General features: G+C 61.8%; 55 protein-coding genes and 1 pseudogene. 5 read left to right on the top strand and 51 right to left on the bottom strand.

Annotation, left to right across the window (positions count from 1 at the left end):
* Window positions 1–82 precede the first annotated feature (82 nt).
* The 5 genes from msrQ to GJ698_RS27375 form a co-directional block, all read right to left on the bottom strand.
* Entirely contained in the window at window positions 83–676 is a 594-nt protein-coding gene (msrQ, locus tag GJ698_RS27355) for a protein-methionine-sulfoxide reductase heme-binding subunit MsrQ (RefSeq protein ID WP_154361031.1), read from the bottom strand.
* Entirely contained in the window at window positions 676–1,653 is a 978-nt protein-coding gene (msrP, locus tag GJ698_RS27360) for a protein-methionine-sulfoxide reductase catalytic subunit MsrP (RefSeq protein ID WP_154361032.1), read from the bottom strand. The genes msrQ and msrP overlap by 1 nt, the downstream gene beginning before the upstream one ends.
* Window positions 1,654–1,722: 69 nt before the next feature.
* Window positions 1,723–2,877: a c-type cytochrome biogenesis protein CcsB gene (ccsB, locus tag GJ698_RS27365; protein WP_154361033.1), complete on the bottom strand. Its 1,155-nt coding sequence runs from the start codon at window positions 2,875–2,877 to the stop codon at window positions 1,723–1,725.
* A 12-nt stretch (window positions 2,878–2,889) separates the two neighbouring features.
* On the bottom strand, window positions 2,890–4,983 hold the full coding sequence (locus GJ698_RS27370) for a cytochrome c biogenesis protein ResB (protein WP_154361034.1): 2,094 nt from the start codon (window positions 4,981–4,983) through the stop codon (window positions 2,890–2,892).
* Between the two features lie 128 nt (window positions 4,984–5,111).
* The gene (locus GJ698_RS27375; RefSeq protein ID WP_371865457.1) at window positions 5,112–5,744 is read right to left on the bottom strand and encodes a c-type cytochrome; all 633 of its coding nucleotides are present in this window, start codon (window positions 5,742–5,744) and stop codon (window positions 5,112–5,114) included.
* A 165-nt stretch (window positions 5,745–5,909) separates the two neighbouring features.
* Here GJ698_RS27375 and yihA point away from each other — a divergent pair, with 165 nt between their 5' ends.
* Together yihA and hemB are read left to right on the top strand one after the other, a co-directional pair.
* Window positions 5,910–6,617: a ribosome biogenesis GTP-binding protein YihA/YsxC gene (gene yihA / locus GJ698_RS27380; protein ID WP_154361036.1), complete on the top strand. Its 708-nt coding sequence runs from the start codon at window positions 5,910–5,912 to the stop codon at window positions 6,615–6,617.
* On the top strand, window positions 6,610–7,617 hold the full coding sequence (gene hemB / locus GJ698_RS27385) for a porphobilinogen synthase (RefSeq protein ID WP_154361037.1): 1,008 nt from the start codon (window positions 6,610–6,612) through the stop codon (window positions 7,615–7,617). Before yihA ends, hemB begins: the two co-directional genes overlap by 8 nt.
* Window positions 7,618–7,712: 95 nt before the next feature.
* Here the strand turns inward: hemB and GJ698_RS27390 are convergent, their stop codons facing one another.
* The 5 genes from GJ698_RS27390 to GJ698_RS27410 form a co-directional block, all read right to left on the bottom strand.
* Window positions 7,713–8,624, bottom strand: a complete 912-nt coding sequence (locus tag GJ698_RS27390) for a hypothetical protein (RefSeq protein WP_154361038.1) — start codon at window positions 8,622–8,624, stop codon at window positions 7,713–7,715.
* A gap of 271 nt (window positions 8,625–8,895) precedes the next feature.
* Complete coding sequence (locus GJ698_RS27395; protein WP_154361039.1) at window positions 8,896–12,045, bottom strand: efflux RND transporter permease subunit; 3,150 nt, start codon at window positions 12,043–12,045, stop codon at window positions 8,896–8,898.
* A gap of 3 nt (window positions 12,046–12,048) precedes the next feature.
* The gene (locus tag GJ698_RS27400; RefSeq protein WP_154361040.1) at window positions 12,049–13,215 is read right to left on the bottom strand and encodes an efflux RND transporter periplasmic adaptor subunit; all 1,167 of its coding nucleotides are present in this window, start codon (window positions 13,213–13,215) and stop codon (window positions 12,049–12,051) included.
* A gap of 126 nt (window positions 13,216–13,341) precedes the next feature.
* The gene (locus GJ698_RS27405; protein ID WP_371865458.1) at window positions 13,342–14,697 is read right to left on the bottom strand and encodes an ATP-binding protein; all 1,356 of its coding nucleotides are present in this window, start codon (window positions 14,695–14,697) and stop codon (window positions 13,342–13,344) included.
* The gene (locus tag GJ698_RS27410; RefSeq protein WP_154361065.1) at window positions 14,694–15,422 is read right to left on the bottom strand and encodes a response regulator; all 729 of its coding nucleotides are present in this window, start codon (window positions 15,420–15,422) and stop codon (window positions 14,694–14,696) included. The genes GJ698_RS27405 and GJ698_RS27410 overlap by 4 nt, the downstream gene beginning before the upstream one ends.
* A 191-nt stretch (window positions 15,423–15,613) precedes the next feature.
* On the opposite strand from GJ698_RS27410, the gene GJ698_RS27415 reads away from it, so the two are divergent.
* A complete protein-coding gene (locus GJ698_RS27415; RefSeq protein WP_154361041.1) occupies window positions 15,614–16,156 on the top strand; it encodes a Spy/CpxP family protein refolding chaperone in 543 nt (180 codons plus the stop codon).
* Here GJ698_RS27415 and dsbD read toward each other — a convergent pair whose 3' ends face one another.
* Entirely contained in the window at window positions 16,157–18,091 is a 1,935-nt protein-coding gene (dsbD, locus tag GJ698_RS27420) for a protein-disulfide reductase DsbD (RefSeq protein ID WP_154361042.1), read from the bottom strand.
* A 134-nt stretch (window positions 18,092–18,225) separates the two neighbouring features.
* Here dsbD and GJ698_RS27425 point away from each other — a divergent pair, with 134 nt between their 5' ends.
* On the top strand, window positions 18,226–19,878 hold the full coding sequence (locus tag GJ698_RS27425) for a M20/M25/M40 family metallo-hydrolase (protein ID WP_154361043.1): 1,653 nt from the start codon (window positions 18,226–18,228) through the stop codon (window positions 19,876–19,878).
* Between the two features lie 50 nt (window positions 19,879–19,928).
* Here the strand turns inward: GJ698_RS27425 and GJ698_RS27430 are convergent, their stop codons facing one another.
* The 37 genes and pseudogenes from GJ698_RS27430 to GJ698_RS27605 all read right to left on the bottom strand — a co-directional run bounded on the left by GJ698_RS27430 (window position 19,929) and on the right by GJ698_RS27605 (window position 48,262).
* Window positions 19,929–21,167, bottom strand: coding sequence for a PepSY-associated TM helix domain-containing protein (locus GJ698_RS27430; RefSeq protein WP_154361044.1), 1,239 nt, complete (start codon window positions 21,165–21,167; stop codon window positions 19,929–19,931).
* A gap of 51 nt (window positions 21,168–21,218) precedes the next feature.
* Window positions 21,219–23,384 (bottom strand): TonB-dependent siderophore receptor, encoded by a 2,166-nt coding sequence (locus GJ698_RS27435; protein WP_154361045.1) that lies wholly within the window; start codon window positions 23,382–23,384, stop codon window positions 21,219–21,221.
* Window positions 23,385–23,522: 138 nt separating this feature from the next.
* Window positions 23,523–23,918: a 50S ribosomal protein L17 gene (gene rplQ / locus GJ698_RS27440; RefSeq protein ID WP_072786830.1), complete on the bottom strand. Its 396-nt coding sequence runs from the start codon at window positions 23,916–23,918 to the stop codon at window positions 23,523–23,525.
* A gap of 184 nt (window positions 23,919–24,102) precedes the next feature.
* Window positions 24,103–25,080, bottom strand: a complete 978-nt coding sequence (locus tag GJ698_RS27445) for a DNA-directed RNA polymerase subunit alpha (RefSeq protein WP_026637581.1) — start codon at window positions 25,078–25,080, stop codon at window positions 24,103–24,105.
* Between the two features lie 110 nt (window positions 25,081–25,190).
* Complete coding sequence (rpsD, locus tag GJ698_RS27450) at window positions 25,191–25,814, bottom strand: 30S ribosomal protein S4 (RefSeq protein ID WP_110846397.1); 624 nt, start codon at window positions 25,812–25,814, stop codon at window positions 25,191–25,193.
* Window positions 25,815–26,003: 189 nt separating this feature from the next.
* Entirely contained in the window at window positions 26,004–26,408 is a 405-nt protein-coding gene (gene rpsK / locus GJ698_RS27455; RefSeq protein ID WP_072786827.1) for a 30S ribosomal protein S11, read from the bottom strand.
* 14 nt (window positions 26,409–26,422) lie between these two features.
* Window positions 26,423–26,788, bottom strand: coding sequence for a 30S ribosomal protein S13 (gene rpsM / locus GJ698_RS27460; protein WP_154361046.1), 366 nt, complete (start codon window positions 26,786–26,788; stop codon window positions 26,423–26,425).
* Window positions 26,789–26,815: 27 nt separating this feature from the next.
* Window positions 26,816–26,929, bottom strand: a complete 114-nt coding sequence (gene rpmJ / locus GJ698_RS27465) for a 50S ribosomal protein L36 (RefSeq protein WP_005663407.1) — start codon at window positions 26,927–26,929, stop codon at window positions 26,816–26,818.
* Between the two features lie 33 nt (window positions 26,930–26,962).
* The gene (gene infA / locus GJ698_RS27470) at window positions 26,963–27,181 is read right to left on the bottom strand and encodes a translation initiation factor IF-1 (protein WP_005663428.1); all 219 of its coding nucleotides are present in this window, start codon (window positions 27,179–27,181) and stop codon (window positions 26,963–26,965) included.
* A 21-nt stretch (window positions 27,182–27,202) separates the two neighbouring features.
* Window positions 27,203–28,537: a preprotein translocase subunit SecY gene (secY, locus tag GJ698_RS27475; protein WP_110846396.1), complete on the bottom strand. Its 1,335-nt coding sequence runs from the start codon at window positions 28,535–28,537 to the stop codon at window positions 27,203–27,205.
* A gap of 30 nt (window positions 28,538–28,567) precedes the next feature.
* Window positions 28,568–28,999: a 50S ribosomal protein L15 gene (gene rplO / locus GJ698_RS27480; protein WP_090192436.1), complete on the bottom strand. Its 432-nt coding sequence runs from the start codon at window positions 28,997–28,999 to the stop codon at window positions 28,568–28,570.
* A 25-nt stretch (window positions 29,000–29,024) separates the two neighbouring features.
* Window positions 29,025–29,207 carry a 50S ribosomal protein L30 gene (gene rpmD / locus GJ698_RS27485; RefSeq protein WP_090192459.1) on the bottom strand — a complete coding sequence of 61 codons (183 nt, stop codon included), beginning with the start codon at window positions 29,205–29,207 and terminating at the stop codon, window positions 29,025–29,027.
* Window positions 29,208–29,217: 10 nt separating this feature from the next.
* Window positions 29,218–29,736, bottom strand: a complete 519-nt coding sequence (rpsE, locus tag GJ698_RS27490; RefSeq protein ID WP_072786822.1) for a 30S ribosomal protein S5 — start codon at window positions 29,734–29,736, stop codon at window positions 29,218–29,220.
* Window positions 29,737–29,745: 9 nt separating this feature from the next.
* Window positions 29,746–30,108, bottom strand: a complete 363-nt coding sequence (rplR, locus tag GJ698_RS27495; RefSeq protein ID WP_072786821.1) for a 50S ribosomal protein L18 — start codon at window positions 30,106–30,108, stop codon at window positions 29,746–29,748.
* 13 nt (window positions 30,109–30,121) lie between these two features.
* A complete protein-coding gene (gene rplF / locus GJ698_RS27500) occupies window positions 30,122–30,655 on the bottom strand; it encodes a 50S ribosomal protein L6 (RefSeq protein WP_154361047.1) in 534 nt (177 codons plus the stop codon).
* Window positions 30,656–30,665: 10 nt separating this feature from the next.
* Window positions 30,666–31,061, bottom strand: coding sequence for a 30S ribosomal protein S8 (rpsH, locus tag GJ698_RS27505; RefSeq protein WP_154361048.1), 396 nt, complete (start codon window positions 31,059–31,061; stop codon window positions 30,666–30,668).
* 14 nt (window positions 31,062–31,075) lie between these two features.
* The gene (rpsN, locus tag GJ698_RS27510) at window positions 31,076–31,381 is read right to left on the bottom strand and encodes a 30S ribosomal protein S14 (RefSeq protein WP_154361049.1); all 306 of its coding nucleotides are present in this window, start codon (window positions 31,379–31,381) and stop codon (window positions 31,076–31,078) included.
* A 6-nt stretch (window positions 31,382–31,387) separates the two neighbouring features.
* Window positions 31,388–31,927, bottom strand: coding sequence for a 50S ribosomal protein L5 (gene rplE, locus GJ698_RS27515; RefSeq protein WP_019923483.1), 540 nt, complete (start codon window positions 31,925–31,927; stop codon window positions 31,388–31,390).
* A gap of 6 nt (window positions 31,928–31,933) precedes the next feature.
* Window positions 31,934–32,248, bottom strand: a complete 315-nt coding sequence (rplX, locus tag GJ698_RS27520) for a 50S ribosomal protein L24 (RefSeq protein ID WP_056151015.1) — start codon at window positions 32,246–32,248, stop codon at window positions 31,934–31,936.
* A gap of 10 nt (window positions 32,249–32,258) precedes the next feature.
* Window positions 32,259–32,627 (bottom strand): 50S ribosomal protein L14, encoded by a 369-nt coding sequence (gene rplN / locus GJ698_RS27525; protein ID WP_008444317.1) that lies wholly within the window; start codon window positions 32,625–32,627, stop codon window positions 32,259–32,261.
* A 264-nt stretch (window positions 32,628–32,891) separates the two neighbouring features.
* Window positions 32,892–33,158 carry a 30S ribosomal protein S17 gene (gene rpsQ / locus GJ698_RS27530; protein ID WP_154361050.1) on the bottom strand — a complete coding sequence of 89 codons (267 nt, stop codon included), beginning with the start codon at window positions 33,156–33,158 and terminating at the stop codon, window positions 32,892–32,894.
* A complete protein-coding gene (gene rpmC, locus GJ698_RS27535; RefSeq protein ID WP_020704377.1) occupies window positions 33,155–33,346 on the bottom strand; it encodes a 50S ribosomal protein L29 in 192 nt (63 codons plus the stop codon). Before rpmC ends, rpsQ begins: the two co-directional genes overlap by 4 nt.
* Window positions 33,347–33,358: 12 nt before the next feature.
* Window positions 33,359–33,778, bottom strand: a complete 420-nt coding sequence (gene rplP / locus GJ698_RS27540; RefSeq protein ID WP_154361051.1) for a 50S ribosomal protein L16 — start codon at window positions 33,776–33,778, stop codon at window positions 33,359–33,361.
* A 2-nt stretch (window positions 33,779–33,780) separates the two neighbouring features.
* Window positions 33,781–34,575, bottom strand: a complete 795-nt coding sequence (gene rpsC / locus GJ698_RS27545; RefSeq protein WP_154361052.1) for a 30S ribosomal protein S3 — start codon at window positions 34,573–34,575, stop codon at window positions 33,781–33,783.
* 9 nt (window positions 34,576–34,584) lie between these two features.
* Window positions 34,585–34,917 carry a 50S ribosomal protein L22 gene (gene rplV / locus GJ698_RS27550; protein WP_174864456.1) on the bottom strand — a complete coding sequence of 111 codons (333 nt, stop codon included), beginning with the start codon at window positions 34,915–34,917 and terminating at the stop codon, window positions 34,585–34,587.
* The gene (gene rpsS, locus GJ698_RS27555) at window positions 34,914–35,189 is read right to left on the bottom strand and encodes a 30S ribosomal protein S19 (protein ID WP_050409767.1); all 276 of its coding nucleotides are present in this window, start codon (window positions 35,187–35,189) and stop codon (window positions 34,914–34,916) included. The genes rplV and rpsS overlap by 4 nt, the downstream gene beginning before the upstream one ends.
* 9 nt (window positions 35,190–35,198) lie before the next feature.
* Complete coding sequence (gene rplB, locus GJ698_RS27560) at window positions 35,199–36,029, bottom strand: 50S ribosomal protein L2 (RefSeq protein WP_154361053.1); 831 nt, start codon at window positions 36,027–36,029, stop codon at window positions 35,199–35,201.
* Window positions 36,029–36,343, bottom strand: a complete 315-nt coding sequence (gene rplW, locus GJ698_RS27565; RefSeq protein WP_154361054.1) for a 50S ribosomal protein L23 — start codon at window positions 36,341–36,343, stop codon at window positions 36,029–36,031. The genes rplB and rplW overlap by 1 nt, the downstream gene beginning before the upstream one ends.
* Complete coding sequence (rplD, locus tag GJ698_RS27570; protein WP_090192447.1) at window positions 36,340–36,960, bottom strand: 50S ribosomal protein L4; 621 nt, start codon at window positions 36,958–36,960, stop codon at window positions 36,340–36,342. The genes rplW and rplD overlap by 4 nt, the downstream gene beginning before the upstream one ends.
* 3 nt (window positions 36,961–36,963) lie before the next feature.
* The gene (gene rplC / locus GJ698_RS27575) at window positions 36,964–37,620 is read right to left on the bottom strand and encodes a 50S ribosomal protein L3 (RefSeq protein WP_154361055.1); all 657 of its coding nucleotides are present in this window, start codon (window positions 37,618–37,620) and stop codon (window positions 36,964–36,966) included.
* Between the two features lie 209 nt (window positions 37,621–37,829).
* Window positions 37,830–38,006, bottom strand: a complete 177-nt coding sequence (locus GJ698_RS31475) for an inner membrane CreD family protein (protein ID WP_371865459.1) — start codon at window positions 38,004–38,006, stop codon at window positions 37,830–37,832.
* A 38-nt stretch (window positions 38,007–38,044) separates the two neighbouring features.
* A pseudogene (locus tag GJ698_RS27580) lies at window positions 38,045–38,830 on the bottom strand (inner membrane CreD family protein); the annotation flags it as partial.
* Window positions 38,831–38,903: 73 nt separating this feature from the next.
* A complete protein-coding gene (gene creC / locus GJ698_RS27585; RefSeq protein WP_154361057.1) occupies window positions 38,904–40,322 on the bottom strand; it encodes a two-component system sensor histidine kinase CreC in 1,419 nt (472 codons plus the stop codon).
* On the bottom strand, window positions 40,319–41,002 hold the full coding sequence (creB, locus tag GJ698_RS27590; RefSeq protein ID WP_154361058.1) for a two-component system response regulator CreB: 684 nt from the start codon (window positions 41,000–41,002) through the stop codon (window positions 40,319–40,321). Before creB ends, creC begins: the two co-directional genes overlap by 4 nt.
* A 127-nt stretch (window positions 41,003–41,129) precedes the next feature.
* Window positions 41,130–43,904: a TonB-dependent receptor plug domain-containing protein gene (locus GJ698_RS27595; RefSeq protein WP_154361059.1), complete on the bottom strand. Its 2,775-nt coding sequence runs from the start codon at window positions 43,902–43,904 to the stop codon at window positions 41,130–41,132.
* A gap of 263 nt (window positions 43,905–44,167) precedes the next feature.
* On the bottom strand, window positions 44,168–45,205 hold the full coding sequence (locus tag GJ698_RS27600) for a cupin-like domain-containing protein (RefSeq protein ID WP_154361060.1): 1,038 nt from the start codon (window positions 45,203–45,205) through the stop codon (window positions 44,168–44,170).
* A 66-nt stretch (window positions 45,206–45,271) separates the two neighbouring features.
* A complete protein-coding gene (locus GJ698_RS27605; protein WP_154361061.1) occupies window positions 45,272–48,262 on the bottom strand; it encodes a TonB-dependent receptor in 2,991 nt (996 codons plus the stop codon).
* A 238-nt stretch (window positions 48,263–48,500) separates the two neighbouring features.
* On the opposite strand from GJ698_RS27605, the gene GJ698_RS27610 reads away from it, so the two are divergent.
* Window positions 48,501–49,736 (top strand): ROK family transcriptional regulator, encoded by a 1,236-nt coding sequence (locus GJ698_RS27610; RefSeq protein WP_154361062.1) that lies wholly within the window; start codon window positions 48,501–48,503, stop codon window positions 49,734–49,736.
* Window positions 49,737–49,745: 9 nt separating this feature from the next.
* On the opposite strand, the gene GJ698_RS27615 is transcribed toward GJ698_RS27610, so the two are convergent.
* From GJ698_RS27615 to GJ698_RS27625, 3 genes are all read right to left on the bottom strand, one after another.
* Window positions 49,746–50,267 carry a siderophore-interacting protein gene (locus tag GJ698_RS27615; RefSeq protein WP_166454952.1) on the bottom strand — a complete coding sequence of 174 codons (522 nt, stop codon included), beginning with the start codon at window positions 50,265–50,267 and terminating at the stop codon, window positions 49,746–49,748.
* 97 nt (window positions 50,268–50,364) lie between these two features.
* Window positions 50,365–50,682 carry a 30S ribosomal protein S10 gene (gene rpsJ, locus GJ698_RS27620; RefSeq protein ID WP_005663509.1) on the bottom strand — a complete coding sequence of 106 codons (318 nt, stop codon included), beginning with the start codon at window positions 50,680–50,682 and terminating at the stop codon, window positions 50,365–50,367.
* 125 nt (window positions 50,683–50,807) lie between these two features.
* Window positions 50,808–51,406: EF-Tu C-terminal domain-related protein (locus tag GJ698_RS27625; protein ID WP_267874849.1), on the bottom strand; the 599-nt coding region annotated here is incomplete at its 5' end.

A 51,406-nucleotide genomic window follows, 5' to 3' on the forward strand; every position in this document is an offset into this window, starting at 1 on the left:
CAGTTCTGCCAATCGCACACGAGCCCTGCCGTAGCGGCCGCTACGGCAGGGCTCGTGTGCGATTGGCAGAACTGACCCCGGTTTATTTGCGCGCAGCCCAATAGATGCGCATCAACAGCAGGATGCCGAGGATGCTGCCGAAGATGATAGGCTGGGTGAAGTTGTGCTTGCCCGCTTTCATCCACCAGAAGTGCAGGATCGCCAGCGGGGCGATCACGTAGATCAGCCGGTGCAGCCATTGCCAGCGCTTGCCGCCCAGGCGCTTGATCATGCCGTTGGTGCTGGTCAGCGCCAGCGGTATCAGCAGCACGAAGGCGATGAAACCGACCGTGATGAACGGCCGCTTCAGCACGTCCTTCCACATCTCGGCCAGGTCGAAGAAATGGTCGAACCACAGGAAGGTCATGAAGTGAAGCAAGCCGTAGAAGAATACGTACAGCCCCAGCATGCGGCGCAGCTTGACCAGCCAGTTCCACTTGCTCAGGCGCCGCAGCGGCGTCACCGCCAGCGTGAAGCACAGGAAGTACAAGGTCCAGTCGCCGGTGCCGCGCGTGATAAATTCGAGCGGATCGACCAGCTGCCCGGTCGCCGTCAGGTACACCATGCGCAGCAAGGGCAGCAGCGCCAGCACGAAGATGACGCCCTTGATCCAGCTGATTTGTTTCGTCGTCGGCATCAGTAGAATTTTTTCAGGTCCATGCCCGCGTACAACGGGGCCACATCGTTATAGCCGTTGAACATCAGGGTCTTGCGCTTGCGCGACAGGAAGCCGTCCTCGCCGATGCGGCGCTCGGACGCCTGCGACCAGCGCGGATGGTCGACGTCCGGATTCACGTTCGAATAAAAACCGTACTCGTTCGACGCCGACAGGTTCCACGAGGTGCGCGGCTGCTCCTTGACGAAGCGGATCTTGACGATCGACTTGGCCGACTTGAAGCCGTACTTCCACGGCAGCACCATGCGCACCGGCGCGCCATTCTGGTTCGGCAGCACTTCGCCATACATGCCGAAGGTCAGCAGCGCCAGCGGGTGGTTGGCTTCGTCAATGCGCAGGCCTTCGGTGTACGGCCATTGCAGCACGCGGCTGCCGACGCCCGGCATCTGCTTCTTGTCGGCCAACGTTACGAATTCTACATACTTGGCGTTGCCAGTAGGCTCTACCTTTTTGATGATCTCCGAAAAGGAATAGCCGATCCACGGGATCACCATCGACCAGCCTTCGACGCAGCGCAGGCGGTAGACGCGCTCTTCCATCGGCGCCAGCTTGAGCAGCGCGTCCAGGTCCAGGGTCATCGGCTTCTTGACTTCGCCCTCGATGGCGATCGACCACGGACGCGTCTTCAGCGTGCCGGCGTACATGGCCGGCTCGCTCTTGTCGGTGCCGAATTCGTAGTAGTTGTTGTAGGTGGTGGCGTCTTTGTAGGGCGTCTGCTTGTCCAGCGCCGAATAGGCCGGATTGAGCCTGGCGGGCAGCTTGGCGCCCGTGCCCTGCGCGAAGGCTTCGCGCTGCGCCATCTCCAGCAGCGCCGCGCCGCCCACCGCGCCCATGGCGATCTGCTTCATGAAGCTGCGGCGCGATTCGTACACTTCGCGCGGCGTGATTTCAGAGGAAAACGGCAGCTCTATGCCATTGGGGGGACGTTTGATCAACATGTCGGCTCCAGAAGAAACGGTAAGGCTCAACCTTACACGAATCTCCCGGAACGAATATTAAACTTCCGTTTACAACTTGCCGTAGGAGTGCAGGCCGGACAGGAACATGTTGACGCCCAGGAAAGCAAAGGTCGTCACCAGCAGGCCCACCAGCGCCCACCAGGCCGCCGGACGGCCGCGCAGGCCCGTCATCAGGCGCATGTGCAGCCAGGCCGCATAGTTGAGCCAGACGATCAGGGCCCAGGTCTCTTTCGGGTCCCACGACCAGTAACCGCCCCACGCCTCGGCCGCCCACAGCGCGCCCAGGATGGTGGCGATGGTGAAGAAGGCGAAGCCGGCCGAGATGGCCTTGTACATGACGTCGTCCAGCACTTCTTCCGACGGCAGGCGGTCCTTCAGGTAGCCCGAGGTCTTCAGCAGGTAGGCCGCGGCGACCATGGCCGCCAGCGCGAAGTTGCCGTAACCGATGAAGTTGGCCGGCACGTGGATCTTCATCCACCAGCTTTGCAGCGCCGGCAGCAGCGGCTGGATGTCGGCGGCGTTGCGCGAGGTGGTGTACCACATCAGGAAGCCGATGGCGGCGGTGACCACCAGCAGCACGAACGGGCCCATCTGGCGGGTGGCGTAGCGCTGCTCGAAGTACAGGTAGAACATCGCGGTGATCAGCGAGAACAGGATGAACACTTCGTACAGGTTGGACACCGGAATGTGGCCGACGTCCGCGCCGATCAGGTAGGACTCGTACCAGCGCACCATCATCGCGGTCCAGCCCAGCACCACGGCGGCCCAGCACAGCTTGGAGCCGATGCTGGACGCGGCGGCCGAGCGGCCGGCGAAGCCGATCCAGTAGAACACGGTGGAAATGGTGAACATCACGCTCATCCACAACACCGCCGACTGGCTCGACAGCATCATGCGCAGCCAGAATTTCTTGGTGCCGTTATCCAGGTCGCCGGCGTACATCGAGATCGCCCACAGCGACAGCAGCGCGATCAGCGGCATCAGCCAGCGCACCGGCTTCCAGTGCCAGCCCAGCGCGGCGAACACCGGCACCGCCGCCGCCAGAATCACCTGCTCGTAGTAGTTCATGAAGGCGCCGTAGCGGCTCAGGCCGAACACGGCGCCGACCAGCAGCGCCAGCGCAAACAGCCAGTCGGCCAGGTTCAGCCGCTTGAAGTAGCCTGGCGCCTGGGAATAAGTTTGCTGGGATTGGGTGATGTCCATTTTCTCTCCTGCTTACGCTGCCGACTGTGGCAGTTTTTCTTTCAGTATTTCAAATTCACGCTCGAAGTCCAGCGTTTTGCGCTGGGTGCTCATGGCCATCAGCGCTTCGGCGCCGGCGGCATCGTCCTTGATCCAGATCCACAGGCGGCGCTCGCGGATGTAGAACATGGCAAACACGCCCAGCACCAGGAACAGGCAGCCGAGGTAGACCACGTTCTTGCCCGGCGAGCGGGTCACCTGGAACACCGAAGCCTTGATCTCGGTAAAGTCGTCCAGCTGCAGGTAGACCGGGCCGCCGTAGAAGAAGGCGTCCGACAGCGCGTTGGTGGCCAACTGCAGGAAGCGCGCGTGGTTCTCGTCCTCGCTGACCGGGGCCAGGCCCTCCTTGACGCGCGCCACCTGCCACAAGTCCCACAGGCTGCCGTTCAGAATCTTCATGAAGACATCGGCGGCTTTTTCCTGCTCGCCCGGCGGAATCTTTTCCAGGAATTGCGAGATGGCCATGAAGCCGCCCGACTTGTCGCTGCCGGCGAAGATGCCCAGGCTCTTGTCGGCCGAGGCCTGCAGCTGCGCGCGCAGGGCGTCGCCGGTGGCCGAATTCGGCGTGGCGCGTTCGGCATAGCGCTGGGCGGCGGCGCTGCGCAGCGCCGGATCGTGCAGCGCGGCGCGCAGGCGCATCCATTCCTTGACGCTGTGGCCATCGTCGGCCGGAATGCGCAGGTAGCTGAAGTTGTCCGACGGATTGGCGCGCACGCCGGCCAGGAACACGGTGGCGCCGTCGACGGTGACCGGCTGCATGTAATTCTGGTATTCGCGCGCCTGGCCGGTCTTGTCGCGCAGCTTGTAGCTGACGCTCGGACCGACGTTCTTCAGGTTCTTGTTGCTGGCGTTCTTGCCGGCCGAGCCGGTGTGCTTGTCCAGGCTTTGCGCCAGTTCTTCCTCCAGGCTCTTGCCCTTGGCGACGGCGCGCGGATCGTCGGTCGGGCCGACGTTCTCGACGTTGAACGGACGGAAGCCGGTCCACTCGACCGTATAGGCGTCGTTCAGCGGCGTGGTGCCGCCCACTTCGCCGGCGATCTCGAACGGCTTGGCGTCGCCGCCGCTCATCGGGAAGCCGCTCAACTTGAGCTTGCTGCCGCCGTCTTCAAAGCTGGACTGGTAGATCGCCACGCCGTTGAAGATCAGCGGATGGTTGACCTCGATGGTGCCCTTGACCGTTTCGCCGGTCTGGTTGTCGCGCACTTCGACGTCGCTGGCAAACAGCTTGGGCATGCCGGTGCTGTAGAAATCGATGGTGAATTTCTTCAGGTTGATGGTGAACGGCAGTTCCTGGATCAGCACGCCGTCCGGACGGGCCAGGATGGCGGTGCTGCTGTTCTGCCCTTCCGGAATCATGGTGTTGCCGCGGAAGGTGGGATTGCCGGTGCTGAGGCGGTGCTGCGGCGGCACTTGCGAGATCAGGCCGCTGCCGGTGAACGGCGTCTTGCCGAGGAACCATTCCTGCAGGCGGATCGGCACGTCCGAATCCATCACCGCGCCCAGGCAGATGATGACGATGGCCGAGTGGGCGAAGATGTAGCCGAACTTGTTGGCCGCGCCCTGCTTGGCGGCGACCAGCGTGCCGTGCTCCTTTTCCACGAACTTGACCTGGTAGCCGGCGTCCTTCAGGCGCGCCGCGCTCTGCTGCGCCAGCGCGGCGCGCGGCAGCGGCGAGCGCCATTGCATCTTGTGGTGGAAGTTCAGCAGCGACTGCTCGCGCACGTTCTCGCGCCAGCTGCGCATGTCCTTCAGCATCTTCGGACCGTTGCGCACGATGCACAGCGTGGTCGAGGTGACCAGCGCCGTCATCAGCAGCAGGAACCACCAGGTCGAGTACACGTTGTACAGGCCGATTTTGCGGAAGATCTCGTACCAGAACGGACCGAACTGGTTGATGTAATTGGCCGACGGTTCGCCCTGCTTCATCACGGTGCCGATGATGGCGGCGATCGCGATCATCGCCAGCAGGGCGATGGCGAAACGCATGGACGAAATCAGTTCGACGATTTCGCCGACGACGGGGCGGCGGGTTTTCAGCTGGATGCCGGTGGTGCTTGGGCTACTCATGCGTGTTCAGATTCTTTAATAAAAGTTGCTGGCAGGCCGCAGCATAACAAGAAAAAGGGCGGCATGCTCACGCTGCCGCCCTCTTCTTTTGGGTCAGTCCGCATGCGGATCATGCGGATTCGTCAACTTTATTTCAGCCCTGCTATGTAATCGGCAACGGCTTTCATCTCTTCGTCCGACATGCGCTTGGCGATCGGCGCCATCTCGGCGCTCTTGCGGGTGCCGGCCTTGAACAGGCCCAGCTCCGCGACCGTGTAGTCCTGGTGCTGGCCGGCGACGCGTGGATACTGCACCGGAATGCCGGCGCCGGTGGCGCCGTGACAGCTGGCACAGGCCGGCACGCTCTTCTCGGCGATGCCGCCACGGTAGATTTTCTTGCCCAGTTCAACCGTGTCCTTGTTCTTGGCGGCGCCCGGATTCGGCTTCTGGGTCACCAGCCAGGCCGCGATATTGTGCTTTTCCTCGTCGGTCAGCATTTTCGCGTAAGTCGTCATGACCGGTTGATTCCGGTCGGCCGTCGTAAAGTTCACCAGTTGCTTGTACAAATACGCTTCGTGCTGGCCGGCCAGCTTGGGATTGACGGTGATGGTGGAGTTGCCGCCGGCGCCGTGGCACGACACGCAGGCCGGCAAGCCACGGGCGGCGTCACCGTCGGTGAACAGGCTGGCGCCCTTGGCAGGATCGATTTTGGGAGCGGCGGAAGCCGTGGCCGAAACGGCCAGCAAGGCAACAAGCAGGGATTTTACAATCGGTGAAAACATGTTCACACTATTCATTCAAGCACCCTTAGAGGAGTCTAAAAAGTTGTCGAACCTGAAGTGCCCACCGATGCACTGGAACGTGCCATGGAGCACTTGGTAACCACTCATTGTACAATAGCTTAAAAAATTCCCTGCTTTAACCTGTTGCTTTTTCCCCAATCCCCAATGTCCAAACTCTGGCAAGCCCGCTTCTTTACGACCGTTAACCAATTACGCGACCTCCCCGACACCCAGGTGCCGGAGATCGCTTTTGCGGGTCGCTCCAATGCCGGTAAATCGACCGCCATCAACATTTTGTGCAATCAGAAAGGCCTGGCCTTCGCCTCCAAGACGCCGGGACGTACCCAGCACATCAACTATTTCTCCATCGGCGGCGCCCACGTGGCGCAGCACCGCAAGGATCCGACCATTGTCGAGGAGATCGAAGCGCTGCTGGTCGACTTGCCGGGCTACGGCTACGCGGAGGTGTCGGGATCGGCCAAGCTGCACTGGCAGCGCCTGCTGGGCGACTACGTGCAGCGCCGCGACCAGCTGGCCGCGCTGATCCTGATCATGGATTCGCGCCGTCCGTTCACCGAGCTGGACGTGCAGATGCTGGAGTGGTTTGCCCCCACCGGCAAGCCTATTCATTGCATTTTGACGAAAGTTGATAAACTGAACCGTAACGACTCGATCAACGTGCTGCGCCAGGCCAAGGCCAAGCTCGACAGCTACGTCGATGAAGACGGCGAAGGCTTCCCCTTCACCGTCCAGTTGTTCTCGGCGCAGAACCGTATCGGCATCGACGAAGCCAACGACAAGATCCTGGCGTTGGCCGGGCTGACGGAAGACGCGGAACCCATCTCAGATTCAGGAAGCGATAGCAATGAGTAAAGCTGCAGCCCAATTTCCCGCGATCCGCATGCGCCGCATGCGCCGCGATCCCTTCTCGCGCGCGCTGATGCGCGAAAACCTGGTCACCCCGGCCGACCTGATCTACCCGGTGTTCATCCTCGAAGGCACGCACCAGCGCGAGCCGGTGGCGTCGATGCCGGGCGTCGAGCGCGTCTCGGTCGATCTGCTGCTGAAGGTGGCGGAAGAATGCGTAGCGCTGGGGATTCCGGTGCTGGCACTGTTCCCGGTGATCGACGCATCGAAGAAAACCGAAGACGGCGTCGAGGCCACCAATCCGGACGGCCTGGTGCCGCGCGCGGTGCGGGCGCTGAAGCAGGCCTTCCCCGAGCTGGGCATCCTGACCGACGTCGCGCTCGATCCCTACACCAGCCACGGCCAGGACGGCCTGATCGACGACAACGGTTACGTCATCAACGACATCACCACCGACATGCTGATCCGCCAGGCGCTGTGCCATGCGGACGCGGGCGTGGACGTGGTGGCGCCGTCGGACATGATGGATGGCCGCATCGGCGCGATCCGCGAGGCGCTGGAGGCCGCTGGCCACATCCACACGCGCATCATGGCGTATTCGGCCAAGTACGCGTCGGCGTTCTACGGCCCGTTCCGCGACGCGGTGGGCTCGGCCGCCAACCTCGGCAAGGGCGACAAGAACCAGTACCAGATGGACCCGGCCAACAGCGACGAAGCCCTGCGCGAAGTGGGCCTGGACCTGGCCGAAGGCGCCGACATGGTGATGGTCAAGCCGGGCATGCCTTACCTGGACATCGTGCGCCGCGTGAAGGAAGAGTTCAAGGTGCCGACCTTCGCCTACCAGGTCAGCGGTGAATACGCGATGCTGAAAGCCGCCGCGCAAAACGGCTGGCTGGATCACGACAAGGTGATGATGGAATCGATCCTGGCCTTCAAACGGGCCGGCGCCGACGGCGTGCTGACCTACTTCGCGCTGGACGTGGCGCGCAAGCTCAACGCCAAATAAAAACCGGGGTCAGTTCTGCCAAACGGACACGAGCCCTACCGTAGCAAGCGCTACGGTAGGGCTCGTGTCCGTTTGGCAGAACTGACCCCGGAGTATTAGCGCCCTGCCCCGCGTGTGTATTCGGGGAACATCTCTTTCAGCAGGAAGGCCGTCAGTTCCTTCTCGTCTTCCTTGCGCGCACTCAGGTTGACCACCTTGCCCAGGCGCCGCGATTCCCACTGGAAGTCGCCCTGCTTCTCCTTGCGGATGATCTTGATCATTTCCTTGACCACCGCCGTCTCGATATCCTGCTCCGCGCCCTGCTCGACGTGAATCTGCTGCAGCCAGTTGCGCTTGAAGTTGGTGTTCCAGCCGCGGAACTTCACTTCGGCGCTGTGGAAGCTCTTGTCGACCTGGAACACGCCGCCAGTGTCGTCGCGGTCGGCGCCGCTGGTCTGGCCGGCGCCGTTGGCGCGGGCGATGTTGGCCTTGGCGATGCGGTTGGCGCGTTCGGCTTCGGTCTCGGCCGGCGGCGCTGGCGGCGCCGGCGGATTCAGCGCTTCCCGCGCCGCGCGGCGCTTGGCGATCATTTCCGACATGTCCGCCTCAGGCGGCGGCGTCATGGTGGCCTGCACCGGCGGCACATAGGTTTCCAGCTTCGGCTTGACGGCGGCCGGCGCCTCCTTGGTCACCACCTGCTTGCGCGGCGGCGGCGGCTTGGAAGCCGGCTTGGACGGCGTTGGATTCGGCTTGGTGATCGGCTTCGGCGTGACCTTCTCAGGCAACGGCTGGATGTAGACCATGTGACCGCCCTTCGGCGGCGCCGAATGGGTCTGCTTGGGCGAGGGCACAAACAGGTAGTACAGCACGCCCAGCAAGTGCAGCGCGATCGAAATGCCGATGCCGATGCGGTTGTTCTTGGACTTGCGGTCCCACGTGGCAAAGTCGTCCTGCGCCGACGGCAGGCGTTGGCCGCAAGTCTCGCAGTAGTCCGAATGCGCGGAGAGAATATGGGAGTCGTGGTGCAAGATACAAACCTTGTGGAACGCAGAAGTCGTCAAAATGGGGCCATAGTGCCAGAGTCCCGCTCTTTTGGGAACCGCTCCAAATGCCATGCAGGGCACCAGACTGTCTACTTTACAAGTTTCAGCTCTTGACGGGTGTTACCGTGTGTATCAATTGCTTTGCAAAGTGACATGATTTTCGAGCTTTCCCCAGCCATTTTAGCCGCCCCGGCCGTGGCGCAGTGTTGGTCATCCAACACCGCGCCGACATATTACGGATGCGTAAGGTTGTGGCTTAATGCTTGTTCACAGCCTTTAGCGGCACGGCATGCACCGTTTCGCGCGCCACCGGCGCGATGGCGGCGTCGGCAGCGATTTCCTCGTCGTTCATCGGACCGGTGCCGCTATACTTGTCGAGGAACAGGTAGATCACCGGGGTGATGTACAGCGTGATCACCTGCGAGAAGATAAGGCCGCCCACCACGGCCAGGCCCAGCGGCTGGCGCAGCTCGGCGCCGGCGCCCAGGCCCAGCGCGATCGGCAGCGCGCCCATCAGCGCCGCCATGGTGGTCATCATGATCGGACGGAAGCGCAGGATACAGGCCTGGCGGATCGCCACGTCCGGCGTCAGCCCTTCGTTGCGCTGCGCGTGCAGCGCGAAGTCGATCATCATGATGGCGTTCTTCTTGACGATACCGATCAGCATCAGGATGCCGATGATGGCAATCATGGTCAGGTCGAGGTTGAACAGCCGCAGCGTGATCAGCGCGCCCACCGCCGCCGACGGCAGGCCGGCCAGAATCGTCAGCGGGTGGATGTAGCTCTCATACAGCACGCCCAGCAGCACGTAGATGACGCCCAGCGCGGCGATGATCAGGATCAGCTGGCTGCCCTGCGAACTCTGGAACACGGCCGCGTCGCCGCCGTAGTTGGTGATGATCGACGGCGGCAGGCGCATGTCGGCGCCCCAGGCGTCGATCTTGGCGGTGGCCACGCCCAGCGGCACGTCCGGCGCCAGGTTGAACGACAGCGTGATCGCCTGCAGCTGGCCCTGGTGGTTGACGGCGGTCGGGCCGATGGTGCGTTCCACCGTGGCAAAGCTGGACAGCTGCACCAGCTGGCCGGTCTTGTTGCGCACCGAAATCTTGGTCAGCGCGTTGTCGAACTGGCGGTCGGCGTCGGCCGCTTCCAGGATCACGTAGTAGCTGGCGGCCGGCGAGTAGATGGTCGACACCTGGCGTTCACCGAAGGCCAGGTAGAGCGCGGTGCGGATGTCGCCGATCGCCACGCCGAGGTTGTTGGCCTTATCGCGGTCGATCTTCAGCGAGGCTTGCAGGCCCTTGTTCTGCGAATCGCTGGTGACGTCGCGGAAGTCCGAGTCGGCGCGCATGCGGTCCATGTATTTTTCGGCCCACTCGTTCAGCGCGCCGGGGCTGACCGACTGCAGCGTGTACTGGTAGCGCGATTTCGACTGGCGTCCGCCCAGCTGCAAGTTCTGCACCGGGCTGAGGTAGACGGAAATGCCCGGCACCTGCTTGGTCGATTTGCGCAGGCTGTCCAGCACTTCCGGCATGCGCTTGCGTTCGCCGCGCGGCTTGAGCACCAGGAACATGCGGCCGGTATTGCCGCCGCCGACGAAGGAGGTCACGTCCTGCACGTTGGGGTCGGCCTTGATGACGGCGGCGACTTTTTCCTGCAGGTCCATCAGCGACGACGACGAGATGTCTTCCGACGCCTCGGTGTTGACGCGGATCTGGCCCAGGTCTTCCTCGGGGAAGAAGCCCTTCGGCGTGGTGACGTACAGCACGGCGGTCAGCGCAAAGGTGCCCAGCGCGGCCACCAGCACGATGTAGCGGTGATGCAGGGCCACGTCCAGCGTGCGCGCGTAGAAGTCGCGCAGCGCGCCGAAACCGGCCTCAAACCAGCGGCCGATGAAGTTGCCCTTGTCGTGCTCGGGATCGATGGCGTCGGCCGGCAGCAGGCGGCTGGCCAGCATCGGCACCAGCATCAGCGACACCGCCGCCGACACCAGCACCGACAAGGCCACCACCACGGCGAATTCGTGGAACATCAGGCCGATCACGCCCGGCATGAAGAAGATCGGGATGAACACCGCCACCAGCGACACCGAAATCGAGATGATGGTGAAGCCCATCTCCTTGGCGCCGATCAGCGACGCCTCCAGCGGCCGCTTGCCCATCTCGATGTGGCGCACGATGTTTTCCAGCACCACGATGGCGTCATCGACCACCAGGCCGACCGCCAGCGTGATGCCCAGCAGCGAAACGTTGTCCAGCGAGTAGCCAAACGCGTACAGCAGCGCCAGCGCGCCCAGCAGCGAAATCGGCATGGTGATCGCCGGGATGAAGGTGGCGGCGGCGCGGCGCAGGAACAGGAAGATCACCATCACCACCAGGCCGATGGTCAGCAGCAGCGTCAGGTTGACGTCGTGGATCGCTTCGCGGATCGACACCGAACGGTCGTTGACCAGGTTGATGTTGATCGAGGCCGGCAGTTGGGCCTTGAACTGCGGCAGCAGGCGGCGCACGCCGTCCACCACCTGCACGGTGTTGGCGTCCGGCTGCCGCTGCACCAGCAGCACGATGGAGCGCTCGCCGTTGTAGCTGCCGGCGGCCTTGGTCGACTGGAAGCTGTCCTGCACCTCGGCCACGTCCTTCAGGCGCACCGGCTGGCCGTTGCGCTGGGCGATGATCAGCTCGGCGTAGTCGGCGGCTTTCATCAGCTGGGCGTTGCCGGTGATGGTCAGCGTCTGGCTCGGGCCGTCGAGGATGCCCAGCGGGGTGTTGGCGTTGGCGGACTTGATCGCCTGCTGCAGCTCATCGAGCGTCAGGTTGCGCGCGTTCATCAGGTCGGACTTGGCGCGCACGCGCACGGCAAAGCGTTTCTGGCCGTTGACCGATACCTGCGCCACGCCAGGCAGCGTGGACAGCGATGGCGCGATCAGGTTCTCGGCGTAGTCGTTCAGTTCGGACAAGGTCAGCGACGGCGAGTTCATGGTCATGAACAGCACCGGCGCGTCGGCCGGATTGACCTTGCGGTAGGACGGCAGGTCGGTCATCTCGATCGGCAGCTGGCGTTGCGCGCGCAGCAGCGCCGCCTGCACGTCGACCGCCGCTTCGTTGACGTTGATGCTCGGGTCGAACTCCAGCGTCAGCGAGGAATTGCCCAGCGTGTTGGTCGAGGTGATCAGGGACAGGCCGGCGATGGTGGAGAACTGCTTCTCCAGCGGCAGCGCGACCGAGGACGCCATGGTGTCCGGCGAGGCGCCCGGCAGGTCGGCCGAAACATTGATCACCGGCGTGTTGTAGCTCGGCAGCGCGGCCACCGGGATGTAGAAGTACGACAGCACGCCGGCCAGGATCAGGGTGGCCGACAGCAGCACCACCATCACCGGGCGGCGGATGCACAACTCTGAAAGGTTCATCGCTTAGCCTTTCTGCTTGGAACTATCAACCTTGATATCGGCCGGCTTGTCGGCCGATGCTATGCGCACCTTGCCGCCCGGCCGCAGGTTTTGCTTGCCGTCGACAATGACTTGTTCATCGCCGTTCAGACCGGACACGGCGGCATTGTCGCCAAAGGCGTACAGACGCTTGATGTTGACCACCTTGGCGGACTGGTCCTTGTCCACGGCGTAGATGAAGGTGCCGCGGGTGTTGCTAATGATAGCGTTTTGCGGGATCACCGTCGCGTCTTTCAGCACGTGCGAAATCAGCTTGGTGTTGACGTACTGGCCCGGCCACAGGCTGGTGTCCCTGTTGTCGAACTGGGCCTTGACGCGGATCACGCCGGCCACCGGATCGACCGTGTTGTCGATGAAGCTCAACTTGCCGTTGACGGCCAGCGTCGAGTTGTCCAGCGTGACCTGCACCGGCACCGCGCCTTCGCGCTGCGCCGCCATCAGGCCGGCCAGCGCGGTTTCCGGCAAGGTGAAGGCCACCGTGATCGGGTCCAGCTGGGTGACCGAGGTCAGCAGCGTGGTCATCTGCACCAGGCTGCCCGGATAGACGTTGATGGCGCCGACGCGGCCGGTCATCGGCGCGCGGATCGCGGTGTAGCTGGCGTCGACGTTGGCGCCGCGCACGGCGGCAATGTCGGCCTGCAGCACGGCGCGGGCGGAATCGACCTGGCTCTTCAGCGTGTCGACGGCGCCCTGGGCGATGAATTTCTGCGCCAGCAGGTCCATCGAGCGCTTGTACTGGCGCTCGTAGTCGGCCAGCGCGGCGCGGTCGCGCTCGACCTGGGCCTGGGCCTTGTCGAGGTTGGCGCGCTCGGTGCGGTCGTCCAGCGTGAACATCAGCTCGCCGGATTTGACGAACTGCCCTTCCTTGATGTGCACCTTGGCGATGGTGCTGGTGGTCTGCGGATGCAGGTCCACCGTGCTGATCGGCGTCACGGTGCCGTTGGCTTGCAGCACCACCGGCACGTCCTGCCGTTTCGGCGCGATGACGCTGACCGTGGTCGGGCCTTGTGGGCCGTTGCCGTTCAGCTTGTTGCCGCCGGTCGGTTCGATGCCGTGGTGCGTCATGGTCCACACGCCGCCACCCACTACAACAATCGCGCCGGCCAGGAATGCTAAGGAAGATTTTTTCATTTTAATAATATTTTTGACGTCGAAAAATATTGCCGCCCTGCTTAAGGGCGGAATATTGTCGCACAGTATCTACCAGAAAAACTGCGCCAGTATGACCGCAGGGCGCTTTTTTCTGCGGAGTGTTGGTTAGCTGCCGACGTAGTATTCCGGCACCACCAGCGTCACTTCCAGACCGCCATCCTTGTGGTTGGCCAGCGTGACATTGGCGCCGTGCTGTTCGGCGATATTGCGGGCAATGGTCAATCCCAGGCCAGTGCCGCCGGACTCGCGCGAGCGCGAGGTTTCGATGCGGTAAAACGGTTCGAACACGCGCGCCATCTGGTCCGGCGCGATGCCGGGACCGCCGTCGCGGATGCTGATGCGGGCCGAACCGGCCAGCCGCTCGACCTTGACGTTGGCGTAGTGGCCGTACTTGACCGCGTTGTCGATCAGGTTGACCAGGCAGCGGCGGATCGCCAGCGGCCGGCCCATCAGCGCCATGGCGGCGCGGCCGCGCAGCTCGACCTGCTGGCCGACGTCGGAGGCGTCGCTGCAGACGCTGTCGAGCAGCGCGTCCAGATCCAGCGCCTGCATGTTCTCGCTGGAGTCCATGCTGCGCGCCAGGTCCAGGCCTTCCTTGACCATCTGCTGCATGGCCGACAGGTCGTCGATCAGGCGCTGCTGCAATTCGGCGTCGCTGACCTTTTCCAGCCGCAGGCGCAGGCGCGTCAGCGGCGTTTGCAGGTCGTGGGTGATGGCGGCCAGCATCTGCGTGCGCTGGGTGATGTGCTGGCGGATGCGCGCCTGCATGGCGTTGAAGGCGGCGCTGGCCTGGCGGATTTCAGAAGCGCCGCTCAGCACCACCGGCGGGTGGTTGATGTCGTTGCCCAGGTCCTTAGCGGCCTGCGCCAGGCGCTTCAGCGGATCGATGGTCATGCGCGCCACCAGGTAGGCCAGGAAGGCAATACTCAGCAGGAACGGCAGCAGCGACAGCAGTTCGGTGTTGGTCGAGGCCGGCGGCGCGCGCGGCGGCAGCACCGTCAGCTTCAGGACCTGGCCGTCGTGCAGCTGCACGTTCATGGTTTCGCAGGTGCCCTTCCACTGGCTGGAGGCGAACAGGCTGCTGGTCTGGCGCGGCTGGTCGCAGGCGGCCGGATGTTCGGACAGCGGGCCCAGCTTGTAGCGCTCGCCCAGGCGCTGCTGCAGCGAGGTGGAGAATTCGGTCGGCGCCAGCGTCTGCGCTTGCGGCATATCGCTCATTTCCAGGCGCACGGTGCCGCGCGCGGCCGCCACCAGGAAGGTCGGGCGGGCGCTGTCGGGCATGACGTCGGCGGTGGTGATCAATTGCTCGGCCCGTTCCAGCGCGTGGAAGTCGCGGTAGCGCTCCAGCGCGTGCGTGCGCTCGTTGACCGCCAGCCACTGGGTCAGCGCCGCCGAGGCGACGATCCCCAGCAGCAGCACCAGGAACACGCGGCCTGTCATGGAACCGAGGAAGGCTCTCACGCTTGCGGCTCCACGGTGACCTGGCCGGCCAGCACATAGCCGCCGTTACGCACCGTCTTGATGATTTGCGGCATGCGCGCGTCTTCGCCCAGCTTCTGGCGCAGGCGGCTGATCTGGATGTCGATCGAACGGTCGAAGGGATCGGCGTCGCGGCCCTGGGTCAGGTTCAGCAACTGGTCGCGGTTGAGCACGCGGTTCGGATGTTCCAGGAACACTTTCAGCAGGCGGAACTCGGCGCCCGACAGCATGATGACGATGCCGTCCGGATTGAGCAGGTGGCGCGCGGTCAGGTCCAGCGTCCAGCCGGAGAATTTCATTTGCTGCGCCTTGTCGGCGCCGCTGCCGGTCGGCATCGCGTTGCTGCGGCGCAGAACGCTGCGGATGCGCGCCAGCAGTTCACGCGGTTCGAACGGTTTCGGCAGGTAGTCGTCGGCGCCCATTTCCAGGCCCAGGATGCGGTCCAGCGGCTCGTTGCGGGCGGTCAGCATGATGACCGGCAGCGTCGAGTGCGCGCGCAGCTTGCGGCACAGGGTCAGGCCGTCGTCGCCCGGCAGGTTGAGGTCGAGCACGACCAGTTCCGGACGGCCTTCGTCCAGCAGCTTCCACATGGCGGCGCCATCGGGGGCGCACAGCGCACGGTAGCCATTCGATTCCAGGTAGTCCGCCAGCAGGGTGCGGATGTCGCGATCGTCGTCAACGATCAAAATAGTAGATGTCGGTTCCATGCGCTCATTATCCATGCTAGGCGATCCAGCAATTGTATCGTCTTGTATAAGCCGATAGGAGCTACTTGCAGGGGAAACATCTGGATACAAAAACTTCGGACAGAGAAACGTAAGGGCAACCTTGGGCCACCAATATGGTCACAAGCGCGGAACGCCGCGATTGTTTAACTCTTAAAAATGAAGGAACGACCATGAACATCTTACGCAAAAGCATACTGATCGGTTTCACCGTACTGGGCATGGCCGCAGCGCAGGCCCAGGAAGCCAAGCCGGCGCCGAAGCAGCACGACGCCCATCCAAGCAAGGAACAGATGCAGGCCAAGATGGCCGATATGTACGCCAAGCGCCAGGCGCGCCTGCACGACCTGCTGAAGCTGACCGCGCAACAGGAGTCGGCGTGGGCCAACTACCAGGCTGCGATCAAGCCGCCGGCATTCGACGGCAAGCGTCCGGAACAGAAGCCGTTCAACAAGCTGACCGCGCCGGAACGCCTGACCCTGGCGCTGGACATGACCAAGAAGCGTGAAGCTTTCCTGGAAACGCGCGTGAAAGCCGTCAGCGCCTTCTACGGCCAGCTGAATCCGGCGCAGCAAACGCTGTTTGACGAGCACGGCCTGGGCGGCGAGCGCGGCGGCCGTGGCCATGGCCACTGGGGTCACCACGGCCACCGCGGCGGCTGGGGGCACGACGGCGGCGACCAGCACCAGGGCTGGGGCGGCCAACGTAAAGGCTGATCAGTTCAGGGCGGACAGGGATGCGGTGAACTTCGCCGCATCCTGGAAGCCGATCACGCGCGCATTCGGGACTTCCTTGCCCTGCTTGTCAAACAGGATGATGCCCGGCGGGCCGAACAGGCCGAAGCGCTTCAGCATGGCCTTGTCGTCGTCATCGTTGGCGGTGACGTCCACCTGCAGCAGCACGGTGTTGGCCAGCTTGGCGCGCACCGCAGGATCGACGAAGGTCAGTTTCTCCATCTCCTTGCAGGACACGCACCAGTCGGCGTAGAAGTCCAGGATGGCGGTTTTGCCGCCGGTCCGGGCCAGGATGGCGTCCAGCTGCTGCACCGTCTTCACGCGCTGGAAGGCCAGCGGCGTTGCGTGCGCCTGGCCGGTCAGGTGCGCGAGCGGCGCCAACGGATCGCGTCCGCCGCTGACCACGCCCACCAGCTGCATCACGCCGAGCACGGCGGCGATCACGCCGACCGATTTGGCGACCCACTGGCCGCGATTCAGCAGCAGATACATGCCGTAGCCGACCAGCAGCGCGGCCCAGCCCATCATCTGCACCGCGCCCGGCAGCACCGGCGACACCAGCCACCAGCCCACCGCCAGCATCAGCACGCCGAAGAAGCGCTTGACCGAATCCATCCACACGCCGGCTTTCGGCAGCAGCGTGCCGGCCGAGACGCCGACCAGGATCAGCGGCACGCTCATGCCGACCGCCATGGCGAACAAGGCGCTGCCGCCGATGACGATGTCGCGCGACTGGCTGATGTAGACCAGCGCGGCGGCCAGCGGCGCGGCCACGCAAGGGCCGACGATCAAGGCGGAAATGGCGCCCATGACAAACACGCCGGCCAGCTTGCCGGACGACTGGCGGTTGGATACGGTGCTCAGCTTGCTTTGCAGCGCGGCCGGCACTTGCAGTTCGTAGAAGCCGAACATCGACAGCGAAAGCAAGGCCATCAGCAACGCAAACGCGCCCAGCACCCAGGGATTCTGCAACGCGCTGGCCAGGCCTTCGCCGGCCAGGCCGGCCGCCACGCCCAGCGCAGTGTAGACCAGCGCCATGCCCAGCGCATAAGTCACCGACAGGATCAGGCCACGGCTGCGGCTGGTGTTCTCGCCTTCACCAACGATGATCGACGACAGAATCGGCACCATCGGCAGCACGCATGGCGTGAAGGACAGGCCCAGGCCCAGCAAGGCGAACAGCGGCAGGATGACCATCAGCTTGCCGCTCTTCAGCGCCGCTTCCAGGCGGCCGGATTCGTTGACCGGCGGTGCGACCGGCGCGGCCACTGGCGGCGCTGGCGGTTCGATATCGGTCGCGGTGGGCTTCGGTATGGTGTAGATCGTCACGCCGGGGCTGACGGCGGCCGGTTTGCCTTCGCCGACCGCGACCGCGACTGCGACGGCGGCGGATGCGGCGGCTGGTGCGGCGCTGGCAACTGGCGTGGCCGGTGCGGCGGCGGGCGTTGCGGCCACGGTGGGCGTCGCGCTGGACGGCGCGGCAGGCACCGGCACCGAGCCGCTGCCGGTCAGCGTCGCCTTGTAATCCTGCGGCGCGTAGCACAGGCCTTTTTCCGAGCAGCCCTGGCCGCCCGCCTGCAGCGTGAACGTGCCGTTCACATCCACCGGAATCGTGATCGTCACCGCCTTGCGGTAGGTCTCCACGTCCTTGGCGAACGTTTCGTCATAGTGCACCTTGCCCGGCGGGATTTGCGGTGCGCCCAGCTTGGCGCCGGTGGCGCTGAACTTGAAGCGTTCGCGGTACATATAGTAGCCGTCGGCAATCTGGAAGGTCACCGCGACGGTATGTCCATCCACCATGCGCGCGGAAAACTTGAACGCCTCCGACGGATCGAGGAAATCCTCAGCTTGGGCAGGCTGCATCAGCAGCGCGATCAGCGCCAGCAGCGGCGCCATAAAACGGACGAAACGGGACATAAAATCTTCTCTCAGGGGCACTGTTCATTGGAGCAACAGCATAGTACACCGCTGGCGTTTTTCCCGCCTGAACGCGGCCTTAAAACATTGTTTTATGCGAAACTCGATTTTCCCCTTCCGTTTGGAGCTGTCCCATGTCCGCACTACGTCCCTTGCTATTCGCCGCCCTCGCCTTGGCCGCGCCCGCTTTCGCCGAAGCACCGGCCAAGGCGCTGAACGCCATTTCCGCGCAGGATCTGCTGGCCCACATCAAAACCCTGGCTTCCGACGACTTCGAAGGCCGCGCGCCCGGCACCGCCGGCGAGGCAAAAAGCGTGGCCTACATCCAGCAGGAATTCAAGAAACTCGGCCTCAAACCGGGCAATCCGGACGGCAGCTGGGTGCAGGCGGTGCCGATGCGCGGCCAGAAGCCGACGCCCAGCTTCAGCTACACCATAGCCGGCCAGAAAGTCGCGCTGAATTTCCCCGACGATTACGTGGCCCATTCGTCCAGCCAGCCGGACAGCGTCAACGTCAATAATTCGGAGATCGTGTTTGTCGGCTACGGCGTGCAGGCGCCGGAATACGGCTGGGACGACTACAAGGGCGTCGACGTGCGCGGCAAAACCATCTTGATGCTGATTAACGATCCGGCCATCCCGGATCCGGCCCATCCGGACCAGCTCGATCCGGCCATGTTCAAGGGCAAGGCCATGACCTACTACGGCCGCTGGACCTACAAATACGAAATCGCCGCCAGGCTGGGGGCGGCGGCGGCCATCATCATTCACGAAACCAAGCCGGCCGCCTATCCGTGGGACGTGGTGCGCAGCGGCGGCACCGCCGAACAGTTCAGCCTGCTGCGCGAAGGCGACGATCCGGACGCGCCAACGGTGCCGGGCTGGATCCAGCTGGACAAGGCCAAAGCCATGCTGGCCGCCGCCGGCTACGATTTCGACACGCTGAAAAAGCAGGCATTAACCAGGGAATTCCGCCCCGTCAGTTTGAAAGGCACGGCTGATTTCAAGATCGAGAATAGCTCGCGCACGGTCAATTCGAATAACGTTGTGGCGAAAATCGAAGGCAGCGATCCGAAGCTGAAGAACGAATACGTCATTTACAGCGCGCACTGGGATCACTTGGGCGTGGACGCAAAGACCGGCAAGATTTATTACGGTGCGCTGGATAACGCTTCAGGCGTGGCGGCATTGCTGGAATTAGCCAAGGCCTATAAAGCATTACCGAAAGCGCCAAAACGCTCGATTCTGTTTATCGCCACCACCGCCGAAGAACGCGGCCTGCTGGGAGCGAAATATTATGCAGCCCATCCGCTTTATCCGCTGAAAAACACCGTCGCCAATATTAATATCGATGGCATTAATGCCTGGGGCAAAACGGCGCATATTGAAAACGTCACATTCGGTCATTCCAGTATCGACAGCCTGCTGGAGAAATACGCGAAAAACCAGGGCCGCCGGATGGAAAATGATTCGCGCTCGGAGCTTGGCAGTTTTTACCGCGCCGACCAGCTGGAATTCGCGCGTGCCGGTGTGCCGGTTTTATATACCAAAGCGCGCAGCGGTTATTTGAATAAACCGGAGAATTACGCGACGGAAGTGGTGAATAACTATTTCACCCACGACTACCATCAGGTAACGGACAGCTTCCATGGCGACTGGGACTTCAGCGGCGGCGTGCAGGATATCCAGCTGCTGTTCCAGGTGGGCATGGATATCGCCCAGGGCGCCACGCCGACATGGAATGCGGGCTCCGAATTCAAGGCCGCCGGCGACCGCCGATTGAAGTAGTTCACGCCGGAAATTGACTTGATCGTGCCAATTTCCGGCACGATCAAGGATCAAGCCTCGACCAGATCGCCGGTGCGGCGCACGGCCGTGACCGCGCGGGACGCGCGTTTGCGCCACCAGATGATGACGCCGGTCACGCTCAACATCGCCACCACGATGCCCATGAAGGAAATCAGGATGCGGCCCGGCAGCCCGAGAATGCGGCCGGAGTGCAGCGGGAATTGCGCCTGCACGAAGATATCCGCCGCCGTCCCTTTCCACGGTAAACGCTCGCCGAGAAGTTTCCCCGCGCCGTCATAATATAAATATGCCGGGCCGACACCGCCAGCGCCGTGATCATCGCCGGGTTTATAGAAACTCACGCCATAGACGTCAAATGCGCTGGTATAAAAGACGCTGCCTACCGGCTCCGACCAATTACGCTTTACGGCTTCCCTTGCGGCGGTTGCAATCACCGTCGCATAATCGGCTGTCGGCGTGAATGGTTTATGAATATCGGCCATCGGGCGCATATCAAAAGGCGTCGGCGTGACTTTCGATATTTTGCTCATCATCGGATAAAATATTTCGCTATATAAATTCAGCGAAAATGCGGTGAAAGATAAAACAATCAGCAAGCCCCAGGTCCACAAACTGAATGCACGATGTAAATCGAAATTCAATTTATTGCTGCCGCCTTTCCAGCGAACTTTCCAGGCAGGTTTCCAGCGCTGGCCCCACGATTTGGCGGCATTCTGCCGGCGCAACGGTAGGGTCAAATAGAAACCGACAAAACTATCCACCACCCAGATCATGGCGATACCGCCCATCAGCCATAATCCCCAGCGGTCGATGCCCCACATTTCCGGAATATGCAGCGTGTAATGCAGGCGATAAAGGAAGGAAACAAAAGTCTCCTTGGTAATCGGCCACACCGCGCCCCATTCGCGCTTGCCCAGTTCAGCGCCGCTGACCGGATCGACGAATACCTGATTAAAGCCCGGCTCGTAAAGTTTCTGCGTCACGGGATTGACGCGCGGCGAAACGCCAAAGGCGATCGCCTCGCCCTGCTGCACCTGCACCGGCATGAACGACACCTGGATCTGCGGATAACGCGCCTCCACTTGCTGCGCCAGCAGCAACGCCGATTGCGGCGTGCCGGGCGTGTGGGCCTCCATCAGGTGCGGATTGAGCAGGTCGTCCAGCTCGTGATCCCACGAAATGATGGCGCCGGTGAAGCCGCTAATAAACAAAAAGCCCGCAGTAAGCAGGCCGGCATATCGGTGTACCAGGGTCCAGAAGCCTCGCATGATGGCTATCCTCATAAAAAACCGGGGCCGCGCAGGCCCCGGCTGGCTACATTAGAACTTGTATTTCAAGCTCAGCGACGTGGTGCGCGGTGCGGCGTAGGTAATCGCGCCGTACGCGGCAAACATGCCGAAGTGGGTCTTGTCGGTCACGTTGTTGACGTTCAGCTGGGCCGACAGGTTTTTGCTGATGTCATAACGCGCCATCAGGTTCAGCAGGGTGAAGCCATCCTGGTTGATCACGCCGTGGTTGACCGCGAAGTTCGGCGCGCCCGGATCGACCGTGTAGGTGCGGCCCTCGTAGTTGACGCCGCCGCCGATGGTCAGCTTGCTCAGTTCGCCCGGCAGGTTGTAGGTGGTGAACACGCGGAACAGCTTGCGCGGGTAGATGCTGTTGAAGTCGGCGCCATCCGCATCCTTGGCGCGGAAGATGCTGTAGCCGGCGCTGGCGTTCCAGCCGCGCGCCAGCTCGCCGTTCAGTTCCAGCTCGACGCCACGGCTGGTGGCGCCGTCGACGCCGACGTAGTAGGCCTCGGGCAGACCGCCGTTGTGTTGCACGGTGCCAGCCTCCTGGGCCAGGTTGTCCTGCTTGATGTGGAACACCGCCAGCGAGGCATTCACGCGGCCATCGAGGAACTCGCCCTTGACGCCGGCTTCAGCCGCCTTGCCACGCACCGGGTCCAGCGTCTTGCCGCCGAAGTCTTTGTAGTTCTGCGGCTGGAAGATGCTGGTGTAGCTGGCATAGGCCGAATAGGTGTTGTTGATGTCGTAGACCAGGCCGGCGTACGGCGTGAGCTCGTTATCGTTCTTCACTTCATAGGCGTCGCTGCCGACCACCTGGCCGGTTTTCTTGTAGTTGGTCACGCGCGCGCCGACGATCAGTTTCAGCGGATCGGCCAGCGAGAAGCGCGCCACGCCGTACACCGCATCCTGCCTGGTCGTGCTTTGCTCGTAGAAGGTGGCCGGGCCCCAGGTCGGCTCCGGATAGATGGCGCCGTTCCAGTTGTTGTAGTTGCCGGTGTCGGCCAGCGCGCCTTCCGGGCGGCGGTCCGACGTGAACTCGGCCTTGGAGTACATATAGCCGAACGCCGCCTCGTGCTTGCGGCCGAACAGCTGGAACGGACCGGAGGCCTGCAGGTTGGCGTTGGTCTGCTCGGTGCGGGTCAGGTAGGCGCCGCCGAACGGGAACATGCCGGCGCCGGTGGTGGCGTCAGGATAGCCGTACAGGTACAGCAGCTGCGAATCGCCCTTGCGGTTGCCGCGCGTGACGCTGGCGTCCAGTTTCCAGCCATTGTCCAGCGTGTGCTGGATGGTGGCGAAGCCGTTGTTGTAGGACGTGTTCCAGCGGGTCCAGCTGGCCGCCGCGGTCTTGGAGACGTCCCAGTTGGTCAGGTTGCCGTTGGTGTACCAGTACGACAGGCCGCCCCACATCGGCGCCTTGACGTCGTTTTCCTGGCGGCTGAAGCCGACGTCCAGCACGGTGGCCGGCGTCAGGTCGGCTTCCACGGTGGCGTAGATGGTCTTGCTCTTGTTGCTCAACAGGCTGACCCAGCTGTCGGCGTCGGTGTATTCGCCAACCACGCGACCGCGCACCGAACCGCTCTGGTTCAGCGCGGTCGAGACATCGACCTGGGCGCGGCGGGCGCTCCAGTTGCCGACGCCGATCTCGGCCGAGCCGGTCAGTTCCTTCGCGGTGGCGCGTTTGCGCACCAGGTTGATGGCGGCCGACGGATTGCCGGCGCCGGTCATCAGGCCGGTGGCGCCGCGCACCACTTCCACGCGGTCGTAAATGGCCAGGCTGCTGGCGACTTCGCCCGAGGACCAGGATTGTTCCCAGGTGGTCGGCACGCCGTCGATCTGCAGGTTGTCGACGTCGAAGCCGCGCGCGGTAAAGCCGGCGCGGTTGGTTTCGTACTGGTTGACCGAGATGCCGACCACGTTGTTGACGACGTCGGTCACGGTTTGCAGGCCCTGGTCTTCAATGCGCTGCTGGGTCACCACGGTGACCGATTGCGGCGTGTCGCGCAGCGCCATGTCCAGCGGCGTGCCGCCCTTGGCCTTGCCGACGGTGTACGAGGTGTCGCCGAGCTTTTGCGACGAGACCTGCACGGTCGGCATCACGGCCGCGCCATCGTCGCCACCCGCTTGCGCTTGCGCCAGCAGCGGCAGGGCCAGGCCGACCAGTACCGCCAGACGCTTCATCTTGAATTGCTTATCCATCACTTCCCCGTTTTGACGTTTTTATCGAAACAGGAATGATAACGATTCTCATTCCAATGTCAATCGTTTGGGATGTAAAAGGACGAAAAAAAAGCCAGGCTAGGCCTGGCTTTTTCAGTACAGCGGATAACCGGCTGATTACTCAGCGGTTGGTGCGTCTTCTACAGCGGTGACTTCTGGACGGTCCAGCAGCTCAACGTAAGCCATTGGAGCGTTGTCGCCAACGCGGAAACCCATTTTCAGGATGCGCAGGTAGCCGCCGTTACGTGCAGCGTAGCGTGGGCCCAGTTCCGAGAACAGTTTGCCTACGATTTCGCGGTCACGCAGACGGGCAAATGCCAGACGCTTGTTAGCCAGGGTGTCGGTCTTGCCCAGGGTCAGGATCGGCTCAACAACGCGACGCAGCTCTTTAGCTTTTGGCAGCGTGGTTTTGATGGCTTCATGACGCAGCAGCGAAACGGTCATGTTGCGCAGCATTGCCAGACGGTGGGACGAGGTACGGTTCAGTTTACGGAGGCCGTGACGGTGACGCATGGTACTTCCTTTCGATGATGTTTAAATCCGAGTTCTTCGATCGCTCAAGGATGAACAGGAGCGCGGACCGGTTTTAGTGATTTACGCCCGACACAACACGTGCCGGGCGGTACTGCAAAATACTCATCAGTTGGCAACAGAGCAGAACATCGCTGCGCGATGTCCAGCTCTGTCGCCCAAGCTGTTATTTTTCCAGACCAGCAGGCGGCCAGTTTTCCAGCTTCATGCCCAGGGTCAGACCACGGGAAGCCAGGACTTCCTTGATCTCGTTCAGCGACTTGCGGCCCAGGTTCGGGGTCTTCAGCAGCTCGTTTTCCGAACGCTGGATCAGGTCGCCGATGTAGTAGATGTTTTCGGCTTTCAGGCAGTTGGCCGAACGCACGGTCAGTTCCAGGTCGTCGACTGGACGCAGCAGGATCGGATCGACCAGCGGTGCGCGCGAAGGCGCTTCAGCAGCCGCTTCGGTGCCTTCCAGGGCAGCGAACACGTTCAGTTGATCGACCAGCACGCGGGCCGATTGACGGATCGCTTCTTCCGGCGAAATCACGCCGTTGGTTTCGATGTTGATGATCAGCTTGTCCAGGTCGGTACGCTGTTCCACACGGGCCGATTCCACGAAGTACGACACACGGCGCACTGGCGAGAACGACGCGTCCAGGATGATGCGGCCGATGGTCTTGTTGGTGTCTTCCGACAGGCGACGCACGTTGCCTGGCACATAGCCGCGGCCTTTTTCGACCTTGATCTGCATGTCCAGCTTGCCGCCGGCGGTCAGGTGAGCGATCACGTGATCCGGGTTGATCAGTTCCACGTCGTGCGGCAGATCGATGTCCGATGCCAGCACGGCGCCTTCGCCCTCTTTTTTCAGGGTCAGGGTGACGGAGTCACGGTTGTGCACTTTGAACACAACGCCCTTCAGGTTCAGCAACAGGTCAACCACGTCTTCTTGCACGCCGTCCAGCGACGAGTACTCGTGCACCACGCCGGCGATCGTCACTTCGGTTGGCGCGTAGCCGACCATCGACGACAGCAGCACGCGACGCAGCGCGTTGCCCAGGGTGTGGCCGTAGCCGCGCTCGAATGGCTCCATCACGACTTTGGCGTGACCGGCGCCCAGGGCTTCTACATCGATAATACGTGGTTTCAACAAACTGTTTTGCATGAAATGTCCTTTTCAATACCCTCGGCGCGTTAAGCCGATAAGGCTGATGGCATTAGTGAAAACGCCCGCTTGAATAAGCGGGCGGGTTTTGGTGCTACTTAGGCTACAGATTAACGCGAGTACAGCTCGACGATCAGCGATTCGTTGACGTCGTTGGCGATTTCGTTACGCTCTGGCAGGGACTTGAAGGTGCCTTCCATTTTCTTGGCATCAACCGACACCCAGGCTGGCATGCCGACTTGTTCAGCCAGCGACAGCGCTTCAACGATACGCACTTGTTTCTTGGCTTTTTCGCGCACAGCAACGACGTCGCCGACTTTGACCGAGTACGAAGCGATGTTCACCACTTGGCCGTTCACGGTGAACGCTTTGTGGGAGACCAGCTGACGTGCTTCAGCGCGGGTCGAGCCGAAGCCCATGCGGTAGGCGACGTTGTCCAGACGGGCTTCCAGCAGCTTCAGCAGGGTTTCGCCGGTGTTGCCCTTGCGGCGGTCGGCTTCTGCGAAGTAGCGACGGAACTGACGTTCCAGCACGCCGTACATACGTTTGACTTTTTGTTTTTCGCGCAGCTGGTTGCCGTAGTCCGAGGTGCGGGCGCCCGACTTGACGCCGTGCTGACCTGGTTTGACATCCAGTTTGCATTTGCTGTCCAGCGAACGACGTGCGCTCTTCAGGAACAGATCAGTGCCTTCACGGCGGGACAGTTTTGCTTTAGGTCCGATATAACGTGCCACGGTATTTCCTTTTTTAAATAATGACGTTCCAACCGCTGGGGCTGAACGCTAGTCTGGTCTGCGGTTGAGCCAGACGTGGCTTAAGTCCGCCGCAAGCGGCAGACGACAATAGCCGGGCAGTATAACCGTTACCGGTTGCCTGCACCAGCTGAATTGTGTAACAGCATTGCCGGCAAGCCGGCGATGCCATTAGATACGACGACGCTTTGGAGGGCGGCAGCCGTTGTGTGGCACTGGCGTCACGTCCTGGATCTCGGTGATCTTGATGCCCAGGTTGTTCAGCGCGCGCACAGCCGATTCACGGCCTGGGCCTGGGCCCTTGATGCGCACTTCCAGGTTCTTCACGCCGCATTCGATCGCGACTTTACCAGCGGCTTCAGCAGCAACCTGCGCTGCGAACGGGGTCGATTTACGCGAACCCTTGAAGCCAGCACCACCGGAGGTCGCCCACGACAGAGCGTTGCCCTGACGGTCGGTGATGGTGATGATGGTATTGTTGAAGGAAGCGTGAACGTGCGCGATACCTTCAGCGACGTTCTTCTTGACCTTCTTGCGTACGCGAGCTGCTGCTGCGCTGCTTTGTTGCTTAGCCATGTGATTTCCCTAGATTATTTCTTGAGCGATTGAGCGGCTTTGCGCGGGCCCTTGCGGGTACGTGCATTGGTGCGGGTGCGTTGACCGCGGACCGGCAGGCCCTTACGGTGACGCATACCACGGTAGCAACCCAGATCCATCAAACGCTTGATGTTCATGGACAGTTCGCGGCGCAGATCGCCTTCGACGATGAATTTTGCTACTTCATCGCGCAGCTTTTCCAGTTCGCTGTCGTCCAGGTCCTTGACCTTTTTATCGGTCGCAATGCCCGTTTGCGCGCAGATGAACTTCGCGCGTGGGCGGCCTACACCGTAGATGGCCGTCAGGCCGATAACGGTGTGCTGGTGATTTGGGATATTAACCCCTGCAATACGTGCCATTCGTTATTCCTCGATAAATAACGGTTATTAACCTTGACGCTGCTTGTGACGTGGTTCGACGCAGATTACGCGAACAACGCCCTTGCGCTTGATGATCTTGCAGTTGCGGCAGATCCGCTTGACTGAGGCGTTAACTTTCATTTTGCACTCTCTTCTTGGTTCGATTATCTAAAATTACTTGGTCCGGAACACAATGCGGGCACGGGACAGGTCGTAAGGTGTCAGCTCTACCGTCACCTTGTCGCCAGGAAGAATGCGGATATAGTTCATCCGCATTTTACCTGAAATATGCCCGAGCACCACGTGCCCGTTTTCCAGCTTTACTCGAAATGTTGCATTAGGGAGATTTTCTAGGATCTCACCCTGCATCTGTATGACGTCGTCTTTTGCCATTCGGTATGTTTGAAACCGCGCTTATCGCGTCGGAATTCCGCCTTTGAAGTTTGCTTTGCGCAGCAGCGATTCATATTGCTGCGACATCACGTAGTTTTGTACTTGCGCCATGAAATCCATGGTAACAACCACAATAATCAACAACGAAGTACCGCCAAAATAGAATGGTACTTTCCACTCGGCTTGCATGAATTCCGGCAACAAACACACCAAAGTGATGTAGATGGCGCCAGCCAGTGTCAATCGCGTCAGGATCTTGTCGATGTAGCGGGCAGTCTGCTCACCGGGACGGATCCCTGGCACAAAGGCCCCGCTCTTCTTCAAGTTATCCGCTGTTTCCTTGCTGTTGAAGACCAGCGCTGTATAGAAGAAACAGAAAAACACGATCGCAATGGCGTACAACAGTGCGTGGATGGGCTCGCCTGGCCCCATCGATGCTGCCAAATCTTTCAGGAACCGGACCGCCGGGTTGGCCGTGTCGGCGCCCGTCGTAAACCAGCCCACGATCGTGGCCGGGAACAAGATAATCGACGAAGCGAAGATCGGTGGGATCACGCCGGCCATGTTCAATTTCAATGGCAGGTGCGACGTTTGTCCACCGTAAATCTTGTTACCCACCTGGCGTTTCGCATAGTTCACCAGAATCTTGCGTTGGCCACGTTCCACGAATACCACCAGGAACGTCACCGCCACTACCAGGATCATGATGATGATCGCGGACAGCGCGCCGATCGAGCCGTTGGACACCGACTGGCCGAGGCCACCCAGTGCGCCCGGCAAGCCGGCGGCGATACCCGCGAAGATGATGATCGAGATGCCGTTACCGAGACCGCGCTCGGTAATCTGCTCGCCCAACCACATCACGAACATGGTTCCGGTCAACAGCGTAACGACCGTCACGAAACGGAAGGCATAACCTGGATCCAGCACCAGGCCTGCCTGCGACTCCAAAGCAACTGCAATCCCGAGCGCCTGGAATCCCGCCAGCAACACCGTGAAATACCGGGTGTACTGGGTGATCTTGCGTCGGCCTGCTTCGCCTTCCTTCTTCAGCGCTTCCATCTGCGGCGAGACGATCGACACCAACTGCATGATGATCGAGGCCGAGATGTACGGCGTGATACCCAGCGCAAACACCGTGAAGCGCGCGAGCGCGCCACCGCTGAACATGTTCAACATGCCCAGGATGCCGCCCTCTTGCGACTTGAACAGCGCGGCCAATTGTACCGGATCGATCCCGGGAACCGGGATGTGAGCGCCGATACGATAAACCACCAATGCGCCAAGCAGGAACCAGAGCCGGCCCCAAGGGAAACCAGCTGCTGCACTTTTAGCCAATTGTGGATTAGTCGCCAATTTTCGCTCCGATCAAGCTGTGTGCGGGGCTCAGGCTACCGAGCCGCCGGCTGCTTCGATGGCGGCTTTCGCGCCAGCGGTCACTTTCAGGCCTTTGAGGTTCACCGCTTTGGTGATCTCGCCGGACAGAATGACGCGCACATCGCGTGCCAGCACGCTCAGTACGCCAGCTTGTTTCAGCACCAGAATGTCGACATCGCCAACAGCCAGGTTGTTCAGGTCGGACAGACGCACTTCAGCTTTGAAGGTGGCGTTGAGCGACTTGAAACCGCGCTTAGGCAGACGACGTTGCAGAGGCATCTGACCGCCTTCGAAGCCGACTTTGTGGAAGCCGCCCGAACGCGATTTCTGACCCTTGTGGCCACGGCCTGCGGTTTTACCCAGGCCAGAGCCGATACCGCGGCCGACGCGGCGCTTGTAGTGCTTCGCGCCTTCGGCTGGTTGAATGGTATTCAGTTCCATGATTTCTCCGTGAGTAAGCCGGGGCTTACGCAACTACTTTAACGAGATACGACACTTTGTTGATCATGCCGCGTACGGATGGGGTGTCTTGCAGCTCGGCGACCGAGTTGACGCGACGCAGGCCCAGACCGCGAACGGTGGCACGGTGATCTTGACGAGTGCCAATCAGGCCCTTGACCAGTTGTACTTTGACGGTTTTCGTAGTCATGTCGTTCACCTTAACCCAGGATCTCTTCTACCGACTTGCCGCGTTTCGCAGCGATGTCAGCAGGAGTGCTCAGTTTAGCCAGGCCGTCCAGCGTGGCGCGAACCAGGTTGTACGGGTTGCTCGAACCGGTCGATTTCGCGACCACGTCGGTAACGCCCATGACTTCGAAGATTGCGCGCATTGCGCCGCCAGCGATGACGCCGGTACCTGGTTTCGCAGGCGACATCATTACTTTCGAGGCGCCGTGGCGACCCAGAACGGTGTGGTGCAGGGTGCCGTTTTTCAGCGGTACTTTGATCAGGTTGCGACGGGCTTCTTCCATTGCCTTCTGCACACCGACCGGTACCTCTTTCGACTTGCCCTTGCCCATGCCGATGCGGCCATCGCCGTCACCTACCACGGTCAGCGCGGCGAAACCCATGATACGACCACCCTTGACCACTTTGGTCACGCGGTTGATCGCGATCATTTTTTCGCGCATGCCGTCGTCCGGCTTGTCGCTTGCCATTTTTGCTTGCATTTTTGCCATGATCGTTCCTTAGAACTTCAGACCGGCTTCACGCGCGGCTTCTGCCAGCGCCTTCACACGGCCGTGATAACGGAAACCGGAACGGTCGAAGGCGACTTCGGTGATACCGGCTTTCAGTGCTTTTTCTGCTACGCGCTTGCCCACCAGTGCGGCGGCAGCGGCGTTGCCACCCTTGCCCGATTGGCCGGCCAGTTCAGCGCGTACTTCCGCTTCTACGGTCGAGGCCGAAACCAGTACTTTGGCTTCCGGGCTGATCAGGTTCGCATAAATGTGCAGGTTAGTGCGGTGCACCGACAGGCGGTTCACTTTCAGTTGTGCGATCTTGATCCGGGTTTGACGTCCGCGACGCAGACGAGATTCTTTTTTATCCATCGTCAGCCCCTAATTACTTCTTCTTGGTTTCTTTAAGCTTAACCACTTCGTCCGAATAACGGACGCCCTTGCCTTTGTACGGCTCAGGAGCGCGGTAAGCGCGAACTTCGGCAGCAACCTGACCCACCTTTTGACGATCGATGCCTTTGATGACGATCTCGGTCGGGGTGGCGGTGGCGCAGGTCACGCCTTCTGGCATGGCGTGCACGACCGGGTGCGAGAAACCCAGCGACAGGTTCAGCTTGTCGCCGGCAGCCTGGGCTTTGTAGCCCACGCCAACCAGGTTCAGCTTTTTCTCGAAGCCCTTGGTCACACCGGTCACCATGTTGTTGACCAGCGCGCGCAGCGTGCCGGACATGGCGTTGGCTTCGCGGCTGTCGTTCGACGGCTCGAAGCTCAGGGTGCCTGCATTGTTTTCTACTTTAACCAGGCCATTCAGGTTCTGGGTCAGGACGCCCAGCGGGCCCTTGACGGTGATCGCTTGTGCGGAGATGGCAACATCAGCGCCAGCTGGCACGGCGATCGGCATTTTAGCTACTCGGGACATGTGTAACTCCTTATGCGACGTAGCAAATAACTTCGCCGCCGACACCGGTAGCGCGTGCTTTGCGGTCAGTCATGACGCCTTGCGGAGTCGACACGATCGCCACACCCAAGCCATTCATCACAGTAGGGATCTCGTCTTTGCCCTTGTAGACGCGCAGGCCTGGACGGGACACGCGCTCAAGGCGCTCGATGACGGGACGGCCAACATAATACTTCAAACCGATTTTCAGTTCCGACTTGCCGCCATCTTCAGCGACTGCGAAATCTTCAATGTAACCCTCGTCCTTGAGGACGTTGGCAATCGCAATTTTGACTTTCGACGATGGCATGGCCACGGTCGTTTTTTGCACGCCCTGGGCGTTACGAATGCGGGTCAGCATATCGGCGATAGGATCGCTCATACTCATTGCTTATTCTCCTATTACCAGCTAGCTTTAGTCATACCCGGGATCTCACCACGCATGGCGAATTCACGGAGCTTGATACGGCCCAGACCGAATTTACGGAAGGTGCCGCGTGGACGACCGGTGACGGCGCAGCGGTTACGCTGGCGGGTCGGAGCCGAGTTACGTGGCAGCGCTTGCAGTTTCAGGCGCGCTTCGTAACGTTCTTCTTCCGATTTCGACTGGTCATCGATGATGGCCTTGAGCGAGGCGCGCTTGGCGGCGAATTTGTTCGCCAGGGCCACGCGTTTCGCTTCACGGTTAATCAGTGCGAGTTTTGCCATGATCTCTTAGTTCCTGAACGGGAATTTGAAGGCGGCGAGCAGAGCTTTCGCTTCGTCGTCGGTCTTAGCGGTGGTGGTGATCGAAATGTTCATACCACGCAGCGCATCGATCTTGTCGTACTCGATCTCCGGGAAGATGATCTGCTCTTTCACACCGATGTTGTAGTTGCCACGACCATCGAACGAGCGGCCATTCACACCGCGGAAGTCACGCACGCGCGGCAGGGCCACGGTGATGAAGCGGTCGAGGAACTCGTACATGCGGGCACCACGCAGGGTGACCATGGTACCGATCGGGTAGCCTTCACGGATCTTGAAACCCGCGATAGCTTTGCGCGACTTGGTGGTCACTGGTTTCTGGCCGGCGATCTTGGTCAGGTCGCCGACAGCGTGCTCCAGCACTTTCTTGTCGGCGATCGCTTCACCCACACCCATGTTCAGGGTGATCTTGGTCAGACGTGGTACTTCCATCACCGACTTGTAGCCGAATTTCTCGGTCAGGTCAGCGACGACTTTTTCTTTATAGAACTCTTGGAGACGTGCCATGATTTCTTAAGCCTTCACTACTTCGCCGGACGATTTGAAGACGCGGACTTTTTTGCCGTCGACATCTTTGAAACCCACCCGGTCTGCCTTGCCAGTCGCTGCATTGAACAATGCAACGTTGGACACGTGAATCGGCATAGTCTTGTCGACGATACCACCTTGAACGCCAGTCATTGGGTTCGGCTTGGTCGCTTTTTTAGCAACGTTGACGCCTTCAACCACAACGTGTTCTGCGTCTACGCGACGCGAAACGACACCGCGTTTGCCCTTGTCTTTACCGGCCAGAACGATGACTTCGTCGTTTTTACGAATCTTATCCATTGCTGACTCCTTACAGTACTTCAGGTGCCAGGGACACGATCTTCATGAACTTTTCAGTGCGCAGCTCGCGCGTCACTGGTCCGAAGATACGGGTACCGATCGGTTCCAGCTTGGCGTTCAACAGTACGGCGGCATTGCCGTCGAACTTCACCAGGGAACCGTCTTGGCGGCGTACACCTTTAGCGGTGCGCACTACCACGGCGTTATAAATTTCACCTTTTTTGACACGGCCGCGTGGCGCAGCAACCTTAACGGTTACCTTGATCACGTCGCCGATGCCAGCATAACGGCGCTTGGAGCCGCCCAATACCTTGATGCACATGACTTCTTTGGCACCGGTATTGTCGGCCACTTCGAGCCGGCTTTCAGTTTGAATCATAGTATTCTCTTTCCCAACTTAAGCCGAAGAATCCACACAATGCGGACCTGCGGTCAGTCTTGGTCCCGCCAGAGCGCTCATGAAGAGCCCACTGTTTGGGTGCTTGACCTTCGTACTGCTACTGACCGCACGGTTCAGCGTCTGTGGCCAGACACTTTGCGGCGTTACATGAACGAAGCCCGCAAGTATTACATACCTTTTGCGGGCTTGCAAGAACTAATTGAAAATCGCCCCCGATCCGGAGATCGGAGGCGACGTCTTCAATTAAACGATTTGTGCGGCTTGCACCACACGGGTCACGGTCCATGCCTTGGTTTTGGAGATCGGACGACCTTCCACGATTTCCACCGTGTCACCGGCTTTCACCTGGTTGGTCTCGTCATGCGCGTGGTACTTGTTCGAGCGGACGATGATCTTGCCGTACAAAGGATGTTTCACGTGACGTTCGATCAGAACGGTAACGGTTTTGTCCATCTTGTCAGACACAACTTTACCGATCAGCGTACGCTTCAGCTTTACTTGCTCGGTCATTTTGCTTCCTTCGTGTTCATTACCGTTTTTACGCGTGCGATATCGCGACGTACCTTCTTGAGCTGCGAAGTGTTGCTCAGCTGTTGCGTCGCGGTTTGCATACGCAGGCCGAATTGTGCCTTCAACAGGTCATTCAGCTCTTTTTGCAGAGCTGCCTGGTCTTTGCCGCGGAGTTCAGATGCTTTCATAGTTCACTCCTGTTATTGGCCAACTTGGCGCACCACGAAGGTGGTCGCCAGTGGCAGTTTGGCAGCGGCCAGGCGGAATGCTTCGCGCGCCAGTTCTTCTGCGACGCCATCCATTTCGTACAGGACTTTGCCTGGACGGATTTCAGCGACGTAGTACTCCGGATTACCTTTACCGTTACCCATACGGACTTCGGCAGGCTTGTTCGAGATCGGTTTGTCCGGGAAGACGCGGATCCAGATACGACCGCCACGTTTGATGTGACGGGTCATGGCGCGACGTGCTGCTTCGATCTGACGGGCCGTGATACGACCACGAACCGTTGCTTTCAGACCGAATTCGCCGAACGACACCGAAGTGCCGGCGCTGTGCGAAATGCCGGTGTTACGGCCTTTCTGCTCTTTACGATACTTTCTGCGTGCTGGTTGCAGCATGATTATTCTCCTGCTTTCTCAGCCGGTTTGGCCGGGGCGCGACGGGCGCCTGGCGCGGCTGGTTTCGCGCCGGCTGGGCGTGGGCGGCCAGCTGGCTTGCCGTCTTCACGACGTGGGCCACGTGGCTTTTTCTCGTCCGGTGGGGTGTCGATGACTGGTGCTTCGCCGGTGGCGGAGCGGTCGCCCTTGTACACCCACACCTTGACACCGATGATGCCGTAGGTGGTCGAGGCTTCGCTGGTGCCGTAGTCGATATCGGCGCGCAGGGTGTGCAGTGGCACACGGCCTTCGCGGTACCACTCTTTACGAGCGATTTCGATACCGTTCAGACGACCCGACGACATGATCTTGATGCCCAGGGCGCCCAGACGCATGGCGTTCTGCATCGCGCGTTTCATGGCGCGGCGGAACATGATGCGTTTTTCCAGCTGTTGCGCGATCGAGTCGGCGATCAGCTGCGAATCGATCTCTGGCTTGCGGATCTCTTCGATGTTGACGTGCACCGGCACACCCATGATCTTGGTCAGCGCGGACTTCAGTACTTCGATGTCCTCGCCTTTTTTACCAATGACCACGCCTGGACGCGAGCTGTAGATGGTGAAACGCGCGTTCTTGGCTGGACGCTCGATGACGATGCGGCCGACCGAAGCGTTCTTCAGCTTGGCTTTCAGGTAGGTACGTGCTTTCAAGTCTTCGTTCAGCATGGCGGCAAAGTTACCGTTGCCTGCATACCAACGCGAAGCCCAGTTACGGGTAACCGCCAGGCGGAAACCAGTTGGATGAATTTTCTGACCCATCGTGGCTCCTTAGTTGCCTACGGTCACATAAATGTGACACGATTGTTTCGAGATACGATCGCCACGACCTTTTGCACGCGCGGTGAAGCGCTTCAGGATCGGGCCCTTTTCAACGTAGATCGTTTTCACGAACAGTTCGTCGATATCGGCACCATCGTTGTGCTCGGCGTTGGCGATGGCCGACTCCAGCACTTTCTTGATGATGGTGGCGCCTTTTTTCGGGCTGAACTGCAGAATGTTGAGTGCAGCGTCAACTTTCTTGCCACGGATCAGGTCAGCAACCAGACGGCCCTTTTGGTCCGACAGGCGCACGCCTTTGAGGATAGCTTTGGTTTCCATTATTTCTTCGCCTTCTTGTCAGCGGCATGGCCTTTGAACGTGCGGGTCAGCGCGAATTCGCCGAGCTTGTGACCAACCATGTTCTCGGAAACGTACACTGGCACGTGCAGCTTGCCGTTGTGAACAGCGATCGTCAGGCCGATGAAGTCAGGCATGATGGTCGAGCGACGGGACCAGGTTTTGATTGGCTTTTTGTCTTTGGTCGCTTGCGCGGCTTCGACTTTTTTCACCAGGTGGGCGTCACAGAACGGCCCTTTTTTCAATGAACGAGTCATGATTTATCCTTATTTCTTGCCGCGGCGCGAGACGATCATCGAAGAAGTACGCTTGTTGCTGCGAGTCTTCTTGCCCTTGGTCTGTTGGCCCCATGGCGAAACAGGGTGACGACCAGCTGCCGTTTTACCTTCACCACCACCGTGCGGGTGATCGACCGGGTTCATGACCACACCGCGAACGGTAGGACGAACACCGCGCCAGCGCATCGCACCGGCTTTACCGATTTTACGCAGGCTGTGTTCGGCATTGCCGACTTCACCCACGGTTGCACGGCACTCGATGTGCACGCGACGCACCTCACCCGAGCGCAGACGCACCTGAGCGTAAGTACCTTCACGCGCCATCAGCACCACGCCGGCGCCGGCGGTACGGGCCATCTGGGCACCTTTACCTGGCAGCATTTCGACGCAGTTCATGACGGTGCCGACTGGGATGTTGCGGATCGGCAGGCAGTTGCCCGACTTGATCGGCGCTTCCGAACCAGTCATGACGGTGTCGCCCACAGCCATGCCTTTGGTGGCGATGATGTAGGTACGGGCGCCGTCGGCGTAGCACAGCAGCGCGATGTGCGCGGTGCGGTTTGGATCGTATTCGATACGTTCCACTTTCGCCGGGATGCCGTCCTTGCTGTTACGCTTGAAGTCGATCACGCGGTAGTGCTGCTTGTGACCACCACCGATGTGACGGGTGGTGATGTGGCCGTTGTTGTTACGGCCGGCAGTTTTCGATTTTTTCTCAACCAGGGCTGCGAACGGACGACCTTTGAACAGGTCGGTGTTCACAACTTTCACCATGCCGCGACGGCCTGGGGAGGTTGGCTTCATCTTAACGAGTGCCATTATTTAGCCTCCTCGGTGAAATTGATTTCCTGGCCAGGCTTCAGGCACACGAAAGCACGCTTGGTGTGGTTGCGGCGGCCGATGTGGGCGCCGGAACGTTTCTGCTTACCTTCGCGGTTCACGGTTTGCACCGATTCCACTTGCACTTTGAACAGCAGTTCAACGGCAGCCTTGATTTCTGGCTTGGTCGCGTCGGTGGTGACGCGGAACACGATCTGCTCGTTCTTTTCCGCGACCATGGTGGCCTTCTCGGAAATCACTGGAGCAACCAGCACCTTCATCAGGCGCTCTTCGCTAAATTTCAATGCGCTCATGCCAGCATCTCCTCAATCTTAGCCAATGCAGCTTTGGTGACCACGATCTTCTTGTAGAACACCAGGGACATTGGATCTGCGTGACGTGGCTCGACAACCAGAACGTTCGGCAGGTTGCGCGAAGCCAGTTCCAGGTTTTCGTTGGCGACGTCGGTGATGATCAGTACCGAATCAAAGCCCATGCCGGTCAGCTTTTGCGACAGCAGCTTGGTTTTTGGTGCTTCGATCGCGAAATCTTCCACCACAACCAGGCGCTCTTCGCGGGCCAGTTGCGACAGGATCGAGCAGATACCAGCGCGGTACATCTTCTTGTTCACTTTGTGGGTGAAGTTCTCGTCAGGCGAGTTCGGGAAGATGCGACCACCGCCGCGCCACAGTGGCGACGACGACATACCAGCACGTGCGCGGCCGGTGCCTTTTTGGCGCCATGGCTTCTTGGTCGTGTGGTGGACTTCTTCACGGTCTTTTTGTTTACGGTTGCCGCTGCGAGCATTGGCTTGGTAAGCAACGACGATCTGGTGGATCAGGGCTTCGTTGTAGTCACGGCCGAAGACGGTATCGGCGGCAGCAACGTTAGAGGCGGCTTGACCTTGAGCGTTCAAGAGCTTGAGTTCCATCGTTTAAGCTCCCTTCTTTGCTTTAACTTTGACAGCAGGCGAAACCACGACCTGGCCGTTTTTGGCGCCAGGGATCGCACCTTTGACCAGCAGCAGCTGACGGTCGGCGTCGATACGGGCGATTTCGAGGTTCTGCACGGTCGTGGTGACATCACCCATGTGACCGGTCATGCGTTTACCAGGGAACACGCGGCCTGGATCTTGCGCCATACCAATCGAACCTGGCACGTTGTGCGAACGCGAGTTACCGTGGGTCTGACGACCCGAAGCGAAGTTGTGACGCTTGATGGTACCGGCATAGCCTTTACCGATCGAAACACCTTGCACGTCGATCTTCTGACCGACTTCGAACAGGGAAACGGCAACAACGTCGCCAGCTTTCAGTTCGGCGGCTTTGGCTGCGTCGACGCGGAACTCTTTCAGCAGAGTACCAGCTTCAACACCAGCTTTAGCGTGGTGACCAGCAACGGCTTTGGTCACGCGGGAAGCGCGACGTTGACCATATGCGACCTGAACCGCGGTATAACCATCAGTTTCAGGGGTTTTGATTTGCGCAACACGGTTGTTCGATACGTCGACCACGGTGACTGGGATCGAATCCCCGTCATCGGTGAAGATGCGCATCATACCAACCTTGCGACCGAGGAGGCCAAGGCTCATTTTTTCTCCAATTCCCACCTACGATTGGGCGGGGATATGTTGAACTACTAAAATTAGTACGGACCAATAAAAAGTCGAATCCATACCGAAGCCGGCTAGTGTATCGTGATTTGGGGCTTGACGCAACAACTTAGTACGAGGTATGTCAGTTTTTTGAGGCGGATTCCGCCATGGCGCCAAACCTCGGCGCCATGCGGGCTGGCGGCCGCTCAGGCCGGGGTGGCCGGCGGCGTTTCCGGCGCGTCCATCTTGCCAATTTCATACCAGTCGACCCGGCGGGTGGCGACCATGACGGCGCCCAGGCAGGCGAACAGCAGCAGCGCGCCCAGCACCAGGGCGTTGCTCTCGGAAACGAGCAGGCCGTACAGCGCGGAGTACAGCACCACCAGCCCGGCGCCGGACGATCCATGGCTGCCAGCTGCCGCTGGGCGTTGCTGGCCATGGACGAGATGCGCCAGCTGGCGCGGAAGCCCTGGTCGTTGATGGTGCGCGCCTCCGGCAGGAAGTTGCCGCCGAACTGGGGATGCGCCCAGTTGGACTCCATCGTCACCAGGTTGTTGTTGCCGACCGGGACGAAATGCTGGCGCTCGGTGCCGGCCAGGTACAGCGAGAAGCCGAACGGTATCGACGCCCCGGCCGCCTTCAGGTCGCCCAGGTCCAGCGGCACGTGCATGCCGCTGGGATTGCCCGGCAGCCGCGCGCCCTGCGCGAACGGGTAGCGCCGTCCCGCCACCAGCATGGTCGGGATATCGCGGATGCCGCGCACGTCCGACACCGACAGCGCCACGTAGGGCTGGCGCATGGTCAGCAGCGAGGTGCCGCTGTCGCGCGGCAGGTCGGCGGCGGCCGGCAGCGTGAAGTCGCCGGCGAAGCTGTGGCCGCCGCTATACATCAGCACCTGGTGGATGCCGCGGTAGCGCCGCTCGGTGACGAGCTTGCCGGCGATTCTCAGTTCATTGGGAAACACCAGCTTGCGGTGCTGCACCGTCACCACCTTGTCGCCGTCCTTGATTTCCTCGCTGTACGGCAGCACCAGCACCGGGCCGATCACGTGCTGCGCCCGCACCGAGTCGTCGGCGATGCTCTGCACCGCCTGCTCGTGAAACCTGATGCGCTCGGAGATGACGCCCTCGACCATCATCAACGGCAGGCCGATCAGCAGCATCAGCGCGACAATGATCAGGCATTTTTGAAACAGCTTTTTTTGCATGGCGATTCCTCTGGTTGAAAGTGCAACCAGTCTAGAAAAGCACGATGCGTTGTTGATGCGTTCTGTGTGAAGTCTAGCGCGTCAGCGGCAAGGGCAGGCGCAGCGCGGCGCGGCAACCGCCCTGCCCGGGGTTCGTCACGCTGACCGTGCCGCCGTGCAGCGCCGCCACCTCCCGCACGAAGGGCAGGCCCAGTCCGGTGCTCTTGCTGCCGCCGGGGCGCGGCAGCGAGTAAAAGCGGTCGAACACCCGGTCCACCGCATAGGCAGGAATGCCGGGGCCGCTGTCGGCGACGCTGACCACGGCCTGCGCCGCATCGCCGGCCAGCGCCAGCACGATCTCGCTGCCGGCCGGCGCGAAGCCGATGGCATTGTCCAGCAGATTGCCCAGCGCCTGGCGCAACAGCAGCGCGTCGCCGCGCACCGCCAGCGCCGGCAATTCCAGCCGCACGCTCAGCGCGCGCGCCTGCAGCTGGCTGGCGGCGTCGGCCGCCACCTGGCGCAGCAGCGCATCGAGCGCCACCGGCTCGGCCGCTTCCAGGCCCTGCTGCTGCTCGACGCGCACCAGCGCCAGCAGCTTGTCGATCAGCTGTTTCTGGCGCGCGTTCTGGCTCAGGATATTGTCGAGAAAATGGCGGAACTCGGCGCGCGGCATGTCTTCCGACAGCAGCTCGGCCGAGCCCTGGATCGCCGCGATCGGGCTTTTCAGCTCATGCGCCAGCGTGTGCATCAGCTGCTCGGCGTATTCCTTGCCTTCCAGCCGCGTGCGCATGGCGTGCAGCGCCCGCGCCAGCGTGCCGATTTCATTGTTGCCCAGCGACGGCGGCACCGCCTTGCGGCCGGCCTCGACCTCGGATACATAGTGCATCAGCTCGCGCAGCGCGCGCGCCAGCCACCACGCGAACGCCAGCCCGATCAGCAGCGACAGCACCAGCAGCAGCGTGCCGCGCTGCAGGATCTTGCGCTGGCTGCGGTCGACAAAGGCCTGCACGCTGGAGATCGGCTTGGCCACGGTCAGCGCGCCGATGATGCGTTCGCCGTCGCGCACCGGCGCGGCCACGTACATGACGGTGCTGCGGTCGTCGCCGTCCACCGAACGCGTGCTGCGGGCGCCGTACTTGCCCTGCAGCGTCAGGTAGACGTCGTTCCAGCGCGCATAGTCCTGGCCCAGCGCCAGGTTGGCGGAATCGTAGATGACGATGCCGCGCGCGTCGGTGATGTAGATGCGGAAATCCAGTTTGCGCTTGAGGACGCCGCCGATCTTGACCTCGATGCTGCGGCGCGCATAGTGCTCGACATTGGCCAGCGCCGGCACGCCGTTCTTCAAATCGCCGGCCACCACCCCAGCCAGCAGCTCCGCCGTGTCGACCAGCGTGTCCTCCAGCGTCGAGCGCACGCCGGGCTTGACCTCGGCCACGAACACGTTCAGCAAAAACCATGCGGCCAGACCGACGATCAGGAAATAGCCCAGCAGGATGCGCAGGCCGATCTTCATAAAGCCAGGCTGTAGCCCATGCCGCGATGGGTGAGGATGGGATCGGCCCCGGCGTCGACCAGGCGCAGCTTGGCGCGCAGCGACTTGACGTGGGCGTCGACGGTGCGTTCCAGCGTCTCGGGCGCATCGGTCCAGACGCGGTCCATCAGCTGCGCGCGCGACAGCACGTGGGCCGGATGCTCCAGCAAGGTCTTCAGCAGCAGGTATTCGTAGCGCGTCAGGTCGAGCGGTTGGCCGCGGAACAGGATGCGCGCCTCCAGCGGACGCACTTCAAAAGCGGCAACGGCTGCCGGGCGCGGCGCCGGCGGCGTCATGCGGCGCAGGATCACGCGGATGCGCGCCACCAGCTCGCGCGGCGAGAACGGCTTGGTGACGTAATCGTCGGCGCCGATTTCCAGCCCGACCACGCGGTCGATCTCGTCGCTGCGGGCGGTCAGGAACATCACCGGCGCATCGGAAAACCGGCGCAGCCGGCGGCAGACTTCCAGCCCGCTCATGTCCGGCAGGCCGATGTCCAGCACCGCCAGCAGCGGCGGCGGCGCGGCGCGCATGGCGGCCAGCGCCTGCTCGCCCAGCGTCACGTGCAGCGGCGTGAAGCCCTCGGTGCGCAAGGCATAGGCGATGCTGTCGGCGATCGCCTGCTCGTCCTCGACGATCAGGATGGTTTGGGGGATGTGCATGGCGAACCACTGTAACGCCGCGCGCGCGCGCTGTCGAGCGGCGCCCAAGAAAAATGCCGCCCAGCTTGCACTGGGCGGCATTCGGCGGCGTCACCCGGCGCCAGCGCCGGGCGGATGCGCAACTACCTTAGAAGAACTTGTAGCTGGCGGTCAGGCCGATACGGCGGAACTGCGGCTGGTAGCCATCACGCCATTGAACCGGTGCATCGCGCGACAGCAGGTTGTCGATGTACAGGGACAGGGTGGTGTTCTTGATGGCGGTGTACGACATGTTGTAGTCGACCGTGGTGTTGCTGCCAACGTGGCCGCAGGTGTCCACATAGGCGGCTGCGACATTGTTGGTGGCGCAGTAGGTCGGCGACGACAGGCTGTTGTTGCTATAGCCGCTGGTGTAGTTCAGGGTCATGCCGTGGTCGAACGCGCCGGTCTTCAGGCTGCCGCGCAGCTTGGTGTTCAGACGGCCACCCAGGTCGTAGGTACCGGCCATGTTGGTGTCATACGCGTTGTCGGTCTGGCTCCATTGCTGGTATTTCCACAGGTAGGTGGCTTCCAGCTTCAGGCGTACCTGGCCCAGCGCGGTGTTGAAGCGGCCCGACGCGTCGAAGTCGAAGCCCGAGGTGCGGGTCTTGCCGCTGTTGACGTATGGGTTGTACAGCAGGCCGATGGCGCCAACGCCGCCGAAGTTCAGGGTGTTGCCCGGTACGTATTTCTTGACCAGGGCGTAGAACAGGTTGTCCGACGCGCTGTTGTCCACACGGACCAGCTGGCCGGCCGGCAGGCTGGCTTCGCCGCGCAGGATGTCCGAGGTCGCGCGGGTGCCGATTTCATCCTTGCGCTCGATGTGGAAGTAATCCAGCGCCATGTTCCAGTTCTTGATCGGTTCCCACACCACACCGGCGGTGATCGAACGCGAGGTTTCCGGTTTCAGGTCCTTGTTGGCGGACACGAAGGTCGGGATACCGGCCAGGCAGTCGGCATTCTGCAGGGTGTTGCCCTGCGCCTTGTCGGCCGCGGTGGCGCCGGCGGCATTCTGGATCAGCTTGTTCAGCGCGCTGGCGGTCGAGCAACGGCGTGGATCGCTGATGCTGTTGGCGAACGAGCTACGGCCCAGACCGTTACCGGTCTCGACGATGTTCGGCGCACGGAAGCCGCCCGACACGGTAGCGCGCAGCAGCAGGCTATCGGTGGCGTTGACGCGCAGGCCCAGTTTCGGCGAGTAGTGGACATCGCTGTTGGTCGATTTGTCGGCACGGACGGCGGCGCTCAGTTCCACGCGCTTGATCACCGGAACGGTGGCTTCGGTGAACAGTGCGTAGTGGTCCATATTGTCGTTGACCTGCAGACCGGCGATACCGATCAGGTCACCGCGCAGCACGTTGTCCGAGCTGGCCATTTCATAGTGTTCGCGACGGATGTCGGTGCCGAACGCAACGTTCAGAGGACCGGCCGGCAGTTGGGCGATTTCACCCGACACGGTGGCGTTGGCGAACGAGGTGCGCGATTTGCCCTTGGTGGTACGGATCGGGAACATCGAGTCCAGCAGCGTGTACGAGTTCTGACCGTTGAACTTGTAGGTGCCGTTGACGATGGCGTTGGTGTAACCGACCGCGCTGGCAGCGCGGGTGGCCTTGGTCGCTTCCGAGTTCATGTAGCCGACCGCCGATTTCCAGTCCCAGCCGCCGACGTCGCCGTTCAGGCTCAGCATGACGCGCGACTGTTCGGATTCGGTGCGGTTGAAGTTGAAGCCGTTGCCGGTGTCGATGAAGCGGCCGCGGAATTCCACTGGCACGGTGTACGGGTTGTTCGGATGGCCAACCGGCAGTTTCGGGTAGAAGAACGGGCCGACCATCTTGCCGTCGATCGCGTTGTACCAGGTGCTCGACGACGTGGTCGGCTGCACGGCGAACGGCGCAACGATGTAGTCGTTGCTGGCGGCGGCGTTGGTGATTTCCAGGTTGGCGTCAATCGACTTGCCAATGCGGAAGTGGGTGTTGCTGGCCAGCGCGTAACGCTTGGCGTTGGTGGTCAGACCGGTGTTCGGCAAGATGTTGTATTTGCACAGCTTGTCTTTTGGATCGATGGCGTCGGCCGGGCAGCCTGGCGCGGCCACGTAGTTGCTGGTGCCCAGATACAGGTTACCGGTCGGCGAGTAGACGCTTGGCGCATCCCAGGTCGAGCGGCCCGGGGTCAGGCGGTGCCAGTCCGGGTAGTGGCTCTGCAGGTCGCCCTGCGAGTAGCCGTCGCTCTTGTAGCCTTCATAGGTCAGGTAGGTGTTGAAGCCGTTGGTGTCGACGTCGCCCCAGCCGATGATGCCGGAGATGCTGCGGTTACGCTGGTCCTTGAAGTTTTCCGATTCCTTGTAGTTGCCGGTCAGCTTGGCGCCTTCGAAGTCCTTCAGCAGGATGATGTTGATCACGCCGGCGATGGCGTCGGAACCGTAGATGGCCGATGCGCCGTCTTTCAGGATCTCGATGCGCTCGATGGCGCCGGCTGGAATCGCGTCCAGGTTGGTGAAGTTTTGCTGGGCGCCGTCGGCCAGGCCGTATTCGGCGATGCGCTGGCCGTTGACCAGGATCAGGGTCGCCACCTTGCCCAGGCCGCGCAGGCCCACGCCCGACGAACCGGTCGCGAAGCTGCCCGAGCTGCTCGACGCGGAGCTGATGTCGGTGCTGACGGCGGACGAGGAGTTCAGGATGCCCAGGGCGGTGGTCTGGCCGGTGCGCGCGATATCGTCGCGGGTCAGCACCTGGATGGAACCGGCAGCTTCAGCTTCAGTACGCTTGATGCTCGAACCGGTAATGGTGACGCGCTGCAGCTTTTCGTCTGGTGCCGGGGCTTCTTGCGCCACCGAGTATTGCGAAAATGCTACGCCCAGTGCCATTGCGATGGCGCTCTTTTTCATGGTGTGATTCAAAACTACTCCCGGAAGTGATTGAATTATTCGTTATCTGCTTCTCGGTGCAGCTGTTCTACGACAGCTGTCACGCTCGCTTGTAACATCTTGTTGCAAGCAACAATTTCGCACAATATTGCCGCTCGTACAAAGTGAAAATCTGCATTATTTGCAATAAAGATAATTTCTTTACACACTTTTGTTGTTTTCTGGTCTTAAACAACACCGCAGATCCACGACCCCTGCTTGTATGACGCCGAATTAAATGCGGACTAACGGTTAAAACGTTTGAGTAACTGCGCTCTTAAGGCGCGCGCGCCGATGTTGTTGATCGGCGCCAAGACGCCGCGCGCCGCCGCCGGGATGTGGGCCGCCTCGGCGCCGTCGCTCTCAAACACGTAGTGACGGAACAGCTCCTGCCAGGCAGCGCGCTGGGCCGGCGGCAGGTCGCGCACGGTCATCAGCGCCAGCAGCAGCGTGTTGAACGGCGTGTCCATCCAGTCCGGCGACTGCCGCCACCAGTAGTTGATCAGGATGTTGAACGGCTCCAGTCCCTCGACGTGGTGCCACCACATGCTGGGGATGAACAGGGCGTCGCCCGGCCCCAGTTCGGCCGAGCGGGCGTGGCGCAGCGCTTCGGCAAAGCGCGGAAAGCGCGTGAAATCCGGCTGGCGCAGGTCGACCAGGCTGACCGACTGCCCGGCCGGCGTGAAGTCGAGCGGGCCGACGTACAGGTTGGCCAGCTGCTCCGGCGGGAACAGCGTGAAGCGGCGCCGCCCGGCCGCCACGCAGGCCAGGTTGTCCGGCACGTCGTAGTGGGCTGGAATGACGGTGCGGTTGCCGATCCAGATGCTGGCCAGCGGATCGCGCGCGCCTAAGTTGAGGTCGTTCTCGGCGCGCAGGCCCGGCAAGCAGGTGTCGACCGTGGTCGAGCCGACGTAGAAGGTTGGCGGCGCCGCATCATCCAGGTGGGCGCGCAAGGCGTCCAGCACCTGCTCGAAGCCGACCAGCTGGGTGGTGAAGTTGAAGCCGCTAAGGTCCTCGTTGTAGAAAATCCGCCCGCCCGTCTCCGGCAGGGCGTGCGTCGCCAGCACCGTGGCGTCGCGGTGGAAGCGGCGCAGGTAGGCGTCGGCCGCGTGCGCCGACTGCCGCGCCGCCCGCACCAGCGGCCAGTCCGCCACCAGGCCGCGCAGCACCAGCGGCTCGGTGGCGGCCAGAATCTCGTCGGGCAGCGGCTGGCTGCCGTCGCCGCGCAGCTGGCGGCTGCGTTCGCAGTCGATCTCGGCGATCGCTTGGGGGCTTGCTTGCATCGGATCTCCCATGAAAAACAGGCCGCCTAACCACGGCGGCCTGCACTGCTGCTCAGACGCTGCGCATCAGAACTTGTAGCGCGCTCCGACCATGTAACGCGGACCGGCCTGCGTCACGTTCAAGGTCGCCGCCTGGGTGCGGCCATGCTGACGCTGGGTGGAGTCGGTCAGGTTGATCGCCTCCACCTGGAAGCTCAGGTTCTTGTTGTAAGTGTAGCCGATGCTGACGTCGGTCTGGCCATAGGCGTCGGTGTACACCGGCGCCGCGCGGCCGCCGCCGTCCACCGTCGAGGCCAGGAACTCGCCGCGCCAGTTGTAGGCCACCCGCACCGACCAGTCCTTGTTCTCGAAGATGCCCACCAGGTTGGCCGAATTGCTCAACCCCAGGATCGCGAACTGGTCGTTGGTGTTGGCGTTGTCGTACTTGGTCGGCGACGTCACATAGGTGTAGTTGGCCTGCACGCCGAAGCCGCTGCGTCCGAACATATGCTGGACGTTGATCTCGGCGCCCTTGACGGTGGCCGATTTCTGGTTGGCATAGGTGGTGGTCAGGAAGTTCATCAGCGGATCGGTCGGCAGGCCCGTGATGTTGCCGTTCAGGTTGCCGTCCGACTTGACGCCGGTCTTCTGCACGCCAGGCTGGCCGTCGAAGTGGCTCAGGATGTAATTGCGCAGGCAGTTGGTGTCGGCCGCCGTGCAACCGGAGGCGATGGCCGCGTTGTAGTAGGCGCCGCCGACCGGCGTGTGCAGGTTGTACAGTGGCTGCGAGATGACGGTCTGGCCGGCGTAGTTGTCCATCTTCTTGTGGAAGCCGGCCAGCGACAGCACGCTTTGCTGGTCGTAATACCATTCCCACGACAGGTCCAGGTTCTTCGACTTGACCGGTTTCAGCGCCGGGTTGCCGACCGAGGCGGTGCCGCCGGTGAAGACGTTGCCGATGGTGCCCAGCGTCAGGCCGCCCTGCAGCTGGTCGTAGCGCGGCCGGCCGATGGTCGAACCGGCGCTGGCGCGCAGCTTCATGTCCGGCCGCAGGTCGAAGTCGAGATTCAGGCTCGGCAGCACGTTGGTGTAGGACGCGTCCTGGGTGCTGTACGAGTTGCCCGCAAAGGTGATCGGCAATTCATTCTGCGACACCCACACCACCGCCGTGCCCGGCAGAACCTGGGCCACCGAGGTGACCTTGGTGCGCTCGATGCGCGCGCCGATCGCCGAGTGGAACGGAATCGCGGTGTCCCAGTCGGTGCCGAAGGACAGGTAGCCGGAGCTGGTTTTTTCCTTCAGCTCGCGGTCGGTGTCGGCGCTGGCGAAGTTCGGCAGGTAGCCGGCGGCGTTGCCGGTGGCCTGCGCCGTCAACGCGCGCAGCTGGGCGAAGTTGAAGGTGTACAGCGAGCCGAACAGTTCCGGCGCGTCGTGGCCGCCCAGCTTGTTGAAGTAGGAACCCAGCGGATTGGCCTGGAAGATGCTGGCCGGATAATCCGACGGCTTGGTGGCGCCGCCCCAGGTGTTGTTCTGCACGTTGGAGAAGGTCGAGCGGTTGGTCGAATCGGTATAGCTGACGCCGAAGCTCAGGTTCGACGCTTCCAGCAGTTGCAGATTGCCCTTGGCTTGCGCCTGGTTGACGGTGGCCTTCTCCCAGCTATTGTGGAACCACGAACCGGCGGCCTGGATCGGCTGGTTCACCAGGTCGGCCGCCGGCATGCTCAGCACCGGCAGTTCGTGGGTGAAGTCGATCTTGGTATTGCCGCGGCTGAAGCTGGCGTTGGACAGGTTGTTCTCGCTGCCGAACGGGCTGTCTGCGCCGGACTCGGCGGTCGAGTGGTGGGCGTCGAACTCGACGCGCAGCGTCGGCGACGCCTTCCACAGCGCGTTGAAGCCGATCGACTTGTTCTGGGTCTTGGTCGCATAGTCGCCGCCCACCACCGAGATATCCTGCGGCGTCTGGTAGGTTTCCATGTAGGTCAGCGGCGAGACCACGTGGCCGCTCGGCCAGGTGCTGGTCGAGGTCGGGGTCTGGCCGAACCACACGCTCAGTTCGTCGCGCTTGGTCTGTACCTTGTTTTCCGAATAGGTCAGGTCCAGCGTGGTGGTCAGCTCCTTGACCGGGCGGAACTGCAGCACCAGCTGGCCGTTGGTGCGCTGCCGTTCGATGGCGTTGACGCCGTAGCCGAAGTTCTGCGGAATCGAGTACAGGTCGTTCTGGCCCGGACGGTTGGTGATGTTCTGCGAACCAGGCTGGCCCGGCTGCGGCAGCGTCGAGCCGGCGGTGGTGTCCGACCCCAGGTACGGGCCCTGGTAACCGTTGGCCAGGCCGGCGCGGTTGAAGCCCGAGGCGCGCTTCTGGTAGCTGGCGCTGACGCCGACGCCGAAGCGGCCGTCCTCGCTGGTGTTGCTGTAGATGCCGGAGAACTCCGGCGTCACGCTCTGGTTCTTGAGCATGTCGGGCAGGTGGTCGTTGGAGGTGTCCTTGACCGCCTTGACGCCGACGCTCGAATGCATGCCCGGGTTGTCGAGCGGACGCGCGGTCATGACGTTGATGGTGGCGCCGATGCCGCCGGTCGGGCTGTCGGCGCGGCCGGTCTTGTACACCTGCAGCTGCGAGATCGCTTCCGACGCCAGGTTCGAGAAGTCGAACGAGCGGCCGGATAGGTCGCTCAGGTCGGTGGTCGGCATCTGGCGGCCGTTCAGCAGCACCAGGTTGAAGTCCGGGCCGAGACCGCGCACGGTGACCTTCTGGCCCTCGCCATTGCTGCGGTCGATCGAGACGCCGGAAATCCGCTGCAGCGACTCGGCCAGGTTGGTGTCCGGGAATTTACCGATGTCGTCGGCGACAATGCCGTCGACGATGCCGTCGGCGTTGCGCTTCATGTTCAGCGTGGACTGCATGCTGGCGCGGATGCCGGTCACAATCACCGACGGGGCGTTGGTGGTGCTGTCGGTGGCGCTGGATGCTTCCTGCGCCTGGGCCGCCGAGAAGGTGGCGCAGGCGCCGGCTACCGCCAGGCTGATCAGACGGCGTCGGCGCGCCAACTCTGAAAACGTTTTCAAAGATCGTTGCATTTTGTCTCCTTATTTATGATTTAAGCCGGGGGCGCAACATCGACCGGCAGTTGCCTTAATTAGTTCATTGCTGTGACAAATTAGGCAACTTCAGAATAGGAGAAACGCCGGCATTCGTCAATTGATCGAACCAATTCCATGTAAAATCCCGCGTTACGTAATGGCATTATGTTGTAATAATGTTTGAACGCGCGACACGGGTGTATGATCGCTGCACCGCTTTTTCGGAACAGCCTTCATGATCGTCGCCGGTGACCAGCAATTACTCAAGCAAATCAACCGCATGGCCCTGGTGCGCCAGTTGTGCAGCGAACCGGGCATGTCGCGCGCCGCCCTCTCCGAAACCGTCGGCCTGACCAAATCCACCGTCAGCCTGCTGGTGCGCGAGTTGATGGATGAAGGCTGGCTCAGCGAAAGCGCGCTGCGCACCACCGGCGCGCTGGGGCGCCGCGCCACGCCGCTGCACCTGGACGACAGCCGCCTGGCCCTGCTGGGCGCCGACCTCGGTATCGGCGCCGCGCGCCTGGTCGCCACCAATCTGCTGGGCGAGGTGCTGGCCGAACGCGCCCTGCCCTATGACAACGCCAGCGACGCCGCCGCCTGCATCGCGCAGGTGGCGCGGGCGCTCAACGAACTGGGCGCGGATGCGGCACTGGCCGGCCGCACCATGCTGGGCGTGGGCGTCGGCCTGCACGGCGCGGTCGACGACGCCACCGGCATGCTGCACATCGCGCCGCACCTGGGCTGGCGCAATGTCGACGTCACCGGCCTGCTGCGCGCCGGACTGGCCGGCGGCGCGCTGGCGGCGCTGCCGCTGTTCATCCAGAACGAAGCGAATGTGGCGGCGCTGGCCGAGCTGGAATTTTCCGGCCAGCGCGGCGCCGATCCGCTGATTTATGTAAGTATTGGTTACGGCGTGGGCGCCGGCATCATCGTCAACGGCCGCCTGCTGACCGGGCTGTACGGCTTTGCCGGCGAGGTCGGCCACACCATCCTGCAGCAGGGCGGGCCGCCCTGCTCCTGCGGCCGGCGCGGCTGCGCCGATGCACTGATCGGCCTGCAGGCGCTGCTGGACGCCGTCTACGGCCCGGACCAACCGTCCACGCCGGCGCAGCTGGAACGGCTGTTCACCGCCGCCGAGGCCGGCGACGACCGCGCGCTGGCGGCGGTCGAGGCGGCCGGGCGCAACCTGGGCGTGCTGCTGAATAATCTGTGGGTGGCATTCGACCCGATGTGCATCGTGCTGGGCGGCGCCGCGCTGCGGCTGGGCGAACGCTTCATCGCGCCGGGGCGGCAGGTGCTGCTCGATTGCGCCAGCGCCACCTCGCTGCCGGCGCCGGCGCTGCGCACGCCGCAGTTCGGCGCCAACACCATCGCCATCGGCGGCGCCGCCATGGCGCGCCATTACCTGATGCGTCCGTTTGCCGACCACGGCATCGGCGCCGGCACCGGCACGCAAGCGCGGCTGGCGTAGCGCGCCGCTTCAGTCCAGTCCGGTTTTCCCCGCCGCCCAATACGCCTTGCTCTGGCGCTGCGCCGCCGCCACGCCGTGCTGCCGCAGCAGGCGGGCCATGGGCTGGATGGCGCCGGCCCGGCCGCTCAGCACAATGTCCGCTGCCGGATGCGCCTGCAGCAACGCGCTCAAGCGCCCTTCCAGCGCGATCAGATGGGTGTCGCTGGCGTTCCGCCCGCAGCACTGCGCGTCCCGCAGGCCAAGCTGGCCGAGCGCGGCGTCGGCATCGGCGGAGACTTCCAGCAGCAGATGCAGCGGCGCCTGCGACGCCAGCGCGGCAGCCAGCCCCAGCGAGGTTTCATCGCCAAACAGAATCACGCCGGAAGGCGCATCCAGCCGGACCGACTTGCGCGGACCGAAGACGACGCAGCGGTCGCCGGCGCGCAGCGCGCGCGCCCATCGGGTGCCGGGCGCATCGCCGTGCAGGTAAACCAGAATCCGCGTGCGGCCGTTGGCGGCATCCCAGTCGATCGGCGGATAAGTGCGCTGCACCCAGCCGCCCAGTTAGATCTGGAAAAACAATGGGGCCGGACGCTTGCACGTCCGGCCCCATCATCAGCCGGCAGCCGAGGCTGCCAACTTGTATCAATTATTGCAGTTTGATTTCGACATCAACGCCAGCTGGCAGGTCCAGCTTCATCAGTGCGTCAACGGTCTTGTCGGTTGGGTCGACGATGTCCATCAGGCGCTGGTGGGTGCGGATTTCGAACTGGTCGCGCGAGGTCTTGTTGACGTGTGGCGAACGCAGAACGTCGAAACGCTGGATGCGGGTTGGCAGTGGGACTGGGCCTTTGACAACGGCGCCGGTGCGCTTAGCGGTGTCAACGATTTCCAGGGCCGATTGGTCGATCAGCTTGTAGTCGAAAGCTTTCAGGCGGATACGGATTTTTTGGTTTGGTGCGGACATGATAATTCCTCAAAAGAGCGAACTGGCAACTTTGTAGCGCCAGCAATGTTTAAAAGAACGAGTTTGATACGCAAGGGCGAGATGGTATCACACCATCCCGCCCCTGTTTCAATCCGGACTAAAAATTAGGCCAGGATTTTTGCCACAACGCCGGCGCCGACGGTACGGCCGCCTTCGCGGATTGCGAAGCGCAGACCTTCTTCCATCGCGATCGGGTTGATCAGCTTGACGGTGATCGACACGTTGTCGCCTGGCATAACCATTTCTTTGTCCGCTGGCAGTTCGATCGAACCGGTCACGTCAGTCGTACGGAAGTAGAACTGTGGACGATAGTTGTTGAAGAACGGGGTGTGACGGCCGCCTTCATCTTTCGACAGAACGTAGATCTCGCCGGTGAAGTGGTTGTGCGGTTTGATCGAGCCTGGTTTTGCCAGAACTTGACCACGTTGCACGTCTTCACGCTTGGTGCCGCGCAGCAGCAGACCAACGTTGTCGCCTGCCTGACCTTGGTCCAGCAGTTTGCGGAACATTTCCACGCCGGTGCAGGTGGTTTTCACGGTGTCGGTGATACCGACGATTTCGATCTCTTCGCCGACCTTGATGATGCCGCGCTCAACACGACCGGTCACCACGGTGCCGCGACCCGAGATCGAGAACACGTCTTCCACTGGCATCAGGAAGGCGCCGTCCACTGCGCGCTCTGGCGTAGGGATGTACGAATCCA

This window comes from Duganella aquatilis, from assembly GCF_009674565.1.
GTDB lineage: Bacteria > Pseudomonadota > Gammaproteobacteria > Burkholderiales > Burkholderiaceae_D > Rugamonas > Rugamonas aquatilis.

Coding starts and splice junctions, on each gene's coding strand:
- msrQ (WP_154361031.1), bottom strand. CDS start 676: ATGCCGACGACGAAACAAATCAGCTGGATCAAGGGCGTCATCTTCGTG.
- msrP (WP_154361032.1), bottom strand. CDS start 1,653: ATGTTGATCAAACGTCCCCCCAATGGCATAGAGCTGCCGTTTTCCTCT.
- ccsB (WP_154361033.1), bottom strand. CDS start 2,877: ATGGACATCACCCAATCCCAGCAAACTTATTCCCAGGCGCCAGGCTAC.
- GJ698_RS27370 (WP_154361034.1), bottom strand. CDS start 4,983: ATGAGTAGCCCAAGCACCACCGGCATCCAGCTGAAAACCCGCCGCCCC.
- GJ698_RS27375 (WP_371865457.1), bottom strand. CDS start 5,744: ATGTTTTCACCGATTGTAAAATCCCTGCTTGTTGCCTTGCTGGCCGTT.
- yihA (WP_154361036.1), top strand. CDS start 5,910: ATGTCCAAACTCTGGCAAGCCCGCTTCTTTACGACCGTTAACCAATTA.
- hemB (WP_154361037.1), top strand. CDS start 6,610: ATGAGTAAAGCTGCAGCCCAATTTCCCGCGATCCGCATGCGCCGCATG.
- GJ698_RS27395 (WP_154361039.1), bottom strand. CDS start 12,045: ATGAACCTTTCAGAGTTGTGCATCCGCCGCCCGGTGATGGTGGTGCTG.
- GJ698_RS27400 (WP_154361040.1), bottom strand. CDS start 13,215: ATGAAAAAATCTTCCTTAGCATTCCTGGCCGGCGCGATTGTTGTAGTG.
- GJ698_RS27410 (WP_154361065.1), bottom strand. CDS start 15,422: ATGGAACCGACATCTACTATTTTGATCGTTGACGACGATCGCGACATC.
- GJ698_RS27415 (WP_154361041.1), top strand. CDS start 15,614: ATGAACATCTTACGCAAAAGCATACTGATCGGTTTCACCGTACTGGGC.
- dsbD (WP_154361042.1), bottom strand. CDS start 18,091: ATGTCCCGTTTCGTCCGTTTTATGGCGCCGCTGCTGGCGCTGATCGCG.
- GJ698_RS27425 (WP_154361043.1), top strand. CDS start 18,226: ATGTCCGCACTACGTCCCTTGCTATTCGCCGCCCTCGCCTTGGCCGCG.
- GJ698_RS27430 (WP_154361044.1), bottom strand. CDS start 21,167: ATGCGAGGCTTCTGGACCCTGGTACACCGATATGCCGGCCTGCTTACT.
- GJ698_RS27435 (WP_154361045.1), bottom strand. CDS start 23,384: ATGGATAAGCAATTCAAGATGAAGCGTCTGGCGGTACTGGTCGGCCTG.
- rplQ (WP_072786830.1), bottom strand. CDS start 23,918: ATGCGTCACCGTCACGGCCTCCGTAAACTGAACCGTACCTCGTCCCAC.
- GJ698_RS27445 (WP_026637581.1), bottom strand. CDS start 25,080: ATGCAAAACAGTTTGTTGAAACCACGTATTATCGATGTAGAAGCCCTG.
- rpsK (WP_072786827.1), bottom strand. CDS start 26,408: ATGGCTAAGCAACAAAGCAGCGCAGCAGCAGCTCGCGTACGCAAGAAG.
- rpsM (WP_154361046.1), bottom strand. CDS start 26,788: ATGGCACGTATTGCAGGGGTTAATATCCCAAATCACCAGCACACCGTT.
- rpmJ (WP_005663407.1), bottom strand. CDS start 26,929: ATGAAAGTTAACGCCTCAGTCAAGCGGATCTGCCGCAACTGCAAGATC.
- infA (WP_005663428.1), bottom strand. CDS start 27,181: ATGGCAAAAGACGACGTCATACAGATGCAGGGTGAGATCCTAGAAAAT.
- rplO (WP_090192436.1), bottom strand. CDS start 28,999: ATGGAACTGAATACCATTCAACCAGCCGAAGGCGCGAAGCACTACAAG.
- rpmD (WP_090192459.1), bottom strand. CDS start 29,207: ATGACTACGAAAACCGTCAAAGTACAACTGGTCAAGGGCCTGATTGGC.
- rpsE (WP_072786822.1), bottom strand. CDS start 29,736: ATGGCAAAAATGCAAGCAAAAATGGCAAGCGACAAGCCGGACGACGGC.
- rplR (WP_072786821.1), bottom strand. CDS start 30,108: ATGGATAAAAAAGAATCTCGTCTGCGTCGCGGACGTCAAACCCGGATC.
- rplF (WP_154361047.1), bottom strand. CDS start 30,655: ATGTCCCGAGTAGCTAAAATGCCGATCGCCGTGCCAGCTGGCGCTGAT.
- rpsH (WP_154361048.1), bottom strand. CDS start 31,061: ATGAGTATGAGCGATCCTATCGCCGATATGCTGACCCGCATTCGTAAC.
- rpsN (WP_154361049.1), bottom strand. CDS start 31,381: ATGGCAAAACTCGCACTGATTAACCGTGAAGCGAAACGCGTGGCCCTG.
- rplE (WP_019923483.1), bottom strand. CDS start 31,927: ATGGCACGTCTCCAAGAGTTCTATAAAGAAAAAGTCGTCGCTGACCTG.
- rplX (WP_056151015.1), bottom strand. CDS start 32,248: ATGGATAAGATTCGTAAAAACGACGAAGTCATCGTTCTGGCCGGTAAA.
- rplN (WP_008444317.1), bottom strand. CDS start 32,627: ATGATTCAAACTGAAAGCCGGCTCGAAGTGGCCGACAATACCGGTGCC.
- rpsQ (WP_154361050.1), bottom strand. CDS start 33,158: ATGACCGAGCAAGTAAAGCTGAAGCGTACGCTGATCGGTAAAGTTGTG.
- rpmC (WP_020704377.1), bottom strand. CDS start 33,346: ATGAAAGCATCTGAACTCCGCGGCAAAGACCAGGCAGCTCTGCAAAAA.
- rplP (WP_154361051.1), bottom strand. CDS start 33,778: ATGCTGCAACCAGCACGCAGAAAGTATCGTAAAGAGCAGAAAGGCCGT.
- rpsC (WP_154361052.1), bottom strand. CDS start 34,575: ATGGGTCAGAAAATTCATCCAACTGGTTTCCGCCTGGCGGTTACCCGT.
- rpsS (WP_050409767.1), bottom strand. CDS start 35,189: ATGACTCGTTCATTGAAAAAAGGGCCGTTCTGTGACGCCCACCTGGTG.
- rplB (WP_154361053.1), bottom strand. CDS start 36,029: ATGGCACTCGTTAAGATGAAGCCAACCTCCCCAGGCCGTCGCGGCATG.
- rplW (WP_154361054.1), bottom strand. CDS start 36,343: ATGAGCGCATTGAAATTTAGCGAAGAGCGCCTGATGAAGGTGCTGGTT.
- rplD (WP_090192447.1), bottom strand. CDS start 36,960: ATGGAACTCAAGCTCTTGAACGCTCAAGGTCAAGCCGCCTCTAACGTT.
- rplC (WP_154361055.1), bottom strand. CDS start 37,620: ATGAGCCTTGGCCTCCTCGGTCGCAAGGTTGGTATGATGCGCATCTTC.
- creC (WP_154361057.1), bottom strand. CDS start 40,322: ATGAAGATCGGCCTGCGCATCCTGCTGGGCTATTTCCTGATCGTCGGT.
- creB (WP_154361058.1), bottom strand. CDS start 41,002: ATGCACATCCCCCAAACCATCCTGATCGTCGAGGACGAGCAGGCGATC.
- GJ698_RS27595 (WP_154361059.1), bottom strand. CDS start 43,904: ATGAAAAAGAGCGCCATCGCAATGGCACTGGGCGTAGCATTTTCGCAA.
- GJ698_RS27600 (WP_154361060.1), bottom strand. CDS start 45,205: ATGCAAGCAAGCCCCCAAGCGATCGCCGAGATCGACTGCGAACGCAGC.
- GJ698_RS27605 (WP_154361061.1), bottom strand. CDS start 48,262: ATGCAACGATCTTTGAAAACGTTTTCAGAGTTGGCGCGCCGACGCCGT.
- GJ698_RS27610 (WP_154361062.1), top strand. CDS start 48,501: ATGATCGTCGCCGGTGACCAGCAATTACTCAAGCAAATCAACCGCATG.
- rpsJ (WP_005663509.1), bottom strand. CDS start 50,682: ATGTCCGCACCAAACCAAAAAATCCGTATCCGCCTGAAAGCTTTCGAC.